Origin of the sequence: Mycolicibacterium wolinskyi str. Jessa 2025, from assembly GCF_049241375.1 — a bacterium.
GTDB lineage: Bacteria > Actinomycetota > Actinomycetes > Mycobacteriales > Mycobacteriaceae > Mycobacterium > Mycobacterium wolinskyi.
Genome location: NZ_CP185960.1, coordinates 1,799,494 through 1,854,592, shown reverse-complemented (window position 1 = coordinate 1,854,592; position 55,099 = coordinate 1,799,494). Strand labels below are relative to the sequence as shown.

The 55,099-nt window shown below is 66.4% G+C and carries 58 protein-coding genes and 1 pseudogene (2 of these 59 running past the window's edge); 25 read left to right on the top strand and 34 right to left on the bottom strand.

What is annotated here, in order from left to right; all coding sequences use genetic code 11:
• Positions 1–428, top strand: the 3' portion of a protein-coding gene (locus tag ACOI2T_RS09320; protein WP_409503185.1) for a hypothetical protein. The gene continues 844 nt to the left of window position 1, outside the view; 428 of the gene's 1,272 nt are visible here — the last part of the coding sequence; the start codon falls outside the window, past its left edge; its stop codon occupies positions 426–428.
• A 50-nt stretch (positions 429–478) separates the two neighbouring features.
• On the opposite strand, the gene ACOI2T_RS09315 is transcribed toward ACOI2T_RS09320, so the two are convergent.
• Both ACOI2T_RS09315 and ACOI2T_RS09310 read right to left on the bottom strand, forming a co-directional pair.
• Positions 479–2,317 (bottom strand): ABC transporter family substrate-binding protein, encoded by a 1,839-nt coding sequence (locus tag ACOI2T_RS09315; protein ID WP_409503392.1) that lies wholly within the window; start codon positions 2,315–2,317, stop codon positions 479–481.
• A gap of 139 nt (positions 2,318–2,456) precedes the next feature.
• Positions 2,457–2,675 carry a hypothetical protein gene (locus ACOI2T_RS09310; RefSeq protein WP_409503186.1) on the bottom strand — a complete coding sequence of 73 codons (219 nt, stop codon included), beginning with the start codon at positions 2,673–2,675 and terminating at the stop codon, positions 2,457–2,459.
• An 82-nt stretch (positions 2,676–2,757) separates the two neighbouring features.
• On the opposite strand from ACOI2T_RS09310, the gene ACOI2T_RS09305 reads away from it, so the two are divergent.
• Positions 2,758–4,152, top strand: coding sequence for a hypothetical protein (locus tag ACOI2T_RS09305; RefSeq protein WP_409503187.1), 1,395 nt, complete (start codon positions 2,758–2,760; stop codon positions 4,150–4,152).
• Between the two features lie 124 nt (positions 4,153–4,276).
• Here ACOI2T_RS09305 and typA read toward each other — a convergent pair whose 3' ends face one another.
• A complete protein-coding gene (gene typA, locus ACOI2T_RS09300; protein WP_067850723.1) occupies positions 4,277–6,178 on the bottom strand; it encodes a translational GTPase TypA in 1,902 nt (633 codons plus the stop codon).
• A gap of 286 nt (positions 6,179–6,464) precedes the next feature.
• Here typA and ACOI2T_RS09295 point away from each other — a divergent pair, with 286 nt between their 5' ends.
• Positions 6,465–6,731, top strand: coding sequence for a hypothetical protein (locus tag ACOI2T_RS09295; RefSeq protein WP_067850720.1), 267 nt, complete (start codon positions 6,465–6,467; stop codon positions 6,729–6,731).
• On the opposite strand, the gene ACOI2T_RS09290 is transcribed toward ACOI2T_RS09295, so the two are convergent.
• The 7 genes from ACOI2T_RS09290 to ACOI2T_RS09260 form a co-directional block, all read right to left on the bottom strand.
• Complete coding sequence (locus tag ACOI2T_RS09290; RefSeq protein WP_409503188.1) at positions 6,725–7,162, bottom strand: pyridoxamine 5'-phosphate oxidase family protein; 438 nt, start codon at positions 7,160–7,162, stop codon at positions 6,725–6,727. The genes ACOI2T_RS09295 and ACOI2T_RS09290 overlap by 7 nt on opposite strands.
• Positions 7,163–7,234: 72 nt before the next feature.
• The gene (gene narI, locus ACOI2T_RS09285; protein WP_067850718.1) at positions 7,235–7,963 is read right to left on the bottom strand and encodes a respiratory nitrate reductase subunit gamma; all 729 of its coding nucleotides are present in this window, start codon (positions 7,961–7,963) and stop codon (positions 7,235–7,237) included.
• Positions 7,963–8,607 (bottom strand): nitrate reductase molybdenum cofactor assembly chaperone, encoded by a 645-nt coding sequence (gene narJ / locus ACOI2T_RS09280; RefSeq protein WP_085145795.1) that lies wholly within the window; start codon positions 8,605–8,607, stop codon positions 7,963–7,965. The genes narI and narJ overlap by 1 nt, the downstream gene beginning before the upstream one ends.
• Before the next feature lie 2 nt (positions 8,608–8,609).
• On the bottom strand, positions 8,610–10,250 hold the full coding sequence (gene narH / locus ACOI2T_RS09275; RefSeq protein ID WP_409503189.1) for a nitrate reductase subunit beta: 1,641 nt from the start codon (positions 10,248–10,250) through the stop codon (positions 8,610–8,612).
• A gap of 1 nt (position 10,251) precedes the next feature.
• Positions 10,252–13,926: a nitrate reductase subunit alpha gene (locus ACOI2T_RS09270; protein WP_409503190.1), complete on the bottom strand. Its 3,675-nt coding sequence runs from the start codon at positions 13,924–13,926 to the stop codon at positions 10,252–10,254.
• On the bottom strand, positions 13,923–15,140 hold the full coding sequence (locus tag ACOI2T_RS09265; RefSeq protein WP_409503191.1) for a nitrate/nitrite transporter: 1,218 nt from the start codon (positions 15,138–15,140) through the stop codon (positions 13,923–13,925). The genes ACOI2T_RS09270 and ACOI2T_RS09265 overlap by 4 nt, the downstream gene beginning before the upstream one ends.
• A 149-nt stretch (positions 15,141–15,289) precedes the next feature.
• Positions 15,290–15,688, bottom strand: a complete 399-nt coding sequence (locus ACOI2T_RS09260) for a (deoxy)nucleoside triphosphate pyrophosphohydrolase (RefSeq protein ID WP_409503192.1) — start codon at positions 15,686–15,688, stop codon at positions 15,290–15,292.
• 27 nt (positions 15,689–15,715) lie between these two features.
• Here ACOI2T_RS09260 and ACOI2T_RS09255 point away from each other — a divergent pair, with 27 nt between their 5' ends.
• Positions 15,716–16,009 carry a 4a-hydroxytetrahydrobiopterin dehydratase gene (locus tag ACOI2T_RS09255; RefSeq protein ID WP_067850706.1) on the top strand — a complete coding sequence of 98 codons (294 nt, stop codon included), beginning with the start codon at positions 15,716–15,718 and terminating at the stop codon, positions 16,007–16,009.
• On the opposite strand, the gene ACOI2T_RS09250 is transcribed toward ACOI2T_RS09255, so the two are convergent.
• Entirely contained in the window at positions 15,978–17,147 is a 1,170-nt protein-coding gene (locus tag ACOI2T_RS09250) for a mannosyltransferase (RefSeq protein WP_409503193.1), read from the bottom strand. The genes ACOI2T_RS09255 and ACOI2T_RS09250 overlap by 32 nt on opposite strands.
• Before the next feature lie 284 nt (positions 17,148–17,431).
• Here ACOI2T_RS09250 and ACOI2T_RS09245 point away from each other — a divergent pair, with 284 nt between their 5' ends.
• Both ACOI2T_RS09245 and ACOI2T_RS09240 read left to right on the top strand, forming a co-directional pair.
• The gene (locus ACOI2T_RS09245) at positions 17,432–18,052 is read left to right on the top strand and encodes a hypothetical protein (protein WP_067850702.1); all 621 of its coding nucleotides are present in this window, start codon (positions 17,432–17,434) and stop codon (positions 18,050–18,052) included.
• A 42-nt stretch (positions 18,053–18,094) separates the two neighbouring features.
• The gene (locus ACOI2T_RS09240; RefSeq protein WP_409503194.1) at positions 18,095–19,102 is read left to right on the top strand and encodes an Rv1157c family protein; all 1,008 of its coding nucleotides are present in this window, start codon (positions 18,095–18,097) and stop codon (positions 19,100–19,102) included.
• Positions 19,103–19,187: 85 nt separating this feature from the next.
• Here the strand turns inward: ACOI2T_RS09240 and ACOI2T_RS09235 are convergent, their stop codons facing one another.
• Positions 19,188–19,337: a DUF1059 domain-containing protein gene (locus tag ACOI2T_RS09235; RefSeq protein ID WP_067850697.1), complete on the bottom strand. Its 150-nt coding sequence runs from the start codon at positions 19,335–19,337 to the stop codon at positions 19,188–19,190.
• Between the two features lie 45 nt (positions 19,338–19,382).
• Between ACOI2T_RS09235 and ACOI2T_RS09230 the strand changes: the two genes are divergently transcribed.
• Positions 19,383–20,036: a nitroreductase family protein gene (locus ACOI2T_RS09230; RefSeq protein WP_409503195.1), complete on the top strand. Its 654-nt coding sequence runs from the start codon at positions 19,383–19,385 to the stop codon at positions 20,034–20,036.
• Between the two features lie 70 nt (positions 20,037–20,106).
• Here ACOI2T_RS09230 and ACOI2T_RS09225 read toward each other — a convergent pair whose 3' ends face one another.
• On the bottom strand, positions 20,107–20,685 hold the full coding sequence (locus tag ACOI2T_RS09225; RefSeq protein ID WP_409503196.1) for an HhH-GPD-type base excision DNA repair protein: 579 nt from the start codon (positions 20,683–20,685) through the stop codon (positions 20,107–20,109).
• A 95-nt stretch (positions 20,686–20,780) separates the two neighbouring features.
• Between ACOI2T_RS09225 and ACOI2T_RS09220 the strand changes: the two genes are divergently transcribed.
• From ACOI2T_RS09220 to ACOI2T_RS09190, 7 genes are all read left to right on the top strand, one after another.
• Entirely contained in the window at positions 20,781–21,077 is a 297-nt protein-coding gene (locus ACOI2T_RS09220) for a DUF732 domain-containing protein (protein ID WP_409503197.1), read from the top strand.
• A gap of 16 nt (positions 21,078–21,093) precedes the next feature.
• Positions 21,094–22,314 (top strand): sensor histidine kinase, encoded by a 1,221-nt coding sequence (locus ACOI2T_RS09215; protein WP_409503198.1) that lies wholly within the window; start codon positions 21,094–21,096, stop codon positions 22,312–22,314.
• Entirely contained in the window at positions 22,311–23,105 is a 795-nt protein-coding gene (locus ACOI2T_RS09210; protein ID WP_067850687.1) for a LytR/AlgR family response regulator transcription factor, read from the top strand. The genes ACOI2T_RS09215 and ACOI2T_RS09210 overlap by 4 nt, the downstream gene beginning before the upstream one ends.
• Positions 23,095–23,496 (top strand): hypothetical protein, encoded by a 402-nt coding sequence (locus ACOI2T_RS09205; RefSeq protein ID WP_067850685.1) that lies wholly within the window; start codon positions 23,095–23,097, stop codon positions 23,494–23,496. Before ACOI2T_RS09210 ends, ACOI2T_RS09205 begins: the two co-directional genes overlap by 11 nt.
• Positions 23,493–25,223: a sodium/solute symporter gene (locus tag ACOI2T_RS09200; RefSeq protein ID WP_409503199.1), complete on the top strand. Its 1,731-nt coding sequence runs from the start codon at positions 23,493–23,495 to the stop codon at positions 25,221–25,223. The genes ACOI2T_RS09205 and ACOI2T_RS09200 overlap by 4 nt, the downstream gene beginning before the upstream one ends.
• A gap of 172 nt (positions 25,224–25,395) precedes the next feature.
• Positions 25,396–25,749, top strand: coding sequence for a DUF485 domain-containing protein (locus ACOI2T_RS09195; protein WP_374214019.1), 354 nt, complete (start codon positions 25,396–25,398; stop codon positions 25,747–25,749).
• A gap of 8 nt (positions 25,750–25,757) precedes the next feature.
• Positions 25,758–27,389, top strand: coding sequence for a monocarboxylic acid transporter (locus ACOI2T_RS09190; RefSeq protein WP_067851004.1), 1,632 nt, complete (start codon positions 25,758–25,760; stop codon positions 27,387–27,389).
• 64 nt (positions 27,390–27,453) lie between these two features.
• Here ACOI2T_RS09190 and ACOI2T_RS09185 read toward each other — a convergent pair whose 3' ends face one another.
• The 6 genes from ACOI2T_RS09185 to ACOI2T_RS09160 form a co-directional block, all read right to left on the bottom strand.
• Entirely contained in the window at positions 27,454–28,665 is a 1,212-nt protein-coding gene (locus ACOI2T_RS09185; protein ID WP_409503200.1) for an NAD(P)/FAD-dependent oxidoreductase, read from the bottom strand.
• A gap of 3 nt (positions 28,666–28,668) precedes the next feature.
• On the bottom strand, positions 28,669–28,860 hold the full coding sequence (rd, locus tag ACOI2T_RS09180) for a rubredoxin (protein WP_084356665.1): 192 nt from the start codon (positions 28,858–28,860) through the stop codon (positions 28,669–28,671).
• Complete coding sequence (locus ACOI2T_RS09175; protein ID WP_409503201.1) at positions 28,784–29,173, bottom strand: hypothetical protein; 390 nt, start codon at positions 29,171–29,173, stop codon at positions 28,784–28,786. The genes rd and ACOI2T_RS09175 overlap by 77 nt, the downstream gene beginning before the upstream one ends.
• Positions 29,170–29,703 (bottom strand): aromatic-ring-hydroxylating dioxygenase subunit beta, encoded by a 534-nt coding sequence (locus ACOI2T_RS09170; RefSeq protein WP_409503202.1) that lies wholly within the window; start codon positions 29,701–29,703, stop codon positions 29,170–29,172. Before ACOI2T_RS09170 ends, ACOI2T_RS09175 begins: the two co-directional genes overlap by 4 nt.
• Positions 29,690–30,919, bottom strand: a complete 1,230-nt coding sequence (locus ACOI2T_RS09165; RefSeq protein WP_409503203.1) for an aromatic ring-hydroxylating oxygenase subunit alpha — start codon at positions 30,917–30,919, stop codon at positions 29,690–29,692. The genes ACOI2T_RS09170 and ACOI2T_RS09165 overlap by 14 nt, the downstream gene beginning before the upstream one ends.
• 65 nt (positions 30,920–30,984) lie before the next feature.
• Entirely contained in the window at positions 30,985–32,070 is a 1,086-nt protein-coding gene (locus ACOI2T_RS09160) for a zinc-dependent alcohol dehydrogenase (RefSeq protein ID WP_409503204.1), read from the bottom strand.
• A gap of 112 nt (positions 32,071–32,182) precedes the next feature.
• Here ACOI2T_RS09160 and ACOI2T_RS09155 point away from each other — a divergent pair, with 112 nt between their 5' ends.
• The 6 genes from ACOI2T_RS09155 to ACOI2T_RS09130 are packed head-to-tail and all read left to right on the top strand — an operon-like array spanning position 32,183 to position 39,004.
• Positions 32,183–34,570 carry a xanthine dehydrogenase family protein molybdopterin-binding subunit gene (locus tag ACOI2T_RS09155; RefSeq protein WP_409503205.1) on the top strand — a complete coding sequence of 796 codons (2,388 nt, stop codon included), beginning with the start codon at positions 32,183–32,185 and terminating at the stop codon, positions 34,568–34,570.
• The gene (locus ACOI2T_RS09150) at positions 34,567–35,442 is read left to right on the top strand and encodes an FAD binding domain-containing protein (RefSeq protein ID WP_409503206.1); all 876 of its coding nucleotides are present in this window, start codon (positions 34,567–34,569) and stop codon (positions 35,440–35,442) included. Before ACOI2T_RS09155 ends, ACOI2T_RS09150 begins: the two co-directional genes overlap by 4 nt.
• Entirely contained in the window at positions 35,435–35,920 is a 486-nt protein-coding gene (locus ACOI2T_RS09145; RefSeq protein WP_409503207.1) for a (2Fe-2S)-binding protein, read from the top strand. Before ACOI2T_RS09150 ends, ACOI2T_RS09145 begins: the two co-directional genes overlap by 8 nt.
• Positions 35,921–35,979: 59 nt before the next feature.
• A complete protein-coding gene (locus ACOI2T_RS09140) occupies positions 35,980–36,714 on the top strand; it encodes an SRPBCC family protein (protein ID WP_067850665.1) in 735 nt (244 codons plus the stop codon).
• Positions 36,715–36,743: 29 nt separating this feature from the next.
• The gene (locus tag ACOI2T_RS09135; protein ID WP_409503208.1) at positions 36,744–38,231 is read left to right on the top strand and encodes an MFS transporter; all 1,488 of its coding nucleotides are present in this window, start codon (positions 36,744–36,746) and stop codon (positions 38,229–38,231) included.
• Positions 38,232–38,275: 44 nt separating this feature from the next.
• Positions 38,276–39,004, top strand: a complete 729-nt coding sequence (locus ACOI2T_RS09130) for a GntR family transcriptional regulator (RefSeq protein WP_409503209.1) — start codon at positions 38,276–38,278, stop codon at positions 39,002–39,004.
• A 31-nt stretch (positions 39,005–39,035) separates the two neighbouring features.
• On the opposite strand, the gene ACOI2T_RS09125 is transcribed toward ACOI2T_RS09130, so the two are convergent.
• The 6 genes from ACOI2T_RS09125 to ACOI2T_RS09100 form a co-directional block, all read right to left on the bottom strand.
• Complete coding sequence (locus tag ACOI2T_RS09125; RefSeq protein ID WP_409503210.1) at positions 39,036–39,524, bottom strand: MarR family winged helix-turn-helix transcriptional regulator; 489 nt, start codon at positions 39,522–39,524, stop codon at positions 39,036–39,038.
• A gap of 114 nt (positions 39,525–39,638) precedes the next feature.
• Positions 39,639–40,193, bottom strand: a complete 555-nt coding sequence (locus ACOI2T_RS09120; RefSeq protein WP_409503211.1) for an NAD(P)H-dependent oxidoreductase — start codon at positions 40,191–40,193, stop codon at positions 39,639–39,641.
• On the bottom strand, positions 40,190–41,077 hold the full coding sequence (locus ACOI2T_RS09115; RefSeq protein ID WP_409503212.1) for a carbon-nitrogen family hydrolase: 888 nt from the start codon (positions 41,075–41,077) through the stop codon (positions 40,190–40,192). Before ACOI2T_RS09115 ends, ACOI2T_RS09120 begins: the two co-directional genes overlap by 4 nt.
• Entirely contained in the window at positions 41,074–42,015 is a 942-nt protein-coding gene (locus ACOI2T_RS09110; RefSeq protein ID WP_409503213.1) for a cyclase family protein, read from the bottom strand. The genes ACOI2T_RS09115 and ACOI2T_RS09110 overlap by 4 nt, the downstream gene beginning before the upstream one ends.
• Positions 42,012–42,323 (bottom strand): Dabb family protein, encoded by a 312-nt coding sequence (locus tag ACOI2T_RS09105; protein WP_067850652.1) that lies wholly within the window; start codon positions 42,321–42,323, stop codon positions 42,012–42,014. Before ACOI2T_RS09105 ends, ACOI2T_RS09110 begins: the two co-directional genes overlap by 4 nt.
• A 121-nt stretch (positions 42,324–42,444) precedes the next feature.
• Positions 42,445–43,761 carry an MFS transporter gene (locus ACOI2T_RS09100; protein ID WP_409503214.1) on the bottom strand — a complete coding sequence of 439 codons (1,317 nt, stop codon included), beginning with the start codon at positions 43,759–43,761 and terminating at the stop codon, positions 42,445–42,447.
• 502 nt (positions 43,762–44,263) lie between these two features.
• Between ACOI2T_RS09100 and ACOI2T_RS09095 the strand changes: the two genes are divergently transcribed.
• On the top strand, positions 44,264–45,577 hold the full coding sequence (locus ACOI2T_RS09095) for an acyltransferase family protein (RefSeq protein WP_409503215.1): 1,314 nt from the start codon (positions 44,264–44,266) through the stop codon (positions 45,575–45,577).
• Between the two features lie 22 nt (positions 45,578–45,599).
• Here the strand turns inward: ACOI2T_RS09095 and ACOI2T_RS09090 are convergent, their stop codons facing one another.
• The 4 genes and pseudogenes from ACOI2T_RS09090 to ACOI2T_RS09075 form a co-directional block, all read right to left on the bottom strand.
• Positions 45,600–46,199, bottom strand: coding sequence for a putative endonuclease domain-containing protein (locus tag ACOI2T_RS09090; protein ID WP_409503398.1), 600 nt, complete (start codon positions 46,197–46,199; stop codon positions 45,600–45,602).
• A gap of 252 nt (positions 46,200–46,451) precedes the next feature.
• Positions 46,452–46,535, bottom strand: a pseudogene (locus ACOI2T_RS09085) (hypothetical protein); the annotation flags it as partial.
• 128 nt (positions 46,536–46,663) lie between these two features.
• Complete coding sequence (locus ACOI2T_RS09080; protein ID WP_110774989.1) at positions 46,664–46,831, bottom strand: DUF5302 domain-containing protein; 168 nt, start codon at positions 46,829–46,831, stop codon at positions 46,664–46,666.
• Between the two features lie 43 nt (positions 46,832–46,874).
• Positions 46,875–47,318: a PPOX class F420-dependent oxidoreductase gene (locus tag ACOI2T_RS09075; protein ID WP_409503216.1), complete on the bottom strand. Its 444-nt coding sequence runs from the start codon at positions 47,316–47,318 to the stop codon at positions 46,875–46,877.
• Positions 47,319–47,433: 115 nt separating this feature from the next.
• Here ACOI2T_RS09075 and ACOI2T_RS09070 point away from each other — a divergent pair, with 115 nt between their 5' ends.
• On the top strand, positions 47,434–47,949 hold the full coding sequence (locus tag ACOI2T_RS09070) for a DUF1697 domain-containing protein (protein ID WP_409503217.1): 516 nt from the start codon (positions 47,434–47,436) through the stop codon (positions 47,947–47,949).
• Between the two features lie 24 nt (positions 47,950–47,973).
• The gene (locus ACOI2T_RS09065; RefSeq protein ID WP_409503218.1) at positions 47,974–48,828 is read left to right on the top strand and encodes a class I SAM-dependent methyltransferase; all 855 of its coding nucleotides are present in this window, start codon (positions 47,974–47,976) and stop codon (positions 48,826–48,828) included.
• Here ACOI2T_RS09065 and ACOI2T_RS09060 read toward each other — a convergent pair.
• On the bottom strand, positions 48,746–50,299 hold the full coding sequence (locus ACOI2T_RS09060; RefSeq protein ID WP_409503219.1) for a flavin-containing monooxygenase: 1,554 nt from the start codon (positions 50,297–50,299) through the stop codon (positions 48,746–48,748). The two genes, ACOI2T_RS09065 and ACOI2T_RS09060, sit on opposite strands and share 83 nt — an antisense overlap.
• A 144-nt stretch (positions 50,300–50,443) precedes the next feature.
• Here ACOI2T_RS09060 and ACOI2T_RS09055 point away from each other — a divergent pair, with 144 nt between their 5' ends.
• Positions 50,444–51,691, top strand: a complete 1,248-nt coding sequence (locus ACOI2T_RS09055; protein ID WP_409503220.1) for an Rv1453 family transcriptional regulator — start codon at positions 50,444–50,446, stop codon at positions 51,689–51,691.
• On the opposite strand, the gene ACOI2T_RS09050 is transcribed toward ACOI2T_RS09055, so the two are convergent.
• Positions 51,667–52,032, bottom strand: coding sequence for an Rv1152 family transcriptional regulator (locus ACOI2T_RS09050; protein ID WP_409503221.1), 366 nt, complete (start codon positions 52,030–52,032; stop codon positions 51,667–51,669). The two genes, ACOI2T_RS09055 and ACOI2T_RS09050, sit on opposite strands and share 25 nt — an antisense overlap.
• 36 nt (positions 52,033–52,068) lie before the next feature.
• Between ACOI2T_RS09050 and ACOI2T_RS09045 the strand changes: the two genes are divergently transcribed.
• Positions 52,069–52,782 carry an NAD-dependent deacylase gene (locus ACOI2T_RS09045; RefSeq protein WP_067850997.1) on the top strand — a complete coding sequence of 238 codons (714 nt, stop codon included), beginning with the start codon at positions 52,069–52,071 and terminating at the stop codon, positions 52,780–52,782.
• Here the strand turns inward: ACOI2T_RS09045 and ACOI2T_RS09040 are convergent.
• The 3 genes in view from ACOI2T_RS09040 to ACOI2T_RS09030 are tightly spaced (at most 1 nt apart) and all read right to left on the bottom strand, a layout consistent with a single transcriptional unit that may run on beyond the window.
• Positions 52,779–53,420: a class I SAM-dependent methyltransferase gene (locus tag ACOI2T_RS09040; RefSeq protein ID WP_085143891.1), complete on the bottom strand. Its 642-nt coding sequence runs from the start codon at positions 53,418–53,420 to the stop codon at positions 52,779–52,781. The genes ACOI2T_RS09045 and ACOI2T_RS09040 overlap by 4 nt on opposite strands.
• The gene (locus tag ACOI2T_RS09035) at positions 53,413–54,105 is read right to left on the bottom strand and encodes a TetR/AcrR family transcriptional regulator (RefSeq protein ID WP_234790874.1); all 693 of its coding nucleotides are present in this window, start codon (positions 54,103–54,105) and stop codon (positions 53,413–53,415) included. The genes ACOI2T_RS09040 and ACOI2T_RS09035 overlap by 8 nt, the downstream gene beginning before the upstream one ends.
• Before the next feature lies 1 nt (position 54,106).
• Positions 54,107–55,099 carry the 3' portion of an MMPL family transporter gene (locus tag ACOI2T_RS09030; RefSeq protein ID WP_409503222.1) on the bottom strand. The gene runs 1,266 nt beyond the window's last position, so the window shows 993 of its 2,259 coding nt (coding positions 1,267–2,259); its start codon lies beyond the right edge, outside the window; its stop codon occupies positions 54,107–54,109.

Below are 55,099 nucleotides of genomic sequence, written 5' to 3'. Positions count from 1 at the left end.
CGGCTGCCAAGGTGGTGACGCTCGACGTCGCGCCGGCCGAAACGGCGGATGCGGCAACCACTTCGACGGAAACCGCGGTAACCGGGGGAACCGAGGAGACGTCAGCGTCGGCACCGGAGAGCGACGCGACAGCGCCTGCCGAGGAGGTCGAGGCGCCCGCCGCCGAAACCGCATCGCCGGTCGCCACCGACGTCGTGAAGGACAGCCCGGTGGCCGTGCCCGGTAAGACCGGGACGATCACCAAGTCGGATCGCGCGAACCCGCTCAAGCAGGTCCGCGACAACATCCGGAACACCGTCAAGAACGTCAGTGACGGGTTCAAGAAGGCTGCTGAGGGATTGTCGGGCAAGAGCACGAAGAGCAAGAGCGAAAGCTCAAGCAGCTCATCCGATTCCGGTGAGAGCTCAGGCTCGAGCGACGCAGCCTGATTCACCGACAACGCGGTGGACCTCCTCTTCGAGGGGGTCCACTGTTTTGTTCACCGCGTCTTCGTCCAGTTCGCGGCGTCGCCGACGATCCCAACCGGAACGGCCCCCGACAAGCTGACGTTCTGCACACTCGGGCCTGCCGCGACGATGGTGGTGTCCTGCAGGATCGGCAGCACTGTCGACATGTTCCATAACCGTGGTTCGACGGCCTCGATCACCTCCGCGATGTCTTCCCTACCATCCAGTGCGCCATCTATTCTCGGCTGGATGCTGCGATCGCAGATGCCGGTGATGTTGCTCGGCGCCTGCACGAGCTCACCCGAGTCAGGTGACGGGGGCGGCGCCGCGGTGGTCGGGGTGGTGGTAGCCGGTGCGGGCGCGGCCGTCGTGGTGGGCTTCGGCGGGGCCGACGCCGGGGTACCCGGCGCCGCGGTTGCGACGGCGGTGGCCTCCAAGGCGCGGCAACCGTATCGGGACGCCAGCGCGGTCGCCAGGTCTCCCCCGGCCTGGTGCCAACCGACCACCGCATCGACGCGGTTGTTGGTCAGCGCATCACCGTAGAGTGCGACCGGATCGAGCGCCAGCACCGATGCGTCGATGCCGACACTGCGCAATTGGTCCGCCGCGGTGTTGGCCACCGCCACCGACGTCGGATCGTTCGATGCGACGCCGAGCACCAGAGACAGTGGGACACCGTCTTTCGTGATGCGCTGCCGGTCGTTCGCCGGTGGCGGTCCGTCCGGTGCCGGCGTCGCGGCCGGTTCGATCTGATAGCCGGCTGCGCGCAACAGGTCCAGTGCGGCGTCGCGGCCCATAGCGGGCGGGGCCGTGGGCACGTAGCCCGGATCAGAGGGCGAGCGCACCTGTGCCTGCGCGAGAGTGACCGTGTTGTCGTCACCGGCACCGACCGACGCCAGCAGATCGACGTCCACCAATCCCAGGAGTGCTTTGCGCACTTGGACATCCGCCAACTTCGGCTGTTGCGCACGCAACGTCAACTGCATGACTCGCGGCGTGACGATGCGGGCCGTGCGTACATCCGGGATCGCGCTCAGTTGCGCGAAAGTTGCCGCGCCCCCGTGCACCTGGGCCACCTGGGTGTCACCGTTGCGGATCGAGTCGGCCAGCGCTGCGGGCGCACCGCCGCGGCGGAAGAGCACGAGATCAGGTTTCGCCGGCACGCTCCAGTACCGGTCGTTGCGGGCCAGCAGGATCTCATCCCGTTGCGGGTCAATGTTTTCCACCCGGAACTGTCCGCCGGTGACCGGCATCGCGCGGGCCAACCCGGCACCGAAACCACCGGGGATGTCCTTGACGATGTGGGCGGGCAGGATGTCGTTGAAGAGTTCGCGCCACGCTGGATACGGCTGCGAGAACGTCACGACCGCGGTCTTGCCGCCCTCGACCGATTGCACTCCCGTGATCAGGTCATAGCCCGCTGGGTCGACAACTCCTGGCTGGCTGACCATTTGGCGCCAGAGATACCAATAGTCGTCGGCGGCGATGGGCGCGTTGTCGGTCCACTGCGCCTCCGGCCGAATCTTGTAGGTGACGGTGAACGGTTGCTCATTGGTCACTTCGGCCGACTCCAGCAGGGTCGGGTCGAGTTCCCAACGCGAACCGGTCGGAGATTTCGGATCGGCCACCGGGCGGAACGAACTCGGCAGCACCAGCGACGCGATCGCGGCGTTCACCGGGGACTGATCGGACAACAGATGCGGGTTGAAGCCAGGTCCGATCGAATCGATCGCCATGATGATCTGCGTGGCCTTGGGCGGAGGCGGCGGCGTGGTCTCCGTGGTCTCGGTGCTCTGCGGCGCGGGAGGCGGACTGACCGTACATCCGCCCAGCAGGAGCGCGGGTACCGAAACGAGCGCGCCGATCGTCATGCGGGCGCGGCGGCAGGTTGTCGGCACGCCACTCAGGGTATCGACCCGTACCGATCGCACGAAAAAGCGCACCGATCCCCACTCATACGGGCGGACACCACCAGAAGTACTTTCTATTTGAATTGATCCTGAATGCGGTCTAGCGATCTGACACCGCCACGCCGCCCGCGGACGGCAGCAAAACCGAGACCGGCGTCAATACCGCGATGAAAACGTTGTCTATGTGGATGTTTGCGAAAATATCGCCGCTGCCAGACACCTCTTTCACCCATTGGCGCGCGCCAGCTGACCAGCCTTGCGCAAGCGCGGTAAGCCGGAGAACCGGGGCTAAGTTAGAACGTGTTTCATTATTTTGCATCTATCTCAGCTGAATCTCAGATACCGTCTCGCCCGTCGGTCGCTATGACCGTCGTCACAGCCCACGGAACAAGGAGACACAGTTGCGATCAGCATTGCGGCCATACGCGACGGCAGGCATTGCCATCGCCGGCGCGAGCGTCATCGCGGTCACCCCCATCACCGCACCGCCACCGGATGCCCAGACTCGCTCGGTCGAACTGTCGGCCGCCGTGCAGAACCTCGAGACGCCCGACGTCTCCGCCGGCGCCATGTCGCCAGAGCTGACGACCGCTTACGCCTTCGACGCCATCGCCCCGATCGTCAGCAACCCGACGCCGATCAACGGTGCACTCGAGAATCTGGTTCTCGCCCGAAAGGCGATCGCCGAAGCACTGGGTGCCACGGGAAGCCCTGGGCTGCAAGGTGTCTCGGCAGACACCGGAACGCAAGCGCTGGCACCGCCGGACCTCGGCATCGTGTTCGATCCCATCGCGCAGTGGGCCGACATCTTCACGACAGCGTTCGGAAACGTCGCCTGGATCGGAGAGCAGTGGCTTGCCGATCCGGCTCCGTTCCTGCGGCAGGCCCTGATGAATCAGATCGGCTACGCGACCATGGTCGCCGACACCATGGGCAGCGTCATCCCGACAACGCTGAGCGCACTCTTCGACCCGTCGTATCCCAACGGGTTCGCCAGCGGCCTGGTCAAGGCGTTCGAGCTGGCCCAGGCCAACGATTTCATCGGCGCATCGAATGCGCTCTTCAGCGGGCTCATCGGCACCGCATTCGGCCTGTTCCCGATGGCAAATCTGCTGCAGATTCCCGTCCAGATGTCGGCAAATCTCAACAAAGTGCTGGAAACCGCTGCATCGCTGCCGATTTCACTGGGATTCGCGGCCATCTCCGCCGTCGGGATGGCTTTCCAATCAACCGGCACATCGGCGCAGGCGATATCGGATGCCCTGATCGAGGGCGACACCGCTGCCGCACTCAGCGCACTCATCGCCGCTCCCGGGAACATCACCGATGCGGTACTCAACGGCGGCCAGTTCGGTGGCGGCCTGCTGAGCAACAACGGCATCATCGCCCGGCTCGTGGTCGATGTACCGCGCATGCTGGCCGACGCGATCACGCCTGCGGCGGCTACGCCGTCGAAGGTCGAACCCGAGAAGACGGTCACCCTCGCCGTCGAACCCCAAGCCGAAACGGTGTCCGCGGAGTCAGATTCGGCTGACGGCACCGAGGCCGACGATGGCAACAAGGTGACACCGGGCGAGAGCACCGGAACTCCCAAGCACCGCAAGCCCACCAAGCTGAGCACCGCGCTCAAGAACATCAGCGAAGACGTCGACAAGACGGTCGCGAAGGTGACCGACGGGGTCAAGAAAGCCCTCGGCGGCAACAAGAGCGAGCCCAAGAAGAACGACGAGAAGTCCGGCGCCGACGATGACGCCAAGGGCGACAACGACTCCGATGGGTCGGGGGCGAGCGGATAACCCGATTCCGCTCGGCCGGCCCCCTCTCAGCCAGGGAGGGGGCCGGTTCGGCATTCGAGTCTGCGTGCAGGGCGTGGGTTACTCGTACTTTCGCGCCCGGAGCGCAGACTCGACGTGCAGAGAGCTAGCCCCTGGCCTTGGCCCGTGCCTTTGCCCGGGCCCGCAGGCTCGCGGTGAGCTCGACCTTGCGCACGCGCACGATCTCCGGTGTCACCTCGACGCACTCGTCGGCCGCGCAGAATTCCATGGCCTTTTCCAGGTCCAGCTCCAGCGGCCGGGCCAGCGTCTCGATGACGTCGGCCGTCGACGACCGCATGTTGGTCAGCTTCTTCTCGCGCGTGATGTTGATGTCGAGATCCTCGGCGCGCGGGTTGATACCGACCACCTGGCCCTCGTACGTGTCCTGGCCGGGTTCGACGAAGAACTGCCCGCGGTCGGCCAGCTGGATCATCGCGAACGGGGTGATCGTGCCGGACCGGTCGGACACCAGCGATCCGGTGTGCCGGGCCCGGATCTCCCCCGCCCACGGCCGGTAGCCCTCGAACACCGCGTTGGCGATGCCGGTGCCACGTGTCTCGGTGAGGAAGTCGGTGCGGAAACCGATCAGCCCGCGGCTCGGCACGATGAAATCCATGCGGACCCATCCGGCCGCGTGGTTGGTCATCTCTTCCATGCGGCCCTTGCGCGCGGCCATCAGCTGCGTGATCGCGCCGACGAACTCGTCCGGGCAGTCGATCGTCAACGCCTCGAACGGCTCGTGCAACTTGCCGTCGATGTTCTTGGTGACCACCTGCGGCTTGCCGACGGTCAGCTCGAAGCCCTCACGCCGCATCTGTTCGACCAGCACGGCCAGCGCCAGCTCGCCACGCCCCTGGACCTCCCAGGCGTCCGGGCGGCCGATGTCGACCACCCGGATCGACACGTTGCCGACGAGTTCCTGGTCCAGCCGGTTGCGGACCATGCGGGCCGTCAGCTTGTGTCCGGACACCTTGCCCGCGAGCGGCGAGGTGTTGGTCCCGATCGTCACCGAAATCGCGGGTTCGTCGACGGTGATGCGGGGCAGCGCGTGCGCGTGGTCGGGATCGGCCAGCGTGTCGCCGATCATGATCTCGGGCAGGCCCGCAACCGCGACGATGTCTCCGGCGACGGCCTCGTCGGTGGGGCTGCGCTCGACGCCGACGGTGGCCAGCAGTTCGGTGATCTTCGCCGAGGTGATCACGGGCGATCCGTCGACCTCACGCATCCACGCGACCTGCTGGCCCTTCTTCAGCCGGCCGTTGTAGATACGGATCAGCGCGAGCCGGCCCAGGAACGCCGAGGCGTCGAGGTTGGTCACCAGCGCTTGCAGCGGCGCCTCGGGGTCACCCGATGGCGGCGGGATGTGCTTCATCAGCACGTCGAACAGCGGGTCGAGGTTGTCGCCCTCGGGCACCTCACCGTCCGCGGGCTGCACAGTGCTCGCGATGCCTGCGCGGCCCGACGCGTAGAGCGTCGGCAGGTCCAGCGCGCGCTCGGCGGCCGCGGCGGCCTCGTCGTCCAGGTCGGATGCGACGTCGAGCAGCAGGTCGTGGCTGGCCTCGACCACCTCGCTGATGCGCGCGTCGGGCCGGTCGGTCTTGTTGACCACCACGATCACCGGCAGGTGCGCCTGAAGTGCCTTGCGCAGCACGAACCGGGTCTGCGGCAACGGGCCCTCAGAGGCGTCGACGAGCAGCACCACGCCGTCGACCATGGACAGCCCGCGCTCGACCTCACCGCCGAAGTCGGCGTGGCCAGGGGTGTCGATGACGTTGATGACGGTCACCGTGCCGTCATTGTGGTGGCGATGCACCGCGGTGTTCTTGGCGAGGATCGTGATGCCCTTTTCCTTCTCCAGGTCACCGGAATCCATGATGCGTTCGGTAGCGTCGTCGCCACGGTGCGTCAACGCACCCGATTGCCGCAGCATCGCGTCGACTAGGGTCGTTTTGCCGTGGTCAACGTGGGCCACGATGGCGACGTTGCGAAAGTCTGGGTGCGAATCCACGCCACAATTCTCGCAGGCAGTCGACCCGATCACGAAAACGAGAGAGCCCCGTCACGTTGAAGTCCGCCAAGCTCGCCGGCCTGAAGCCCAAAAAGAAGTGCTGCCGCAGCAAGCCTCGGTGCAAACGGTGCCCGGTCGTCCTGCACAAGGTCCGCAAGGCCGAGCTGAGTGGGCTGCGGGGCAGCGAACTCGACAAAGTCTTCAAACGGGCCAGGAAATCCTAAGGTTCGCGAGTACCGTTTGAGGTATCCGTCAGGGTGCGTCTTGCGTGCTTGGAGGTCCGAACATGACGGTCTACGAAGTGCTCACCGTCGCGCTGATCATGGTGCTGGCCACGGCGACCACGGTGGCGATCTACGTCGGGATGGCGAACTGGATCGGCGCGTGCTACGTGGTCCGGTGCAGCGAATGCCACCACCTGACGTTCGCATCGGTCAACCGCCCGCAGGAGTCGTGCGCGCACTGCCGTCATCCGATGCTGCTGCATCCGCTGTACACCGCGCAGCATCATGACAACGCGGTCCGGGTGGTCGGGGACCGGCTGCGTTACTGAGCCTCGCCCTGGTAGTGCGGAACGCTCTGTTCCCGGATCTGCCGTCCGGTCACCTTCTCGGCGCGGATGCGGACGAAGTGGTCCCGACGGCCGTCGACCCATGGTTGGACGAACGTCCCGGCCACTTCCACCAACTCGTCGACGTCGGTGATCGGCTGAGCATGGCCGACGACGGTCACGCTCCAGCCGGTGCGCAGATCGGGATCCAGCTCGTCGGCCTGGAACGCCACGACGTGGTTCTCGGTGGCGGCCGTCAACTTGGCTCCGCCCGCGACCCGGATCACCACGTCGTCGTGCGTCAGCCGGAAATTGACCGGTTGCACGGCCGGTAACGCGTCCTCGGTGAACACCAGGCGACCCACCCTGACCCGCTGCAGCAGATCCAGGCACTGCCTGCGGGTGAGCACGTCGAGTTCCTGTCCCTTGGGCATGAGGTCAACCTCCTTCGACACACCCAGCATGCCGCGCCAGGGTGCGGATACGACAGAGCCGAAAGTCCTCAGTCACCACCCGCGGCGGTGCGGCTGGGAACCGACGAGTTCACCGCGCCCCGCGACGTCACGGCTGCGGTAGACGATGTAGGGCCGGAACAGGTAGCCGATGGGCGCGCTGAACACGTGCACGAGACGCGTGAACGGCCACAGGCAGAACAGGACGAGCGCGATCATCACGTGGATGTGGAAGTACAGCGGTGCCTGCACCATCAGGTCGCCGCGGGGCTGCAGAATCCAGATCGACCGGAACCACGGCGCCACGGTCTCGCGGTAATCGTGTTCGGCACCCGCCGGGCTCGCGCCGATGAATGTGCACGACACTCCGGCCACGATGGCCAGCACCAGAACCACGTACATCACCTTGTCGTTGGCCGTGGTGGCCATGAACACCGGTCCGGTGGTGCGCCTGCGGTACACCAGCAGCGCGATGCCTGCCAATGTGGTGACGCCCGCGAGACCGCCGAGGGTCACCGCCTGGATGTGATAGACGTGGTCGCTCATGACCGCCCTGGTCCAGGACTCCGGGATCACCAACCCGATGATGTGTCCCACGATCACCACGAGGATGCCGAAGTGGAACATCGGGCTGCCGATTCTCAACAGCCGCGATTCGTAGAGCTGAGACGAGCGGGTGGTCCAGCCGAACTTGTCATAGCGGTAGCGCCACCACAGGCCGACCACGACGATCGCCAGCGTCACGTACGGCACGACGTCCCAGAAGATCTCCCAACCAGACATCAGACCCCTTCCTCAACGCGCCGGGGCGGCACCGTCAATTGAAACGGCTGCAAGCCAACCGATTCCGTGGGCGGTCCGGACCGCAGCAGATGCCGGGCATCGCCGCCGGACACGGCGGGCAATGTCGAGCACACCGCGGCCACCGCGGGCGCGTACGGCGATCCGGCATCGGACAACGCATGCCGGAGAACGTCGATCGGTACGCGATGGTCGGCCAGCAGCCGCCGGCCCGCGACCGGGTCGACCGTGGCGGCGAACTCCAGCACCACCGGAAGGTGGTCGGGCGCTTCCTGTCTGGGCGGTTGCACCCCGGCGTCGCGATAGGCCTGCGTGAAGACCACCATCTGTGCACCCCGGTTGCGGGTGTCGCCGCCGGTCCAGTACGTCAACAACATGGTGGTGGATTTCTTGAGGTCGAATGTGTCGACATACTGGGCCGCCAATGCCATCGCGGGCGTATCACGGAGCGCCGTAAGGGTTTCGGCGATAAGCCGCGCCTGCTCACCGGCGATGTGGGCAAGCAGGCCCTCGACCGTGTCGAGGCGGGCCTGGTGCCGCTCGTCGGGATAGGCCAGCAGCAGCGAGGCCGCTTGCCACACCACGCGGTCCTGCAGCGTGAGATCTGGTCTGCGCCGGAGCTTCATGGCTACTCCTCCGGGAACATCCCGGCGGGCACTCCCCTGCCGTCCCAGTTGAGCAGGTTCACGCGCGACGGGTTGTCGGCGTTGGCCGCCATGCCGCCGGTGGTCTGGCGGTGTTGCAGGGCGTGGAATGTCTCGATCGCCACCGGAACCGGCCCACCGCTGGCCTCACCGAACGGACCCGACTCGTACATGCCCGGCCCACCGTCGAACGACAACGAGCACCCCGGCTCCTCGACCGCGTGCCCCTCGGTGCTGTAGGCCGTCGGAATGACATAGCGTTCTTCATATTTCGCGAGGGCGAGCAGCCGGTACATGTCGTACATCTGCTGCTCGGTCATGCCGACCGCCTGCGGGATGTGGGGCTGGGTCTCGCGGCCGAGGTTGATGTCGCGCATGTAGGAGCGCATCGCGGCGAGCCGGCGCAACACTCCCTCGACCACGGCGGTGTCACCCGCGGTGAACAAGCCGGCCAGATACTCCATCGGGATGCGCAGCGCCTCAAGCGCGCCGAACAGATTGCCGACGTCTTCGCCGTCATGCCCGTCGCGGCTGACCGCGTCGACCACCGGTGACAACGGCGGGATGTACCAGACCATCGGAACGGTGCGGAACTCCGGATGCAGGGGCAGCGCCACACCGTACGTGTGGATGAGCCTGTAGATCGGCGAGTGCTGCGCGGCCTCGATCCATTCGTCGGAGATGCCCTCGGCTCGCGCACCGGCGATCACCTCGGGATCTGTCGGATCGAGAAGGATTCCGCGCTGCGCCTCGTAGAGGTCTTTGTCGTCGGGGACCGATGCGGCTTCCAGCACCCGGTCGACGTCGTAGAGCACCAGGCCCAGGTAACGCAGCCGGCCCACGCACGTCTCGGAGCACACCGTCGGCAGGCCGACCTCGATGCGCGGGTAGCACAGCGTGCACTTCTCGGCCTTGCCGGTCTTGTGGTTGAAATAGACCTTCTTGTAAGGACATCCGGAGACGCACATGCGCCAGCCACGGCACCGGTCCTGGTCGACGAGCACGATGCCGTCCTCGGACCGCTTGTACATCGCGCCCGACGGGCACGAGGCGACGCACGACGGATTGAGGCAGTGCTCGCAGATTCTCGGCAGGTAGAACATGAAGGTCTGCTCGAGTTCGAGCTTGACCTGTTCGCTGACCTTCTGCAGCACCGGGTCACCGGGCACGATCTCCGGGGACCCGCCCAGATCGTCATCCCAGGCCGCCGACCAGGACACCTTCATCGGCTCACCGCTGATGAGGCTGCGTGGCGGCGCGACCGGCATGTGCTCACCGAGGGGTGCCGAGGTGAGGTTCTCGTAGTCGTAGGTCCACGGCTCGTAGTAGTCGTCGATCGACGGCAGCTTCGGGTTGGCGAATATCCGCGCCAGCTTGGAGAACCGGCCGCCGTCACGCAGGCGCAGCCGGCCCCGCCCGTCGAGACGCCAACCGCCGCGCCACTTCTCCTGATCCTCGTACGTGCGCGGATAACCTTGTCCGGGCCGGGTCTCGACGTTGTTGAACCACACGTACTCGGTGCCCGAGCGGTTGGTCCAGGCCTGCTTGCACGTCACCGAACAGGTGTGACACCCGATGCACTTGTCCAGGTTCATCACCATCGCCATCTGGGCCATGACCTTCATGTCAGTAGGTCACCTCCTGGCTGCGGCGGCGCACCACCGTCACCTCGTCGCGTTGGTTTCCGGTCGGGCCGAGATAGTTGAAGGCGTAGGAGTGCTGCGCATATCCGCCCGCCAGATGGCTCGGTTTGATCAGCAGCCGGGTCAGCGAGTTGTGGATCCCGCCGCGGTTACCGGTGGTTTCCGTCAGCGGCACGTCGATCGTGCGTTCCTGCGCGTGATAGACGTACACCACGCCCTCGGGCATGCGGTGGCTGACGATCGCGCGGCACACCAGCACGCCGTTGCGGTTGACCGCTTCGACCCAATCATTGTCCTGTACTTCGATTTTCGCGGCATCGGCCGGGCTCATCCACATCGTCGGACCACCCCGCGACAACGACAACATGAACAGGTTGTCCTGGTACTCGGAGTGGATCGACCACTTCGAGTGCGGCGTGAGGTAGCGCACCGTGAGCCCCACCCCGTCGCGACCGAGTTCCGGCTCACCGAACAACCGCGACATGTCGAGCGGCGGACGATAGACGGGCAGTTGCTCGCCGAGTTCCTCCAGCCAGTCATGGTCGACGTAGAAGTGCATGCGGCCGGTGAGGGTGTGGAACGGTTTGAGCTCTTCGATGTTCACGGTGAACGGTGCGTAGCGCCTGCCGCCGGTTTCGCTGCCCGACCATTCCGGGCTGGTGATCACGGGCACCGGGCGGGCCTGCGTGTCGGCGTAGGTGATGCGGCGTTCCTCGCTTCCCGCCGCCAGGTGCACCAACCGGCGACCGGTGCGTCGCTCGAGCTCACGGAAGCCCTCCACCGCCAGTCTGCCGTTGGAGGTGCCCGAAAGCGCGAGGATCACGTCGGCCATGCGCTCGGCTGTCGTCATCGCCGGACGGCCTTGCGCAGGACCGGAATCCATCACCCCGAACTTCGCCGCGAGCTCGCCTACCTCCTCGGTCGGATGCGTCGTCACGCCCTTGGTCGTGACCCCGAGCGTGTCGACGAGCGGGCCGAGCGTGGCCCACTTCTGGGCGATCGCCCCGTAATCCCGCTCGACCACCGCCAGCGGGCCCATGGTCTTCCCCGGCACCGGCGCCTCGCCGGTGGTGCGCCAATCCCGTTCGGTACCAGACGGATAGGCCATCGCACCGGGGGTATCGTGCTGCAAAGTGCCCAGCACCACGTCGGTACGCACATCCAGATGCTCGGCGGCCAGGACGCTGAACGCACGGGCGACCGCTCCGAACGCCTCGTAATCCGACCGGGTTTCCCACGGCGGGTCCACTGCCGGGCTGAAGGCGTGTACGTACGGGTGCATGTCGGTGCTCGACAGGTCGGCCTTCTCGTACCACGTCGCGGCGGGCAGCACGACATCGGAGAGCAGCGTCGTCGACGTCATCCGGAAGTCGATCGACATCAACAGGTCGAGCTTGCCCTCCGGGATGTCCTCGGTCCAGGTGATGCCCGCCGGGCGCAGGTTCTCCGGCGTCGGCTGCGCCTGCAGATTGGACGTGGTGCCGAGCAGATGACGCAGGAAGTACTCATTGCCCTTGCTCGACGAGCCGAGCAGATTCGCGCGCCAGACATTCAGCACGCGTGGCCAATTGGCCGGGTTGTCGGGATCGGTGACCGCGAGTTTGAGCGTGCCGTCGGCCAGCTTGCTCGCGACGTACGCCGGTATCTCCTGTCCGGCTGCACGCGCCTCGTCCGCGACGTCGAGGCTGGAGCGGTCGAACTGCGGGAAAAACGGGCTCCAGCCCATGGCCGCGGCCGACGCGAGCACGTCCATGGTGTGCTTGCCGCGGAACCGGCCGCGCCCCAGCGGGCTGGCCAGCGCATCGGCACGGTATCCGTCGTAGCGCCACTGGCCCGTGTGGGCATACCAGTACGACGTTCCGGCCATCTGCCGTGGCGGTCGTGTCCAATCGGTGGCCATCGCCATCGTCGCCCACCCGGTGACAGGGCGGCATTTCTCCTGCCCGACGTAATGCGCCCAGCCACCGCCGTTGCGGCCCATCGAGCCGGTCAGCAACAGGAGCGCGAGCACCGCGCGATAAGTCGCGTCACCATGGAACCACTGGCAGATGCCCGCGCCCATGATGATCATCGACCGGCCGTTGGATTCCTCTGCGCTGCGCGCGAATTCCCTGGCCACCCGGATCGCCTGGGCGGCAGAAACCCCGGTGATCTCCTCCTGCCAGGCCGGCGTGTAGGGCTGCGTGGTGTCCTCGTAGCCGGCCGGCCAGTCGCCCGGCAGGCCGGGCCTGGCCACACCGTACTGGGCGAGCATCAGATCGAACACCGTGCACACAAGGTGCTCGCCGACGCGCCGGACGGGGACGCCGCGGTCCATCGTCTCGCCGTGACCGTCGGTGGTGTCGAACCGGGGCAGCCGAACCGCGGCGGTCTCACCGCCCTCGGCGGCAACCGTGAGCGTGGGCACCAGGTCTTCGAGGTCGAGGTTCCAATTGCCGATCCCGCTGTCGCCGAAGCGGAATCCCAGTGACCCCTGCGGTATCGCGACGCTGTCGCTGGCGCCGTCGAGCAGCGCGGGTTTGAAGGCCGCGTTCTCGGTGTCCTGGCCGAGGTCGGCGGCGGTGAGGTTCTTGCCAGGCACGAGTGCGCCGTCGCGCTCCTCGAGCTTGACCAGGAACGGCAGATCGGTGAACTTGCGGACGTAGTCGACGAAGTACGGAACTCGTTTCTGCACAAAGCATTCGGAGAGGATGACGTGGCCCATCGCCATCGCGAGCGCACCGTCGGTGCCCGCGGCGCACGGCATCCACTCGTCGGCGAACTTGGTGTTGTCGGCGTAATCCGGGCTCACCGAAACGACTTTGGTTCCGCGGTAGCGGACCTCGGCCATCCAGTGCGCGTCCGGCGTTCGCGTGACCGGGACGTTGGACCCCCACATCATCAGATACGCGGCATCCCACCAGTCGCCCGACTCCGGCACGTCCGTCTGATCCCCGAATACCTGCGGGGAGGCCACCGGCAGATCGGCGTACCAGTCGTAGAACGACGTCATCACACCGCCGAGCAATTCGACGAACCGCGAGCCGGCGGCATGGCTGACCATCGACATCGCCGGGATCGGCGAGAATCCCGCGACTCGGTCGGGCCCATACGTCTTGATCGTGTGCACGTGCGCGGCGGCGATCATCTCGGTGGCCTCGGCCCAGCTCACCCGCACCAAACCGCCCTTACCGCGGGCGTTTTGGTACCGGCGCCGCCGCTGCGGATCGGCCTGGATGTCGGCCCAGGCCTGTACGGGGTCACCCAGCCGTGTTTTGGCCTCGCGGTACATCTCGACGAGCACACCGCGCGCGTAGGGATAGCGCACCCGTGTCGGTGAGTAGGTGTACCAGGAGAACGCCGCGCCGCGCGGGCAACCGCGCGGTTCGTATTCCGGCCGGTCCGGCCCGACCGACGGGTAATCGGTTTCCTGTGTCTCCCACGTGATGATCCCGTCCTTGACGTAGATCTTCCACGAGCACGACCCGGTGCAGTTGACGCCATGAGTCGAACGCACGACCTTGTCGTGGCTCCACCGGTCGCGATAGAACACATCACCCGCACGGCCGCCCTGACGGGTGACGCTGCGCAGGTCCGGCGAGAACTCGCCCGGCGTGAAGAACCTGCCGCTGCGTTCCAGCAGTTCCTCGACGGGTCCGCCGACGTGTGGTCTGGTCACGGTTTGGGCTCCTTGACGGGTTCGTGCGCGTGCAGCCGAAGTGCGGTGTAGGCCAACGCCACCAGCGCGGTCGCCACGAGCAACAGCAGGCCGACGGTGTAGTCGTTGCCGACCCGGTCATACGTCGCGCCCATCACGAGCGGCGGGAAGTAGCCGCCCAAACCGCCTGCCGCGGCGACGATTCCGGTGACCGAGCCAACCGACTTGGCGGGCGCGCGGCGGGCCACCCAGGCGAACACGCCGCCGGTGCCGATGCCGAGGAATATTGCCAGCGTGATGAATGTCGCCGCCGACCACACATCAGGCGGCGGCTCGAACACCGCGACGAAAGCCATCAGTGCGGTACCGGCGAATGACACCAAGACCACGTATTTGGGCGGAATCCGGTCCGAGAGGGCACCGCCGATCGGCCGGGCCAGCACGGCGGCGAGGGCGAACGCGGCGGTTCGGGCACCGGCTTCGACCGCCGGGAAGTCGTAGACGGTCTTGATGTAGGTCGGCAGGTAGTTGCTGAACGCCACGAATCCGCCGAACACGACCGCGTACAGGAACGACATCTCCCACGTGACAGCCAGTTTCGCGGCGGCCTTGAGCTTGGGCAGCACCGGGTCGGTGTTCGGCACGAAGGCCGGGGCATCTTTCATCACCATGATGCACAGCACTGCCGTCAACGCGAGCGCCGCGGCCACGATGATGTGAGTGGCCATGAGTCCGAACCAGTTCACGAACCGGGGCGTGAAGAACGCCGACAGTGCGGTGCCGACCATGCCCATGCCGAACACGCCGGTCGCAAAGCCCCGGCGCGACGGTTCATACCAGTTGTTGGAGAACGGGATACCGACGGCGAAGATCGTGCCCGCGATACCGAGAAAGAACCCGAAGACCAGCAGCAGCGGGTATGAGCCGGCCTCGGCGGCCAACCCGACCGCCACGACGGGCGGGATCGAGGCGAGCGAGACCGCGATGAACATCGTTCGCCCGCCGAATCGGTCGGTCAGCGAACCGATCACGATCCGCCCCAGCGATCCGACCAAGATCGGCGTGGCGACCAGCATCGAGGCTTCCGTACTGCTCAGCCTCATGTCTCCGGCGTAGGTCGTGGACAACGGCCCGATCATGTTCCAGGCCCAGAAGTTGATGGCCGATACCCAAGTCGCCAGCACAAGGTTCAAGCTCTGGCGCCGACCGGTGTACGGCGTGGTGGCCGTGCTCACCAGTCCAGGAAAACATCACCCACCAGCAACCGCGTGATTTTCGCGCAAACGTTACGGGCACCTTCACGGAAACGTAATTCGCAACATGGCTGTGTCGGAATTGATCCCTTGTGCCACAACAGTTAACTGTGGCTACAACAGCAAACCGGTCAAGGGAGAGGCGATCGCAACGCGGACGCCAGGTCGGCGACCCAGGCCCGATCCGCCGGAACCCACGCCAATCCGTCGAGTTCGTCGGCGCTCACCCAGCGCAAGGCACGGTGGTCATGCGGCTGCGGGCTGCCCGCGGTCAGCGACACCCGGTAGGCACGCAGCGTCATGGCGTCGCTCAGCGCGACGTCGGCGCCGAGGCGCGCACCCACCGTCACCTCGACACCGAGTTCCTCGCGCAACTCTCGAACCAGGGCCGCGGCATCGCTCTCCCCCGCGGCCACCTTGCCGCCCGGCAGTTCCCACAGCCCGGCGAGTGCCGCGGGCCGGTCCCGCTGGGCCACCAGCAGGGCGGCTCCCGAAATGAGTGCCCCCGCAACGACGATCTGCTCATCCATCGCGCCCGACGGTATACGGTCGAACCCATGGCTGTGTTATCGAATGATCAGGTTGACGCCGCGTTACCCGACCTGCCCGGCTGGGAGCGTGCGGCCGGTGCGCTGCGCCGATCCGTCAAGTTCCCGACCTTCCTCGACGGTATCGACGCGGTCCGCCGCGTCGCCGAGTTCGCCGAGGAGAAGGACCATCATCCGGATATCGATATCCGTTGGCGGACAGTCACTTTCGCATTGGTGACGCACTCCGCGGGCGGCATCACCGAAAAGGACGTTCAGATGGCCGAGGAGATCAACCGGATACTGGCCGACGGGGCGAGCTAGCGTCTGCCGGCTTGCTCCTCGCGTCCGCGGCGATCCATGCCAGCGTCGCCAACGTGGCGACGATGTAGACCAGGCCGGCCCAGGCCAGATACCACGGTCGGCTGATCTCCCAGATGCTCGGCTGGGCGAAACTGAGCAGCCACGGCACCCCGATGAGCGTCAACGCGAGCCAACCCCAGCCCAGAATCCGCGCGCCGAGACGGTCGGCGAGCGGTCCGTGCAGCAGCCAGATCATCAACGGGATCAGCCACACCCAATGATGCGTCCACGAGATCGGGGAGAACAGGAGCCCGAACAGGCTCACCACCACGATCGCGCCGAGCCGGTCGGCACTGCCGCCGATGGCGCGCCAAGCCAACACGGCCAGGATCGCCGTGACCACGATGCCGAGCAGCACCAGCGGTCCGAATCCGGCGTCGTGGCCGAGGATGCGCGAGATGCCGCCGCGCCAGGACTGGTTGAACGACGTGGCGATCGGCCCGATCCGGTCGGCGTCGCCGAGCAGCTGGGTGAAGTAGCGGCGGGCCTGTTCCCCGACGATCAGCCACGACACCCCGACCGTCGCGAAGAACACCGCGGCCGAGAACACCACGGTGGCCCAGCGGCGCGCGCCGAGGAAGTACAGCCCCGACACCGCCGGGGTGAGCTTCACGCCCGCGGCAAGGCCGACCAGCAGACCCGACACCCACCACCGCGTCGAGTACACCGCGTAGAGCACCGCGAGCACGAGGATGACGTTGACCTGGCCGTAGTCGAATGTGCTGCGCAGCGGTTCGGTCCAGATGCCGACGGCCGTCCAGAGCATGCCGACACGCCGGTCGGCCTGCGCGTCGAGCAGAAGCTGACTGATCCGCACCACGCCGTACAGCGCGGCGATCGTGCCGATCTGCCACAGCAGTGCCACCACGCCGAACGGCAGCAGGTGTAGCGGATAGAACACCACTGCCGCGAACGGCGGATAGGTGAACGGCAACGGGAAGTCGGGTGTCTGGTCGGCGTAGACGTAGTCGTAGAGCGCGCCCGGCCCGTCAAGCGCATCCGCGCCGCCGACATACACGTGCAGGTCGACGAAGTTGGCCCCGTTCGGCACCAGGTACGTCCACGCGAGCCGCGCCACGATGCTGGCGATCAGCAACATCGGCGCCAGGCGTTGCAGCCGCGCCGATGCTGTGACGGTGGTAGCCGATGTCGTGTTTACCGGCCCGACTTTAGCGGCCGGCCCGCCGCTGTCACGCCAGCGTGACGCTGGGCCCCGGGAGCCACGCCAGCGTGACAGTCGGCGCCGGGAGCACCCGCCGCGGCCGGATAACCGATTCCAGTCACTGCCGTAACGGTTGAATAACCGCCACACGTGTCACTTGAGTAACACCAGTAACTCGATAGTTTCGGGCACAGACGTGCAGTCAACCGATTGGGAGAACCATGAAACTCACCTGGAAAGCATTTTCCACCAGCATGATCGCGGCGGCGGGCGCCCTCCCGGTCGCGTTGGCGCTCAGCGCCACGGCAAACGCGGAGCCCGTGCCGGCGCCGCCGGCACCCGGCGTGCCGAATGTGCCGATCGTGAACCAGCTCGCCGGCGTGCCTGGCGCGGCGCCGCAGCTGCTGCAAGGTGTCGCGTCGGCGCTGACCGGTACCCCGGCGGCCGCGCCGGCCCCGGCCCCGTCGGCAACCGCGTCGGTGACCCTGCCGCAGGCTCCGGCGACCGTTGCCCAGCCCGCGCTTCCGACCGCTCCCGCCGCAACCACCGCGGGTGCACCGGCCGCCAACGGCGTCGCCAACCTGATTCCGTCGGCCGAGGTGAAGATCCCGCAGGTGCCGGGCATGCCGGTCCCGCTGCCGCAGCAGATCAACATCCCGGGTGACCTGGCGTCGCTCGCGCCGGTCGGCAGCCAGCTCGCCAACCTCGCCCCGACGGCCACCAGCGCGACGGCCCCGGTGGCAAGTGCAGCCGCACCCGCGGCGAGCGTGCCGACCGCCTCTGCCGCGAGCGCTCCGGGGGCGTTGGCCCTCGCGCCGCTGCTGACCGCCGGCTTGCCCTGATCACCCAACTGGTCTGACCGCCCGAAACGCATTGGGAGAGCCATGTCATCGAAAAAGCTGTTCGCCACCGTCGTCGCGATCGGTTCCTCGGCCGCGCTGCTGTTCGGCAGCGGCGTAGCCAACGCCGACCCGGCGCCGCTGCCGATCGACGGGCTGCAAGCGCCCGGCCTGTCGGCGGTGGAAGGGCTGAGCCCGATCATCCAGCAGGCGGCAGCCGACCCGGCCGGGGCGGCACAGCTGTTGATGGCGGCCGCGCAGGCCTTCGCCGCCAACAAGGAGGCACCGGCCGACTCTCGCAATGTCGCGACGGCGGTCAACCAGTTCGTCACCGAACCGGCCGCGGCGGCGCCGGTGGCCCTGGCACCAGAGCACATTCCGGCTGCCGGCGCGGGCCTCGACGCGCACCTGCCCGCAGGCGTCGACCCGGCCCATGCGGTCGGGCCGGCGCTGCACGTGCCGGAGGCAGCGCCGCCGGCGCCGGCGCCCGAGGCGGCAGCACCCGCACCGGCTCCTGCCCCGGAGGCCGCCCCCGCACCGGCTCCCGCCCCCGCGCCGGAGGCCGCACCTGCGCCCGCTCCCGCACCCGAAGGCGCCGCCGCGCCGGCGCCTGGGCCGACTCCCCCGCCCGGATTCGGACCGGACACGCCGCCGACGCAGGACTTCATGTACCCGTCCATCAGCAACGGCTGCCTCAAGGACGGCGGAAACGTTCTGGCGACGGCCATTTCGGTCGCCGGCCCGGCGAAGATACCGGCACCCGGCCCCGGCCCCGGCCAGACCGCTTACGTGTTCACCGCCGTCGGAACGCCCGGCCCGGCCGCTGAGCAGAAGCTGCCGCTGAACGTCACGTGGGTGAACCTGACCACCGGCAAGTCGGGCAGCGCGACGCTCAAGCCGCGCTCGGACATCAACCCTCAGGGGCCGACCACGTTGACCGCCATCGCCGACACCGGCTCGGGCAGCATCATGTCGACGATCTTCGGCCAGGTCACGACCACTGAGAAGCAGTGCCAATTCATGCCCACCATCGGTTCGACGGTGGTGCCCTGACCACAGTAGAAAATGGGGAAACGGAATTCCCGGTCGCCGGCCTCGGCTGGCGACCGGGAATTTTGTTGTTTGTCAGATGGGCCGATCAGTACGCCATGAACAGGATCATCTCGCGGTCGTATTCGCGGCCGGGGTGGGCCTCGGCCAGATGGGTCTGTGCCTTCTCGACGAGGTCGTCCTCGTCGGTACCGGTGATCGCTTCACCGCAGGGGCAGTTGAGATGTGTCTTCGCCATATCTTCACAATTGCATAGGTCGTCTACCGACAAAAGGATGTAGGCATGGAGCTTTACGACGTCATGCGCACCACCGGGGCCACCCGGCAGTTCACCGACGATCCACTCCCCGACGAGGTGCTCGAACGGATCCTCCGCCACGCCCGCTTCGCGCCCAGCGGAGGCAATCGGCAGGGCACGCGCATCGTGGTGGTCCGCGACCGCGACACCCGCGAGTCGCTCGCCGACCTCAGCGTCACCGGTGCGCGACGCTACATCGCGCAGAAGCGCAACGGCGAGAACCCATGGAACCCATTGCATCCCATGGGCGTAACAGCCGACGATCTGGCAGCAGTGCAAGTGCCGCGGGCCACGCAACTGCTCGACGCCGCGGTCGTGCTCGTGGTGTGCGTCGATCTCGGGGTGGTGGCCGCGTTCGACCAGGATCTCGACCGCATCGGCGTGGTGTCCGGCGCCTCGGTGTATCCGTTCGTGTGGAACATCCTGTTGGCTGCCCGCAACGAGGGCTATGGCGGCGTGCTGACCACGATGATGGTCGCCGAGGAACCGAAAGTGAAGGCGCTGTTGGGCATACCCGACGATTTCGCGGTCGCCGCGGTGCTGCCGCTCGGCAAGCCGGTGCGACAGCTGACCAAGCTCACGCGCAAACCGGTGTCCGAGATCGCCACACGTGAGCGCTTCGACGGGCCCGCGTTCTAGGCGCCGAGACTGCGCACAGATCGCCTTCTGGCCCAAAAGAGCGATCTCACCGCAGACTCGACGAGCCCAGCTAGGCCTTGGCGGCTTTCGCCTTGGCCTTCATGTCCTTCTTGTACGCGCGCACCTTCTGCAATGAGCCGGCATCCACGACGTCGGCCACCGACATATAGGTGCCTGCCTTGCCGTAATCACCGGCCGCGGACTGCCAGCCCTTCGGCGTCACGCCGTATTGCTTGCCCAGCAGCGCCAAGAAGATCCGCGCCTTCTGGTCACCGAACCCGGGCAGACCCTTGAGCCGGCGCAGCACCTCTTTGCCGTCCGGGTCACCCTCGGTCCACAGTGCGGTGACATCGCCGTCGTAGTCGTCGACGATGGCTCGCGCGAGATCCTGCACGCGCTTGCTCATCGAACCCGGAAAGCGATGGATCGCAGGCGTTTCCGAGCACAGCGCCACGAACTCGTCGGGGTTGTAGTCGGCGATCTGGCGGGCGTCGACGCCGCCGATGCGGTCGGCGATCTTCTTGGGCCCGGCGAACGCCGTCTCCATCGGGATCTGTTGGTCGAGCAGCATGCCGACCAGCAGCGCGAACGGGTTGGCCTCCAGCAACGCGTCGGCCTCCGGGTCTTGGACAAGCTGCAGTTTTCCCACGTCGCCAGTCTAAGGGGTTCGGTTCAGCGATCTGCGTCGGTGAAGTGTGCGAACGTGTACGCGATAACCGGTGGATATGCCCGTAGGAGACGAACATGAGACGTGTGGTTACGGCTGGTTTTGCAGCGGTGGTTGCCGCCATCGCGTTGGCCGGCACGGCCAGTGCGATCCCCGACCAGGGCACCCCGGCATTCGACGAATACCTGCAGGGCCTGCAACGCAATGGCTACAACCTGAACCCGGACACGGCGTGGCGAGTTGCCCATCAGGCGTGCGTCGGCGGCATACCTGGATACATCGGTTTGGAATTGGCCGCTCAGGGGGTTATCGGCCCCGGAGCACAGGAGCGGGTGATGGACGTGGCCAGGAAGTACGCCTGCCCCGTTCAGTAGGCGAACCGGCGAGCACATGTCGGCTGAGGTAGCGATAGCGCTGGCGTTGGCGCTGATGTTGACGGCAGTGGCCGCGGTCTTCGTGGTGCGCACCCGCCGCGTGGTCGCCACGCCGACCGAACGGGCCGTGCACGCCGCCCTGCACACCGCTTCGCTGGCGGCCCGCGCGTTGCGTCGCGGTCTGGACACCGAGTCCGCTCGGACCGCCGCCCCGTTCCTGCGCGGGCTGACGGTGACCGACGGGCTCGCGCTGTTCGACGGCGACGGGGAACTGCTCGCACGGGATGGTGACGAGCCGCTATGGCAAGCCGATGTGGTCGACGCATGCGCGGTGACGGCTCGCGATTCCATCGCCGGCCAACGCCGGGTGCTGAAAAGTGTCCGGGCCACCGCGGTGTCCGATTGGCGGCTCGCCGCCGTCATTGCCCAACCGCTGCTCACCGAAAGCGGCGACGTACTGGGCGCGCTGGTCGTGGTGACGGCGGGCACGCCGGGACCCGGCATGCTCGGCGCCATCGGCGAAGTCGCGCGGTATGCCGCGAGCCAGATCGAGCTGGCCGAGCTCGACGCGTCGCGTGCGCGGCTCGACCGCGCCGAGGTGCTCGCATTACGCGCGCAGATCAGCCCGCACTTCATCTACAACGCGCTCAACACCATCGCGTCGTTCGTCCGCACCGATCCCGACCGGGCGCGCGAACTGATCCTGGAGTTCGCCGACTTCACCCGGTACTCGTTCCGGGCGGCCGGGCAGTACACGACGCTGGCCGAGGAACTGCGCAACATCGACCGCTATCTCACTCTGGAGCGCGCCCGGTTCGGCGCGGCGCTGACGGTGCGGTTGCAGGTCGCGCCCGAGGTGCTCAATGTGGTGGTGCCGTTTCTGGCGCTGCAGCCGCTCGTGGAGAACGCGGTGCGCCACGGCCTGGCCGGGCAGGGCGGCGGCGCGGTGGAGATCGTCGCGCGCGACGAGGGTGCGGACTGCGTCATCACCGTCGAAGACGACGGAGCCGGAATGGATCCCGACACGCTGCGGGCCGGCCACGGCGACGCACTGGCCGACCGCACCGACCAGTCCGCACACGTCGGACTGACGAATGTCGACCATCGCCTGCGCGCGGCATTCGGCAACGACTACGGTCTGGTGGTCGAGACGGCGATCGGAGCGGGTACCAAGGTCGTGATGCGAGTGCCGAAATTCCGTTCGGGTGTGCGGGCCGGCGGAGGTGCGTACGGGTGAGCAGGAAGCTGACCGTGCTTGCCGTCGACGACGAAGCGCCCGCCCTCGACGAGCTGGCCTATCTACTGGGACGTCACCCCGACGTCGCGGAGGTTCACACCGCCGCCGACGCGACCTCGGCGCTGCGCGAACTCAACCGCCACCCGATCGACGCGGTCTTCCTCGACATCAACATGCCCGGGTTGTCGGGCATCGAACTCGCCGGTGTGCTCACGAACTTCGCCCACCGTCCCGCGGTGGTGTTCGTGACCGCCCACGACGACAAGGCCGTCGCGGCGTTCGATGTGGGCGCCATCGACTACCTGCTCAAGCCGATCCGGCAGAACCGGCTCGATGAGGCGGTGCGTCGCGTCGCGACCGCAGGCGAGACCGCGACGCCGGCTCAGCCGGACGAGCCCGACGACCAGGACTCCGCCGTGATACCCGCCGAGCTCGGCGGCATCACCCACCTCGTGCAGCGCGACAGCATCGGCTGGGTCGAAGCCGAAGGCGACTATGCGCGCCTGCACTCGGCGACCGGTGCCCATCTGGTCCGGATCCCGTTGAGCACGTTGGAAACCCGATGGCGCGACCATGGATTCCAGCGCATCCACCGTTCGTATCTGGTGTCGCTGCGGCAGGTGACCGGACTGCGCACGGCCGAGGGGGCGGTGCTGGTGCGGCTGCGCGCCAACGGCGCGTCGCCGGCGGTCGAACTGCCGGTGAGCCGACGCCAGGCCCGTGAGCTCCGGGACCGGTTGGTCCGCGATCCGATGCGCAACCTCAAACCGACGGGCGCCGATGACCAGTAACGAACGCCCACCGGGGAGCAATGCGCGGCCCGCCGCGGCGCGACAACGGGTCGTGCTGGCGCACCGCCGCGGCGCGCGGATGGTGCGCACCCGCGTCGAGGTCCAGGAACAGACGCAGGTCGGCGACGCGTTGGTGCGTGGCCTGGTCCGCGCGCAGCTCGGCCTGGCGCTGCGGCTCGCCGCCGTCGTGGTCTCGATCGTGGTGGCGGTGCTGCTGCTGACCACCGCCCTGCCGGAGGTGGCCGGCCTCAGCGTGTTCGGGATCCGGCTGAACTGGCTGATCCTGGCCGGTCTCATCTACCCGTTGTTGTACGGCGTCGGCCGACTGTATGTGCGGCTGGCCGAACAGGGTGAGCGCGACTTCGTCCGCGTCGTCGACAGCGAGCCATGACCGGTTCACCGCTGACCGCCGCGGCGCTGCTGACCGCCGCCGTCGCGACCGTCGCCATCGGGGCCTACGGGGTGAAGTTCTCCCGCACCACCTCCGACTTCCTCGTCGCGTCCCGCAGCGTCGGCCCACGATGGAATGCCGCCGCGATCTCCGGCGAATACCTCTCGGCCGCATCGTTTCTCGGGGTGGCCGGCCTGATCGCCAAATACGGTGCCGACGCATTGTGGTACCCGGTCGGATTCACCGCGGGCTATTTGGGCCTGCTGTTGTTCGTGGCGGCGCCGCTGCGCCGATCCGGCGCGTACACCGTTCCCGACTTCGCCGAATTCCGGCTCGGCTCAGCACGTCTGCGCAAAGTGGCGATGCTCGTCGTTGTGGTGATCTGCGTGTTCTACCTGGCCCCGCAGTACCAAGGCGCCGGGCTGGCACTGAAAACCCTGCTGGGCGTTCCGGTTTGGATCGGGCCGCTGTTGGTGGGAGCGATCGTGATCGCCAACGTGGTGGCGGGCGGCATGCGGTCGATCACGTTCGTGCAGGCATTCCAGTACTGGTTGAAGCTGACGGCGATCGCCATCCCGGCCCTGGCGCTGCTCGGGCTGTTCATCAACGACCGCGGCGAACTCGGCGGCCCGCTGCCACCGAGCGTGCAGCAGCAGACCACGGTCGCGATCGAGACCGACGTCGTCGTCCAGGTGGCCGAACCGCGCGGTATCGCCGTGTCGGGCCTGCTCGACGGTCGCGAGGTCGAGGCCGCGACCATCGGCGCGCCCGGCGAGCACACGCTCGGCCCGGGCACCACGCTCACGCTCGACGCCGGTGCCGCGACCCCGGTCGTGGCCGGAACCCCGAGCACGGGCTCGGAGTGGATCGATTCGGGCGGCGGACTGGGTGGCGGGCACCCGCTCTACCAGGTGTTGTCGATCATCGTCGCGACCTTCCTGGGCACGATGGGCCTGCCGCACGTGCTCGTGCGCTTCTACACCAACCCCGACGGGCGGGCGGCCCGCCGCACCGCGCTGGCGGTGATCGCGCTGCTGTCGCTGTTCTACCTGTTCCCGACGCTGCTCGGGGTGTTCTCGCGGTTGTACGTCCCGCAGCTGCTCATCACCGGAACCGCCGACGCCGCAGTGCTGTTGGCGCCCGGCGCTGCCATCGGCGGGGCGCTCGGGCAGCTCCTGGCCGCGCTCGTGGCGGCAGGTGCCATCGCGGCGTTCCTCGCCACCTCGTCGGGGCTGCTGGTCAGCATCGCCGGCGCGCTCGCCACGGACGTCATGCGCGGGCGCGTGCGCGACTTCCGGCTCGCCGCGATCGTCGGCGGCCTGATCCCGATTCCGTTGTCACTCGTCGTATCCGGCCTCGAACTCTCCCGCAGTGTCGGCCTCGCGTTCGCGGTCGCGGCGTCCACCCTGTGCCCGCTGCTGGTCCTCGGGATCTGGTGGCGCGGGCTGACCGCCGCCGGGGCCGCGTGCGGGCTCGTCGTCGGCGGCCTGGTGTGCGGCAGCGCGGTGATCGCCGCGATCGCCGGCGGCGTCGACGAGGACGTCGCGGGCGGCTGGCCCGCCGTCATGGTCGGCTATCCCGCCGCGGTCAGTGTGCCGCTGGCGTTTCTGACGATGATCCTCGTCAGCCGATTCACCCGGCCCACGCCCGGCGTGGCCCAGATCTTCGCGCGCATGCACGTGCCGGAGCGGCTCGGCATGGGGATCGAACGCGTGCCACGGGGTTAGTTTCTCCGCCGAACAGTCCAGGAATGTGGCCGCCGTTCGTCGTCACCGACCGACCGTTCAGCGCAGCCGCCCCGGGCTTCGGCGTGTCAACCGCCAGAGCAGTGGGTATGTGACTCATGTCTCAACTACGGTCCCCGTAGGAGCCGGTTCACATTCGAGGTCAGGAGACACGGTGCCCGAGACCCATCTGCCACCCCACGAGATGCCGCAATTGAGCGGCGAGCAATACCTGGCCGTACAGGCCAGCCCAGAATTTCAAGATCTGCGAAGCAGGTTGCGCCGCTTCGTGTTCCCGATGAGCGCACTGTTTCTCGTCTGGTACTTCGCCTACGTGCTGTTGAGCGTGTTCGCGACGGACTTCATGGCCACCAAGGTGTGGGGCAACATCAACGTCGGCCTGCTGATCGGGCTCGGCCAGTTCGTGTCCACCTTCGCCATCACCGCCATCTACGTCCGGTTCGCCAACCGTGAGCTCGACCCGCGCGCCGAGGCGTTTCGGCATGAACTGGAAGGTATGGCCAAGTGACCAGCCAATTGAGCATCCTTGCCGCCGAGGGCGGGGTGGGTAACCCCATCGCCAACATCGGCATCTTCGCGCTGTTCGTCGCGGTCACGCTGTTCATCGTGATCCGCGCCAGCAAGCGCAACGCCACCGCGGCCGAGTTCTTCACGGCGGGCCGGGCATTCACCGGCCCGCAGAACGGCATCGCGATATCCGGCGACTACCTCTCGGCCGCCAGCTTCCTCGGCATCGCCGGAGCCATCGCGGTTTACGGTTACGACGGGTTCCTCTACTCCATCGGATTCCTGGTCGCCTGGCTCGTCGCGCTGCTGCTGGTAGCCGAATTACTCAGGAACACCGGCAAATTCACGATGGCCGACGTGCTGAGCTTCCGGCTCAAGCAACGCCCGGTGCGGATGGCGGCCGCCACGACCACGCTCGCGGTCTGCCTGTTCTACCTGCTGGCGCAGATGGCCGGCGCGGGCGGTCTCGTCGCGCTGTTGCTCAACATCACGGGCGATGTGGGCCAGGCCGTCGTCATCGCCGTCGTCGGCCTGCTGATGATCGTCTACGTGCTGATCGGCGGGATGAAGGGCACGACCTGGGTGCAGATCATCAAGGCGGTCCTGCTGATCGGCGGCGCCGCACTGATGACCGTGATGGTGCTGGCCAAGTTCGGGCTGAACTTCTCCGAGATTCTCGGCTCGGCCCAGACCGCGGTGTCCGGATCGGCCACCGAGGCGGTGGCGAGCCGCGATGTGCTGGCCCCCGGCGCTCAGTACGGCGCATCGTTGACGTCGCAGATCAACTTCATCTCGCTGGCGATCGCGCTCGTGTTGGGTACCGCGGGTCTGCCGCACGTGCTGATGCGCTTCTACACGGTGCCCACCGCCAAGGAAGCCCGCCGCTCGGTCGTCTGGGCGATCGTGCTGATCGGCGCCTTCTACCTGTTCACGCTGGCGCTCGGCTACGGCGCCGCCGCGCTCGTCGGGCCGGATGCGATCCTGGCCGCGCCGGGCGCGCAGAACTCGGCAGCACCGCTGCTGGCATTCGAACTCGGCGGCGTGATCCTGCTCGGCGTCATCTCGGCGGTCGCATTCGCCACGATTCTGGCGGTGGTCGCGGGCCTGACCATCACGGCCGCAACGTCATTCGCGCATGACATCTACGCGAGCGTGATGAAGAGCCACAAGGTGACCGAGGACGAGCAGGTGCGGGTTTCGCGCATCACCGTGGTGGTGCTCGGCATCCTGGCGATCGGCCTGGGCATCCTGGCCGCCGAGCAGAACATCGCGTTCCTCGTGGCATTGGCGTTCGCGGTCGCCGCCGCGGCCAACCTGCCGACCATCCTCTACTCGCTGTACTGGCCGCGGTTCAACACCCGCGGAGCGCTGTGGAGCATGTACGGCGGCCTGATCTCGACGATCGTGCTGATCGTGTTCTCCCCCGCCGTGTCCGGCGCGAAGGGCGCGATGCTGCCGAACGTCGACTTCGCCTGGTTCCCGTTGGCCAACCCCGGCATCGTGTCGATTCCGCTGGCATTCATCCTCGGCATCATCGGCACGCTGACCTCACCGGCCGATCGCGGCAACGCCGAGATCGCCGCCGAAATGGAAGTCCGCTCGCTCACCGGCGTCGGCGCCGAGAAGGCCAGCGCGCACTAGCCCCCTGCGCGAGCAGACGCAGACTCGCACATTCGCGACCCGAATTGTGCGAGTCTGCGTCTGCTCAAACGGTCTGTCCGATCAGCGTTCGCGCGCAGACCTTGTCATCGGGACCGGCAGTCAAGATCGAGCGCGCGAGGTCAAGGTCGTCGGAACGCCCGTTGGTCAGGGCCGCCACCAGCCGTCCGCCGTCGAAGTACCACACGGTGAAGGCACCATCTTCCGGCGATCCCGTGACGACCTCCTCGTCCCAATGACGGGCCGCGCCCACATATTCCAGCCGCGCCCAGTCTGCGATATCGGTCCAGAAATATGGCACCTCGACGTGATCGCGACCGGCGCCGATCATGTTCTGCGCAGCGGTGACCCCCTGGGCCGCGGCGTGGCGTTCATGCTCCACGCGCAACTGTCGGCCATGCGCCACGCTGTAGTACTCGCAGACATCGCCGGCAGCGTAGACGTCGGGGTGCGATGTACGCAGTTGACTATCGCAGCGCACACCGCCGCTCTCGCCGATCTGCAGACCGGCTTTGGTGGCCAGCTTGGCATCGGGAACCGCGCCGACCCCGACCACGGCGAGTTCGCAGGGGATCTCGGCGCCGCCGGCGGTACGCACACCGGACAGTACGTCGGTGCCCATGAATGCCGCGACGTCGGATCTGCTGATGATCTCGACGCCGCGGCGGCGCAGCAGCTCGTCGACGAATGTTCCGACCGTCGGGCCGAATGTCCTTTCCAGGCAGAGGTTTTCCTGCATCACCAAAGTGCACTGACGGCCTTGGGCGGTCATCGAGGCGGCTACTTCCACTGCGATGAACGACCCGCCGACGAGCACGATGCGTTCGGCGACCGCGGCCTCCTCGCGCAGCTTGTGCGCGTTGGCCGGCGTGCGCAGGTAATGGATGCCAGACAACGCCGAACCCTCGATGGCCAAGCGGCGCACCATCGCCCCGGTGGCGATCAGGGCCTTGTCATAGTCGAGGGTCTGCTTGTTGGTCAGCGTCACCACGTGCGCGCCGACGTCCAGCGCGGACACCGCACTGCGGGTGCGCACCTCGATGTCGTGGTCCGACCACCAATCGGGGCTGGCGAATTGGACGTCGTGCGCTGGATCCGACAGCAGCGCCTTGGTGATCGGCGGGCGGTGATAGGGCGCGTCCAGCTCCCGGGTCAACAAGGTGATGGCGCCATCGAAGCCTTGGCGACGGAGTTCCTCGGCAGCGCTGGCAGCAGCGATCCCGCCGCCGATCAACGCGATCCGTCCGACGTCGGTCATGTCCTAATCCTCGTCGTCGTAGGGCTCGAACTCCGACTTGCGGGCACCGCACACCGGACAAACCCAGGACTCGGGGATGTCCTCGAAGGCAGTGCCGGGCGCGATACCACCTTCCGGGTCACCCTCGATCGGGTCGTAGATTTCGCCGCATGCGATGCAGATCCATTTCTGCGTGAGGGAAGCCGTTGCTGGCATGGTTGTGGTGCCTTCCTGGGTCGGGGATCGGGTTCGGAATGTCATCGGGAATCCAGCGGGTCTGGCTGGGGTCGAGCAGCGGTGCGAGGTCGTCGTGACGCGCCCAGGCAAGCGATTCAAGTTCGATGGCGTCCAGTTCGATCGCCTGACCCGTGCGCAGATCCTCAACCACCAGACGGGGTCGGCCGCCTGGATCGCGCAAACGCACCTGCACATAGGCGAATTCGCTACGAAGCACGATCCGGTCGCCGTCCGCTCGCGCGAACGAGGTGGTGCCGGATTGCAGGCTCTTCCACGCGGCATCGTCGTTCACAACGGCATGCTCAAGTTGCCGAGGTAGCCGTCGTTGTCGATCAGCTCGACCTTCTTGAGCCTGATCCGCAGACCCGCTCCGAAGTCGACCAAGGTGTAGCTGACGCGACCCGCGTGCAGAAAGCGGGTGTTCCTACGGAATTCGGCAACGGCGAACTTCGCCTGTACCCGCGCGGTGGCCGTTCCGTCGTCGGCGGTCGCGACTTCCAACAGCTGCACGTTGCCGACGACGTGAGCGGTGCGTGACGGCGGAATCTGCGCGTAGGCAAGCGTTCCGGTGAGCCGCTGCGCTCGCTCGGTCAAAAGCTGGTGGTCGTCGTAGACGATCGACACGCTCCGGCTCGGGTCGAGGTCATCGAAACCCGACGGGATCCAGTAGTGGGCGTCATTAGTGAACAGGGCCAACCACTCGATGAACTTACGCTGGTCGAGAAGGTCAACCTCGTGGTAGATGAAGGCCTCAACGGTGTCTTTGTCGATGCGGGGCACATCGATCCGTGCCGCAGAGACGTTCAGTTCAGTGGTTGTCATCACGATCCTCAATCAGTTGAAGCCAGCGCCGCAGGTAGGCGCGCTGGGGTACCTCGTCGGTCGAACGCCCAACGCGGATACCGGTTTCCGGGTCGATCTCCTCGCGTTCCAGTCCCCGCGTCATCAGGGTCCAGTCGGCCGGGCTGGCGGTGGCCTCAAGTCCGGCGGTGACACGGTCGAAGCCGACTTCGATGTCGTCGGCCGAGCCGTGCCCGGCCGGGCCGTAGAAACTCTCGTGGTCGCGCAGGATTCGGTTGCGGGTCTGTTCATCGGCACCGCGCGGGAAGATCGGATACAGGTAGACCCACGTCTCATTGGCACTGCGGGGCACCACCAGGCGAAGGTGCGCGCCGACGAACGCAAGGCTGGGAAACACGTTGAGATTGAACGGGATCAGCTCACCGATCGCGATGCCGTGCGTGTCCTTCTCGGCAGTGGGGTCACCGTATTCGTGCACGGCATGCCCGCCACCGAGGTCGATTCCCCGCCAGCTCCGGTTGGTCTTGACGTTCTTCACCCACGGGCTGCTCTTCCCATTGCGCTCGCGCAGGATGTCCAGCCAACTCTGGTGCGTGAACGAGAAGTGGTAAGGGTCGATCGTGTTCTCGATCTGCAACTTCCAGTTTCCGCGGAAGACGAGCTTGTGGGCGTGCGAGGAGAGTTCGATGCCCTCGGGAGAAAGGTCGGATATGAAGTCCAGGTACTTGCGCGCGTTGCCCAAGTAGCTGTGCAGGGCGGGTGTCGTCGGCGACAAGGTGGCGAATATGAAGCCGCGGTAGGTGTCGACCTGGGCCACGTGTGCCAGACCCATTTCTTCCTTGTTGAAGTCGGACCCGTAACCGTCGTCGAACGGAACGCCGGTCAGCTTGCCCGCGGACGTGTAGGTCCAGCCGTGGTAGGCACAGCGGAAGAAATTCGCGTTGCCGAATTCCTGCTGGCAGACCGCCGAGCCGCGATGGCGGCATCGGTTGAACATCACGTTGATCGTGTTGTCATCCGAACTGCGGCTGACGATCACCGGTTGCAGACCGATGTGGGCGGTCTTGTAGTCGCCGTTGGACGGGATCTCCGACTCATGGCCCACATAGACCCAGGTGCGGGCATAGACGGTGGCCATCTCCCTGGCGAAGATCGCGGGGTCGCGGTAGATCTGTCCACTGACCTTCCAATCGTCGGTGATCAACGGCGATGACAGCCGTTCTTTGACTCCAGTCATGGCGGCGGGCGTCCTTTCAGGTTGATTTCGCGGTCTCGAGCCGGGCGCGTCGACGGATGGGTTGCTCATCCCAGCGCCGGGATCACGCTTGAGCGGATGGCCTCAGGCACACGTCCGTTGGTCGTGAGCGCCTCTTCGGTCTGCTCGATGGTGAATTGACCGGTACACAGCAGGTGCAGCGGATACTTCCCGGACTCGATGAGCCGGAGAGTCGGCGGCACTGCGCTGCTGGGTCGCCCGCGTACGCCGCGGATGGTGAGCACCTTGCTGTTGAGCGCGGCGAGCACCGGCTCGGCGCTGCCGCCGCCGCTCTTGGGCAGACCGACCTGCACCAGCGTGCCGCGATCGCCGGCGACCGCGAGTGCGGTCTCCAACGCGGCGCTCGAATCCGCGGCGTTGACAACGGTGTCGGCCAGCAACCCGCCGGTGATCTCGGAAACGGAGGCCACCACGTCGTCGGTGTCGCCAGTGACGGTGTGCGTGGCGCCCAGCTGAGTGGCCACCGACAGCCGGTGGGCATCGGTGTCCTGTCCGACGACGATGACTTTGTCCGCACCTGCCTCGACCGCACCGATGACACAGGCCAGCCCGTGCGGGCCAGGACCGACGATCACGGCGGTGCCGCCGATGGGCAGCGCGCCGATGCGGCTCATCCAATCGAGGCCGTTGGAGATCGGGATGTAGAGCTGGAGAAGGTCGGCGTCGACGTCTTCGGCGACCTTGTGCACGAGTGCCTGCGGATGCAGATACATGTAGTCGGCGTAGCCCCCGTACAAGCCGCTGCCGGCGTGGATCGACTTGCCGCCGTATCGGTACACGCGACACATCTGGTACGCACCGGCCAGACACGACCGGCACGTGCCGCACGGTAGGTACTCCTCCACGACGATGCGATCGCCTTGTTGCACACCCCACCGCTCGCTGGCCTGGTCGCCGATCTCGACGACCCGGCCCACCAGCTCGTGGCCGAGTACACAAGGCAACTCGTAGTACGGGTTCACCCCGTAGTAGGCGGCGACGTCTGTCCCACACACTCCGGTGGCTTCCACGCGCAGCAGGCCGTCGTCGGCGCCCAAGGCCGGCAGCGCCAGCTCCTCGATGCGCAGATCTCCAGGTCCGTACAGCACGGCCACTCGACTCGTCCCGGCCACCGGCTCCCACCTTTCTAGAAAATAGAATTCTATATTCGGCGAGTGTGCTACGGTTCACAAAGCGCTGTCAAGCTAGCCCCGAGACACGCTCCAGAGGACGAAGGGAGGCTGGATGAGCACGACGAAACCGGGTTCCAACCGCAAAAACGGTGTCGGTGCGCGCCGGTTACGCAGGGAAGACAATCGCCATCTCCACGGACGCGGCAGTTTCATCGCCGACCTGAAGATGCCCGGCCTGCGCGAGGTCGCGTTCGTCCGCAGCCAGGTCGCACACGGCCGGATCAACGCTGTGGAAGTCCCCGGTGACGTTGCACCTGCCACCGTCTGGACCGCCGAGACACTGGCACCGCACGCGTTGCCATGTACCGCGACGTCGACGCTGCCGGGATTTCGGGTGGCCCCGCTGCCCAATCTCGCGTGCGACAAGGTGCGCTACGTGGGTGAGCCGGTGGCTCTGGCAATCGGCGCCACCCGCGCTGAAGCCGAGGACCTGGCCGATCGCATCCGCATCGATGTGACGCCGTTGCCCGCGGTGACCGATATGGCCTCGGCCCTTGCCGACGATGCGCCCTTGGTGCACGACGAGTGGCCGGACAACGTGTTCGCGACCACCTCGGGCAGCTTCGGCGATGTCGAAGCGGCGGCTCGGGATGCCGCGGTCAGCGTGACCCGTACGTACCGGATGAACCGCCAGGCCGTGGTGCCCCTCGAGACTCGTGGCGTCGTGGCGCACTACAACCGCTCCGCAGATCAACTCGTGGTCTGGTCGTCCACGCAGACCCCGCACATGATCCGCGACATGATCGCCGAGATGCTGCAGATCGAGGGCCGCCGAGTGCGAGTCATCGCCCCAGACATGGGCGGCGGCTTCGGCGCGAAGTGCTCGGTCTATCCCGAGGAGATCACCCTGGCGGCGATAGCGATGAACGTGCCATACCCAATCCGCTGGGTTGAGGACCGTTGGGAGGCCATGGTGGCGTCCACGCAGTCTCGCGACCACGACTACGAGATCACCGCATGGGCCGCCGCCGACGGCACCATCCTGGGCGTCGAGGCCGACATCATGGTCAACGCCGGTGCATATTCGGTGCACCCCTGGACGGCGACCATGGACGCCTCGATGGCCGCGGCGATGATTCCCGGCCCTTACAACATCCGCAACTACCGATTCCGCGCTCGCAGCTTCGCGAGCAACCGCACTCCGACCGGCCCGTACCGCGGTGTTGCGCGGCCCGGTGCGTGCTTCGCGATCGAACGCACCGTCGACGAGCTTGCCCACCAGCTCGGCATCGAGCCCTATCAGATGCGGATCAAGAACATGGTGACCGCCGCGCAGATGCCCTACACCTCGGTGGCCAACAAGGTCTACGACAGCGGCGACTATCCCGAGGCGGTCCGCCGTGCGGCCACTCTGATCAACCATGACCACTGGCGTCGCGTGCAGCGCGAAACCGACCCGGCCTCGCGCACCCGCATCGGGGTCGGATACGGGTCTTTCACCGAGCAAACCGCCCACGGCTGTATCGAATGGGCTTCACGGGGCCTGGCCATCACCATCGGCATCGAAGGCGCCCGCCTCGTGCTGGACTCCACCGGCGCATTCACCCTCAGTGTGGGTATCAAGAGCCACGGCCAGGGCTCCGAGACCACGCTTGCCCAAGTGGTCAGCGAGGTCTTCGACGTCGATCCCGACTCCGTTACCGTCAGCCACGGCGACACTGCGCTTACCCCGCGCGGCGACGGCACGTTTGCCTCCCGCTCGATGGTGATGGCAGGCGGGGCAACCTTCGGTGCGGCCGGCCAACTCGCCGAGAAGGTCCTGCGAATCGCCGGCGTGCTGCTCGGCGAGGACCCCGCCGGGTTGAAGTTCGCCGACGGCGCAGTGCACGGCGCCACACGAAGTATCACCCTCACTGAACTGGCGCGTGAGTTCCTGTTCACCCCTGACCATGTGCCGGGTGTGGAGCCCGGCCTGGAGTCCACCTTCTACTACAGTCCCGAGGTTCAGACCGGTGCCTTCACCTACGCCACGCAGGCCGCGGTCGTGGAGGTCGACCTGGACACCGGCGCGATCAAACTCCTGGACTACGGAGTGGTCGAGGACTGCGGCACGATCGTCAATCCCCTGATCGTCGACGGGCAGATCATCGGCGGAGTGGCCCAGGGCATCGGTACGGCGCTGCTGGAAGAACTGGTCTACGACGCCGACGGCCAACCCAAGTCCACGTCGTTCCTCGACTACCTGCTGCCGGGGGCCGCCGAGATCCCGGAAATCAGACTCGAACATATCGAGACCCCTTCGCCGTTCACGGTTTTCGGGATGAAAGGCGCCGGGGAGGGCGGAGCGATCGCCCCTCCGGCCGCTATCGCCAACGCGGTCACCGACGCACTACGTGACTGCGGCGCAGAGGCCAACGAGACCCCGATGACTCCCGCTCGGATCTGGACCGCGATACAACGGGCGATTGCGCCTGCCGATGCACTGGCGGTGACCCGGTGAAGCCCGCCGACGTCACCCTGCATCGGCCGCGCACCGTCGACGAGGCAGTGCGGACCCTGTCCGCATGCGGCGACAATGCCAAGGTCCTCGCCGGCGGACAGAGCCTGCTGCCGATCATGAACATGCGCTTCGCGGAGCCGAGCGACCTGATCGACATCACCGCGATCACCGACCTGCGCCAGTACCACGATCACGGCGACCACGTCGCCTACGGCGCCACCGTGACTCACATGATGGTCGAAAATCGACTTGTTCCCGACGCCGGCGGCGGATTACTCAGCCGCGCCGCGGCCGGTATCGGCTACCGCGCCATTCGAAACCGCGGCACCATCGGTGGCAGCCTCGCGCACTCCGACTCCTCAGCCGAGTGGCCGACCATCCTGTCGAGCCTCGGTGCGTGCGTCACCGCCACCTCCGTACGCGGGTCCCGCGAAATCCCGCTGACCGACCTGCTGCTCGGCTTCTTCACCACGAGCCTCGAGTGGGACGAGATCATCACCGCGGTGCGGGTTCCCCGCGTGTCCCCCGACCGGATGTGGGCACTGCACAAGACAAATCGCAAGACCGGCGAGTTCGCGGAGTCGCTCGCCGTGGGGACCTTCGGCCTGGGTGTCGACGGCACCGTCGCCGAACCTCGACTCTGGCTGGGCGCCGCTCGCGACGTTCCGATCAGGTTGTCGCGCACCGAAGAAGCCGTCGTCGGGCGTCGACCCGACGCGCTGACCGTCACCGACTTGCTGGGCCCGGTCGCCGCAGACATCGCGGCCTCACCCGAGCCGGCCGATCCCGCCGAACGTCACCGACTCCAACTGCACGCGGTCACCGTCCAGCGTGCGTTGCTCAACGCCCGAAGGGTAGGCACCGATGACTGACCTCACCGTCAACCTCAAGATCAACGGGGAGCACCGCGAGATCCGCACCCGGGGGCGCACCAGCTTGGCCGACCTGCTGCGTGACCAATTGGACTTGACCGGAACGCATTTGGGCTGCGAACAGGGCGTGTGCGGCGCCTGCACAGTCCTCGTCGACGGGCTACCGGTGCGGTCGTGCCTGACCCTTGCCGGTTCCTGTGAAGGGGCCGAGGTGATCACCATCGAGGGCCTTGACGACGCCGACGCTCAGCGCCTGCGAACAGAATTTTCGCGCAAAGGCGGGTTGCAATGCGGGTTCTGCACCTCCGGCATGGTCATCACGGGCTGGGAACTGATCCGCCGACGCGAGGACGATCTGTCGCGCGAAGCGGTGTGCGAAGCCATGTCGGGCAACATCTGCCGCTGCACGGGATACAACGGCATCGTGCGCGCGGTGCTCAACGCCAACGAAAGTGGCATCGCCTCCGAGTCGAACTGATCTCTTCTGTTCGCATACCTCTCCCCCGTCACCGCAAGATCCAACCGTCAGGAGAATTCATGGAATTCGTCAACCAGTTCGTCGTGCCTGCGCCCGTCGCCGACGCCTGGAAGCTGCTGTGCGACGTACCCACCATCGCTCCGTGCCTACCCGGCGCACAGGTCCGCCCGCTCGATGACGGCACGTACGAGGGGACGGTTTCGATCAAGGTCGGCCCGATGAAAGCCGGCTACCAGGGCATCGCATCATTTGCCGAGATCGATGAGGACAGGCACGTCATGGTGCTCGATGCCCGCGGCTCGGAAACCAACGGCAAGGGATCGGCCGCGGCAGTGGTGCGGGTGAGCCTCTCGGAGAAAGGCCCGGACGCGACGCTGGTCGATGTGGTGACCGAACTCCAGGTGACGGGGCGCATCGCCCAGTTCGGCCGGTCGATCATGGCCGACGTCGGCGCCCGCCTCATCGGCCAGTTCGCCTCCAACATCGAGCACCTGCTCGGCAGGACACCCACTTCGGAAGCTGTCGGCGGCGCGGCAACCGCGAAACCCAGCATTCCATCCGCGGCGCAGAACCCCGATTCAGAACTCGACCTGATCAGCCTCGGACTGCCGACGGTGAAGCGAGCCGCTCCCGCGTTGATCGCCCTCATCATCGGCCTGATCATCGGTCGCATCCTTTCCCGCGGCAGCCGCCAAGCCGATCAGCAGACGCCCGACTTCGCCGCGCTGTACCCCTTCGCCATGGAACTTGCTCGGCAGTTCCGCGGATCAGACGAGCCTCGGCCGCGGTTCTGACCCGCCAAGTCCAGGCGTGAAAGGCATGTATGAAATCGAGTGAGCAAGTCGTCCAAGATCTCCCGTGGAAGTGGTCGGTCCAGGGCAAGATCACGATCATCGGCGGCCTCGGCTACATGTTCGACGCCTGGGACGTCGCCCTCAATGGATACCTGACCCCACTGGTGGGAACGCAGTTCGACCTGTCGGCGAGTGACCGCAGCCTGGTCGCCGGCGCCAATCTCATCGGCATGGCAGTAGGGGCCGGAGTATGGGGCACCATCGCCGACCGACTGGGCCGCAAGAAGGCCTTCAGCCTGACCATTCTGACTTTCAGTCTGTTCTCGGTGCTCGGTGCGCTGTCGCCCAACTACGAGGTGTTCTTGCTGCTCCGGTTCCTCGCCGGGGTGGGCTTGGGTGGGTGTGTACCGGTCGACTTCGCGATGGTCAGCGAATTCGCCCCACGTAAGCAGCGCGGCCGTGCCGTTGCCTCCATCGGGCTCTGGTGGCCCATCGGCGCGACCCTGGCCGGGGCCACATCGATCGTGCTGCTGCCGGTCGAGCAGAACTGGCGATGGATGTTGGCCACCATGGTGCTGCCCGCACTGCTGCTGGTCTGGATCCGGCGGGGCATCCCCGAGTCTCCGCTGTATCTGGCGCGGCGCGGACGCGAGGTCGAAGCGCGACGCGTGATCGACGACCTGGTGCGCCGCACCGGCGCGACCGCCGAGCCCTACGTGGTGCCGCCCCGGCCGATCGAGGCCGACCGGGGCAGGGGATCCAAACTTGTCGTGGCGTTCCAGCAGCTCAAACTGGTCTGGACGGTCAACCCGAGAGTGACCTCGGTGGCGTGGTTCCTGTCGATCAGCATCCTGGTCGTCTATTACGCCGCGTTGAGCTGGATGCCGACGGTCTTGCGGGCGCAGGGCTACGACCATCAGAGCGCCTTTGCGAGTACCACGATGATGACAGCGGTGGGCATCGTTGCCGTTCTGCTGTCGATCGCCTTGGTCGACGTCGTGGGACGTCGGTGGCTGATCGCCATCACCGCGCCTGCCGCGTCGCTGGCCCTGATCGCCTTCGCGTTCATGCTCGAGTTGCGCGGCGAAGCTGTCCTGTGGCTGGTGTTGTTCGGCCTCCTCATCCAGGTCACCATGCCGGTCCTCTACACCTACACCTCCGAGCTGTTCCCCACCGAGCTGCGGGCCAGCGGCTTCGGTTGGACTTCGACAGTCAGCCGGATCGCCACCGGGTTCAGCCCGATCTTGTTCGGTGCCGTGCTGTGGCCACACCTGGGTTTGCCGGGAACCTTCGTCGTGCTGGCCGTCGCCGTCTCTGCCAGCGTGGCTTGGATGCTCGTAGCCGGCCCGGAGACCAGGGGCCGCGAACTCGACCACATCGCCGAATCCAGGCTGCCGGCGGCTGCTGTCGACCCGGCTGCCACATCGCCGAACCCGGTGGCCGACAGCGTCAGCGCCGGTATCGCACCGCTGCCGCAACAGTTCGATCATCGAGGAAAACCTCGGATTGACAACTGAATACGATATGCTAGTCGCATGCGGGGACAATGGAGTGACCGGCGATGACAACGCCCTCATCATTTGCTGCCCCCGGCGGGAAGCCGCCCACGGCCACTCCGCCGGAGACCGTCACCGAGTTCGTCGTCGAGCAACTGCGCGATCGCATCGTGCTCGGCCAGATCCAGCCTGGGCAGAAGCTGTCGGTCTATTCGCTGGCCGAGGAGTTCGGCGTCAGCCGCGTCCCACTGCGCGAGGCGGTCCGTCAGCTCGAGGCCGAGTGCCTCGTCGACAACCTGCCGCGCCGCGGCACCGTGGTCCGGCCACTGAACATCGCCGACATCACTGATGCGTATCAGATCTTCGAGCGGATCGAGGTGATCGCCGCCCAACGGGCGGCCACCGGCGGGGATGCCTCCATCGCCAAGGAAATGCGGTACTGGTTGGACACGATGTCGGCGTTGACCGAACAGGGCGTGCCCGAAGCCAGTGAGCAGATGTTGCACGCGCACAGGGCTTTTCATTTCGCGATGTTCCGCGGTGGCGGCGAGGGCGTACTACAGCGGCACCTTCGAATGCTGTGGAACACGTGCGAGCGGTACGTGATCAAGAGTCATACCCCCGAACGCCGAATCGCCGCGGCGCGCGAACACGACGAGATTGCCCGTCAAATAGAGGCTCGCGATCCGGACGCTGTCGCCGAGGCGCTGGCGGTGCACATTCATGCGTCGATGGCCGCGACCATGGCCAGCCTGCGCGCGATGGGCATCGCCGAGTCCGCCACTCCGAGCTGACCAATGGCCCCACCGCTGCACCGGTGGCGGCTCATGTTTCGTAGGCGTGCAACAGCTTTCGCAGCACGGCCAGCAGGTTGTCGTACTCAGCGTCGGTGAGGGGCGCGAGCATCCGGCGTTCGTTGGCCACATGCACCGGGATCATCTTGTCGATCAGGTCCAGACCGGCGGCCGTCAAGGAGATCTGCTTGATCCTGCGGTTGGCGGCGTTGGGTTCGCGAGTGACCAGGCCGCGTTCGATCAGCCGGTCCACCCGGTTCGTGATGGCGCCCGAGGTGACCATCGCGGATTCCATGAGTTGTCCGGCGGTCAGTGAGTATGGCGGTCCGCTACGCCGCAGTGTGGCGAGGACGTCGAAATCCGGTAGGGAGCAGTCGAACTGAGCCAGTACGGCGTGGACTTGCTGTTCGAGGTGGCGGGACAATCGCCAGATACGCCCGACGATGCCCATCGGTGAGGCATCGATTTGCGGGTACTCGTGCGCCCACTGGTCCAGGATGCCGTCTACTTGGTCACTCATCGTCGCCTCTCCCCGAATCCCTCCACTGCGCCACGCTAGTCGGCGTGTGCGAACACGGGAAACACCCCCGACACCGACGTCGGGGGTGTCTCCGCGGGCGGATTCGAAGATCGGCTAGCTCGATTCGACGGCGAGTTTGCGCACCACCTCGCCGACCGCGTTCACGACATCGGCGATCTGGCGGGGATCCTTGCCCTCCAGCACCTGCGTGGGAAGCGACATCGTCAACCCGTCGATGACCCTTGCCCCGGCGATCCCGAGTGACTTGCGGGCCTCGTCGTGCGCCCACACGCCACCGTACTGGCCTTGCGACGCACCGATCACCGCGACCGGCTTGCCATTGAGGGCACCGTTGCCGTACGGGCGCGACAGCCAGTCGATCGCATTCTTGACCGCTGCCGGGATGGTGCCGTTGTACTCGGGAGTCACCACCAGCACGGCGTCGGCTCTGGCGACCGCGGCCCGCAAGGTCTGTGCCGGGCCGGTCAATGCGGCCGTGTCGATTTCTTCGTTGTAGAACGGAAGCTCGCCGAGCCCCTCGTAGAGGCGCACGGCGATGCCGTCTTCCGCGTTGTCGACTGCCACTTGGGCGATCTGCTTGTTGATCGATGCCGATCGCAAGCTGCCCACCACCGCGAGCACCGTGGTCGCGCCGTCGGTGTTTGTCATCTCTGGCCTCCTGTTGACACGGTCGTCGGCGTGAGCCTCGGTTGGTTGACGGAAATTCGCCGGTCGTCGAGTACAGGGAACTGGCGCCGGAATTCCGTCGCCAGGTCGAGGTCGATCTCGGCAATGAGAACCTGTTCGCCGTCACCAACGGAGGCGGTGACGCGGCTGTATGGGTCGACGATTCGACTGGAGCCGCCCATCGCCAGGCCACCGTGCTCACCAGCCGTATTGCATTGAATGACGAAGGCCTGGTTCTCCAATGCCCGTGCTTGACCCAGCATCTCCCAGTCGGCACGCCGCACCGCCGGCCACGCCGCGGGTACCACGAACAACTCCGCGCCATCTACGACCAAGGCACGAAACAGCTCTGGGAATCTCAGGTCGTAACAGGTGGCCAGCCCGGCCGTCGCTTCGCCCAACCGCACGGTGGTCAGCGATTCCCCGGCCTCGAGCAGCAACGGCTCACCCTCACCGAAACCGAATCGATGAATCTTCCGGTAGAAGGCCAGCATTCGGCCGTCCGGTCCGAACACCACAGATGTATTCCACAATCCACGGCCCTGTCCACCGCGATCGGACCGCGCCGACGCCGATTCGATCACGCTCCCGCCGTGAAGGAACACGCCGGCGCGCCGTGCCGCGGCGCCGAGCCGTTGCACCAGCTCTCCGTCGATGGGTTCGGCACATTCACCCCACGTATGAGGGGTGAACGCCCCGTGTGCCCACAGCTCGGGAAGAACAACCAGATCGGCCTCGCTCTGGGCGGCAACCATCTCGGTAACGCGGTGCACACGCTTCGACAGATCCTCGGTCTCGTCGAACGCGAGTTGTAGCAGCGCGATACGGAGCCGACGGCGCCGCCCCTCCGCCGTTGGCAATCTCACGCGCGCAACGGAATAGCCAAGGGCCGCAGCGGGGCACCAGACGCACCACGCAGCCGGATGGGTGCGGCCACCAGGCAGAACTCGTGAATCCCGTCGCGGGCAAGCTCCTCCAGGTTGACCAACTCGATCATCGGCACGCCTGCCTCAGCCAGGAAGTGACAGTGCCCGGGCAGCCAATTGTCTTCGTGTTCGGACGGACCCACTTCGACGCACTCCTGATCGGAGGCGATCGCGCTGATGCTCTGCGCGGTGATCCAGCGCGCGGCCTCCAAACCCAGCCCGGGCGGGTTGCCCAACACCTTGGTGCCCTCGGGCCAGTACCGCATGCGGCCCGTCCGGACAAACGCGACGTCACCTTCTTCCAGCGTCAATCCGCTGTGCGACAACGCGTCCTGCAAGTCTTCGACGGTGATGGCGTACGAGTCAGGAAGACAGTCGACATTCTTCGAGCCGGCGACGTCGATCAGCACGCCGCGGGTGATGATCGGCGGAATGGTCTCCGCACCGCCGCGCATCCAATGCCGGCTGCCCAGGTGCTCCTCTGCCGTGAACCCGTTGTAGATCTTGCCGTCGACACCGAAGTGGTTGAGCGCATCGATGTGGGTTCCGGTGTGGGTGTACATGAAGATCACGTCGCCGGAGTAGCACACGTGGCGGTTTATCTGCTCTCCTTGACCATTCAGGTTGTCCACCGCGGTGCCGCCGGGCGTGTGGCTCATATAGATCTGGTACGACGGATCACCGGCCGCCTGAAAGCTCGGCATCCCGACGAAGTAGTCGATGCTCAGGTCGTACACGGTGCTGGCGTCCGCTCGCGCCAGGATGGCCGCAGCACGTTGCGGGGTAAGCAGATTGAGCGCTCCACGCTCGTCGTCTGGTCCGTATGGGCTCTGTGCGACCTGGATATCGGCGCGCTTGCCCAGCGTCTCGGCGGTCATGCCCGGGTGACTCCTTCCTGGCGCACGAAGTCGATCACAGCGCGCTCCTTGACCATGGGAAGCAGGACCTCCACGAGCTTGACGTGGTCGGGATGGTCCGAGTACACCTGCAGCCCTTCCCAGTCATCGAAGTCGGTTATCAACACCCCGTCCCAGGGATCGCCGTTGTCTCCGGGATCGCCGGTGTGACCACCGATCTCGAAGTGGCGCACGGCTTCCTGTGACGCGGAGTATTCGGTCAGCAGCTCGATCACCTTGCCGGCGTCCTGCTGGTCGACGACCTTCCATGCGAAGACGTGTCGAATCACGAGTTCATCCCTTCTGTATTTAGTATTCTATTTTCTGTTATCACTGCAGCGTAGGCGAGGCGGTTCCGGTTGTCGAGCATCCGAGTCGGCACGTGGCGTTGTAGCGCCTTGCGGCCCTTGGCTATTGAGCGGGCTGCGGCGACTTCACCACCACGTCGCGATCGCTTGCGACGGTGGGCATCATCTTCGTGGCGAAGAACGACGCGAGTGCCAGCACACTCAGGAACATCGCGACGGCAGGCCAGTTGTCATCGGTGCCCAACAGCGCGGTGGCGATGAGCGGCGACAGGCCGGCACCCAACACGGTGCCGATGCCGTAGCCGACCGACATACCGCTGTAGCGGATGTGTACGGGGAACACCTGAGCGTAGTAGGCCGGCATCGCACCGTAGGACAAGCAGAAAGGCGCGAACAGCACGAGGTACGCGAGGAACATCACCCAGAGGTTCGCCGTGCCCATCATGAAGAACCAGATCCAGGGGACAAACACCATTCCCAGCGCGCCCAGCATGAACACGCGCTGCCGGCTGATCCGGTCGGAAAGCGCTCCGCCGTAGACAATCCCGGCGATGCCGATGATGTTCGATCCACAAACCAGCCCAAGCATCACGGAGCGTGAGAAGCCCAGTGTCTCAGTGCCGTAACTCAGGGAGAAGACAGCAGACAGGTAGAACACCGCGCCCGTCGGAAGGTATGAGATCGCCATCAGCAAGACCAAGCCACCATGCTCGGTGATGACTGTCCAAAGCGGGAGCTTCTGCACTTTGCCACGCTTTTTCGCCTGTTCGAACTCTGGGCTTTCGGCGATCTTGAGCCGGATTACCAAGCCCAGGACGAGAAGCACTGCGCTGAGAAGGAACGGCACCCGCCATCCCCACGCCATGAACGACTCTTCCGGCAGGTACGACAACACGAAAAACACCGCGGTCGCCAGTATCAAGCCGCAGCTGGCGCCTGTGTTGATGATGCCGCCGAACAATCCACGCCGTTTGGGCTCAGCGTGCTCGACGCTCATCAGCACCGCGCCGCCGTACTCTCCGCCCAGAGAGACGCCTTGGATGAGCCGCAGAACGACCAGGGCGATCGGTGCGGCGATGCCGATCGACGCATAGGTGGGCAGCAGGCCCATCAAGAACGTCGCGCCGCCCATCATGCACAACGTGACGATGAGCAGAGTCTTGCGGCCGACCCGGTCGCCGTAATGGCCGACCACGGCGGCTCCCACCGGCCGAGCGACGAACGCGATCGCAAACGTGCTCAGGGACAACAGCGTTCCCACGAAGGAGTCGTAGTTCGGGAAGAACAGCTTGCTGAACACCAGCGCAGACGACGTGCCGTAGATGAAGAACTCGTACCACTCAATGACGGTGCCGGTGAGGCTGGCCGCCACAACGCGCGAAGGACGCTCGCGCGTGGCGGGCGTCGTGGATTCGATCATGATTCTGCTTTCTGCTGAGGGGCTGACATATGCCGAATGCGATGGCCCACCGAGTGCGGTCGTCGCTCGGAGTCGGCACCCGCCGTCGGCGCTGGGTGACTGTGGCAGCTAACTGCCCGGATGCGTTGCCGACTCCCCTCTCAGTTCATGTTGTGAGCTGGGTAACATGAAATAGCATTCTAAATACTGAAGGCATGCCGGTGTCAAGTCTTAACGTTAAGATTTCTCGACGGGGCGTTTCCGCTGTGTTTCGGCACCTATCGACGTGTGGCCACCCACAGGGATTCGCAGTGTCAAACACGCGAGGCGCCGCTCACCCTTGCTCAGGCCTCGACCGTCGGGTCTCCCTCGAGAGCGGATACGCCCAGGCAGCGAACCGCACTCCCAGCGCGACCGGGTACCCAGCAAACGTTCACGAACCATATGGACGCCCGGCCCTGACCGCGAATTTGAGTGCTTCTACCTAGGGACTACGTAGCGCTGCGGCCATACGGTTTCAGCCATGACAGCACCGTTGTTCCCCAGCCCGGCCGAGGTCGCGGCCAGCACCCCGCCCGACCGTGACCGGGCCATCGACGTCATCCGCATCGTGTCCCTGGTGGGTGTGGTGTTCGGTCACACGGTCATGGCCACGAGCACGATCCGCGATGACGTGTTCATCTGGAGCAACCTGCTCACCGCGTCGACCGTCTTCCAGGCGTTGACTTGGGTGTTCCAGATCATGCCGCTGTTCTTCTTCGCGGGCGTCGCCGCGTGCGTGCAGTCATGGCGGCCCGGGACATCATGGGGCGGTTGGCTGTTGCGCCGGTGCACGCGGCTGTACCGCCCGGTGTTCTACTACCTGGCGTTCTGGACGGCGGCGCTCGCAATCCTGCGATTCCTGCTGCCCGAGCATGTATACGAACCGGTCGCGGGTATCTCCATCCAGCTGTTGTGGTTCCTCGGCGCGTATGTGCTCGTGCTGGCGGCCGTGCCGCTGCTGGCCCGCATCACCACAACGGCCCAGCTGGTCGGCGCCGTCGTCGGTACCTATGCGTTCATCGCGCTGATCGACGCGGTTCGCATCACCACGGACGGGGCCGGCTACGCCTCGCTGGGCTATCTCAACACGGTCGTGTGGCTGATCCCCGGCATGTTCGGTGTCGCCTACCGGCGCAACCTGTTGCCCGCCCCCGCCGCGCTCAAGGTCGGCCTCGGCATGCTCGGCGTCAACCTGGCGCTGCTGTACTTCGGCCCGTATGAGCTCAGCCTGGTCGGCATCGAGACCCAGCAGCTCAAGAACATGACGCCGCCGTCCCTGCTGCTGGCCGGGCACGCGATCATGATGTGCGCGTTCGCGATTGCCGCGGCCCCCGCGATCTCGCGGTGGGCGCAGCGCCCGCGCGTGTGGTGGCTGGCGGCAATCGGCAACTCCGGCGCGATGACGCTGTATCTGTGGCACATGCCGCTGTTGCTCGCGATGCACCTGGTGTTCGACTACCTGGGGCTCGATCGCTACGACCCGACCGCTCCGGGCTTCGTGGTCCTGTCGATCGTGCAGCTGGTGTTGATGGCCGGTTTGGTCGGTCTCGCGTTCGTCGCACTACGGCCACTTGAGAACTCCCCGCTGCCGCTGTGGGACGGCGGTTCGGTGAGCACGCCCGGAATGCGCAGCGCCGCAGTCGGTTTGCTGCTCTGCGTGGCGGGTGCGGCGACCCTGACCTCGGTCGCGTGGGGCCTCAAGGACCAAGGCGTGTACTACGTGGCGGTCATGGTCGCCGCATTGATCGCCGCTCGGTGGACCGCATCAATGCCGAGAGTTACTGCCACATGCTGACAGGGATCCTCGGCGTTGACGGCTAAGCAGCACGGTCGAACCCCGCGAACCCACACCGTGGACCGCACGACTGACCGGGTACGACAATCCCGTGCCGCTGCAGCACTTGAGCCACCTTCCAAGCTGTCTGGCACGGTCGGTCGAAAACCTGCCCGTAGGAAAGCCTCACTGTCGACCGGCCGTCGACCGCGGCGTCTAGGTCTCTTTCGAAATCCGCGTCTCGCCGCGTCGCCGAGTCGTGATACACCCGGCCGTCGAGTTCGATCACGACCCGTTCGCCGTACTCGGCGTCGCGATAGCAGACGCCGACGGATGTGGCGGACCGCTTCTGCCGCGCGGCCCGGGGTAAACAATGCGGCCGCTCGACGCGAACGAGATATCCGTGCTCGAGAACCGAGCAGGTGCCCTCGGAGATATCGACCAAAACCGCCCGCAACCATCCGCGACGGCGAACTCGCTCACGAGTATCGAGTGCCTGCAGCAGCCGCCGTGCCGTCGTGCGCCGGGATTGGCACGCGTTGGCCAGGACAGCGATGGCGTCGAGTTCGCGCGCGGCACGGCACGCGACGTCGAGCACGGCTTCGTCGTATCGGATACGCGGTGGACGGACGTTCCAGAGCACCCGCTCATCCAGGTGCGCCAAGTGGTGAATACGGACTCCCGCCGGCTCAGCCAATAACGCGCGCTGACGCGTGACGGCGACATGGATCGGAGACGATTCGTCTCCCAGAGCCGATTCGAAGCACAGGGCCGCTGGAGCGGCGTAAAGCACTGCGGCCCACGCTCTTTGCAGCCATGTCAACGGCCCGGTGTGATTCACATACACACCTGCGTGAACCCGTGCCCACTCGTTGCGTCTGAGCAACCGCCGGATGTCGTGCTCCTGCAAACCCGCGTCCAACGCCTGCCGACGCGATATCACCCCATCCTGCTGCCGGAGCACATCATCGACGACCATCGCTTCGATACTCGTCGACCAGGTACGGCGACCACCAGCACTCTTCGGCGATCTGTGGATAACCGACTGCGCCGAGAGTTACTGCCACATGCTGACAGGGATCCTCGGCGTTGACGGCTAACCGCGGCCTAACCGCTCTTGCGGCGGAACTCCCGACGGTTTTCCACCGGCCCGTGGGCGCGTGGTTGCGCGCGCCCACCGTCCTTGTGGTCGGCTCCGCCGGCCGACTTCGCCTTCTTGCGCTCCAGCGCCTCCCGGAACTTACGCTTGTTGTCGTCTTCCGGTGTCTCAGCCATAAGCCGCAGCGTAGCGCGGTTCCGGCGTCAGCGTCACCGGGATTTATCGCAGCCCCGGCGGCATCCCGTACAGATGTGAGATCGGCAGGGTCAGCAACACCCGCCGATCGTCGACCATGGCGCGCCGGTAGTCGTCCCAATCCGGATGCTCACCGGCGATGTTGCGATACAACGCGATCAAGCCCTCGACGGTGTCGTCGTGTGGGTTGGCCGCGGGCGGGGTGAGAATCGCGTCGCCTTCGGCAACCGCGTATGCCCAGCCGTCGTCGGAGCTGACGTGGATCGACGCTCTCGGGTCACGGCGCAGGTTGCGGGTTTTCGCGCGCGGCTCGGTGATCGACACCTGGATGGTGACCGCCCGCGGATCGAAGTGGTACGACACGTTCGACAGCTGCGGACGGCCATCCTGCTTGATGGTCGCGAGCACCCCCATCGAATTGCCGCTGATCAAAGCCAATAGCTTGTCGTCGAAAACCTGGCGCCCCATAATCCGAGCGTACGTCTTTACCATCGACTCGATGACTGTGATTGACGGCAACACCGTCCTGGAATTCGGCTGAGCATCGGCCGGGCCCGGTTCATCGGAGCTACGCTGATCAGTCATGACGCGCTACGCCGCATTCCTCCGGGGTGTCAACGTCGGCGGAGTCAATCTCAAGATGGCCGAGGTGGCCAAAGCGCTCGAGGACGCCGGCTTCACCGACGTCCGCACGATTCTGGCCAGCGGAAATGTCTTGCTGGACAGCAGTTCCCCGGCGAAGAAGGTTCGCAGCACCGCGGAGAAGGCGCTGCGCGCGGGCTTCGGGTACGAGGCGTGGGTTCTGGTGTACGACCTCAAGACGGTGGCGGCGATCTCGGCCGGTTACCCGTTCGAGCGTGAGGTCGAGGGCCACCATTCGTATGTGACGTTCGTGAGCGACCCCGATGTACTCGACGAGCTGGCGGGCCTGCCCGCGGCGCCTGACGAGAAGATCGAGCGGGGTGACGGGGTGCTCTACTGGCAGATCGCGCGAAACGCCACGCTGGGCAGCACGATCGGCAAGACCATGGGCAGGAAGCGGTACAAATCGTCGACCACCACCAGAAACCTGCGCACGCTGGAGAAAGTCTTGCGTTGACACAGGTTCGGTACATTCGGGCCAATGACGACGAACTCGCCGACGAATCCGCCAGCGGCGCCGCGCACCAAGGTCTCACTCACCGGGGTTTCTGAGACCGCCCTGCTGACTCTGCAGGTGCGCGCACACGAGGCGCGCCGCCCGGACGGGATCATCGACGACCCGATGGCCGTGCAGCTGGTCGACTCGATCGACTTCGACTTCGCCAAGTTCGGTTACACGCGCCGCCAGGACATGGCACTGCGGGCAAAGATCTTCGACCGCGCCACGCGTCACTATCTGCACGACCATTCGAAGGCCACCGTGGTGGCCCTGGCCGAGGGTTTCCAGACGAGCTTCTACCGACTCGACAACGCTGGCGTCGGTCATGAGTTCCGTTGGCTGACAGTCGATCTGCCGCCGATGATGGAGCTGCGCAACAAGCTGCTGCCGCCCTCTGAGCGGATCCGGACGTGCGCGCAGTCCGCGCTCGACTTCAGCTGGATGGATCAGGTCGACCCGAGTGACGGCGTGTTCATCACGGCCGAAGGCCTGCTGATGTATCTGCAGCCCGACGAGGCCATGAGCCTGATCCGCGAATGCGCACAACGCTTTCCCGGTGGGCAGATGATCTTCGACCTGCCACCGGCCTGGTTCGCCGCGTGGGCGCGCCGGGGCATGCGGACCTCCCGGCGCTACCGGGTTCCGCCCATGCCGTTCAGCCTGACCCCGGCGCAGGTGGCAGATCTGGTCAACACTGTGCCAGGAGTGCGGGTCGTGCGCGATCTGCCGTTGCCCGCCGGCCGCGGCAAGGTGCTCAATGCGCTGATATGGGCAGCTCAGCGGCTTCCGCTGCTGGATCCGGTGCGGCCGGTGATGACGCTGCTCGAGTTCGGCTGAGCGCCTTCCCGAATTCCAGATGAGGGTCTTCGACGGGACCGTCGCGCAGCATCTCCGCGTCGTAGGTGTAGTTCATCGACATCACCCACGGTCCGTCGACGCCCTGGCGCGGCAGTTCGTCGACCGACCGCTGCACGTAGCCGGCCGCGAAGTCCAGCAGCGGAAGGGTTTTCATGCCGGGCTCGGTGAGCACGGGCCGCGCCACGTCGTAGCCGTGCTGATCGAGGTGCGTCAGCAGCCGGCAGAAGTGTTCGCACAGCAGGCCGACTTTGAGTGTCCACGACGAGTTCGTGTACCCGAAGGCGAAGACGAAATTCGGCACGCCGGACAGCATCATGCCCTTGTAGGCCACGGTCTCGGCGAAGTTCACCGGCTCACCGTCGACGGTCAGCGACATGCCGCCGAACAGCTGGATGTTCAATCCGGTCGCGGTGACGATGATGTCGGCCTCGAGCTCGCGCCCCGATTCCAGCCGGATACCGTTCGCGGTGAACGTGGCGATGCGATCGGTGACCACCGATGCGCTTCCGTCGCTGATGGCCGCGAACAGGTCGCCGTCCGGGACGGCGCACAGCCGTTGATCCCATGGGTTGTAGCGGGGACTGAAGTGCTCGTCGACGGGATAGCCGGCCGGCAGCTGGCTTGCGTTGATGCGACGGATGAGCCTGCGCGCGGCGGTCGGGTACTTCTGGCAGAAGGTATAGACGGCACGCTGTTTGAGGATGTTCTTGCGCCGGGTCAATGCGTAGCCACGCTCGTCGCCGAGCACCCGCTTGGCGAGATTGGCGAACGAGTCCTTGGCCGGAACCGGCATCACGTACGTCGGTGACCGCTGCAGCATCGTCACGTGCCCGGCGGTCGGCGCCATCGCGGGCACGAGCGTCACCGCGGTCGCCCCGCTGCCGATCACGACGACCTTCTTGCCGCTGTAGTCGAGATCCTCGGGCCAGTGCTGCGGATGCACGATGCGGCCGGTGAATCGCTCACTGCCCTCGAACCGCGGCGAGTAGCCCTCGTCGTATCGGTAATAACCGCCACCGCAGAACAGCCAGTTGGCGCTGAGCTGAATCAGTTCGGCGTCGCCGCCACCGCTGTCGGCACGCTCGACGTCGACGATCCAGCGGGCCTCGGCGCTGTCCCAGTCCGCCCCGAGCACCCGGTGGTGGAAGCGGATGTTTCCGTCGATGCCGTTCTCCGACACCGTTTCCCGCAGATAGGCCAGGATCTTGTCCGCGGTGGCGATGGCGTGCTCGTCGCGCCACGGCTTGAACTCGTAACCGAACGTGTGCAGATCGGAATCCGAACGAATCCCCGGGTAGCGGAACAGGTCCCAGGTGCCGCCCGTCGCGCCGCGGGCCTCCAGGATTGCGTAGCTGCGGCCCGGGTGTTCGCGCTGCAGGTAATAGGCAGCGCCGATCCCGGAAATACCGGCGCCGATGATGAGAACGTCGACGTGTTCGGTGTCAGCCATGTCCGTGACTCCTGTCGGTGGCCGGAATACTCGCGAAGTTGTTGTGATCGATCGTCGCCGCCACGGTCCCGTCGCCCAAGGTCAGAACGTCTCATTTCCGCGGCGACGATGGTGCACTCTGCACCGCTGCTCTACCGTGTGCGCATGGCCTGGAACCCGCCGTCACCTCGGGTCAGGGAGTTGATCCGGCAATGTGCGCAGATCGTGGTCAACGCTCGCCCGGAATGGCTCGACGAACTCGATCGCGCCGTGCTGGCGGCCGCGAACCCGGTGATCGCGGCAGACCCCGAGCTCGCCGCGGCCGTGAGCCGCAGCAACCGGGCGAATCTGTATTTCTGGGGCACCGCCAATGTGCGGGACCCGGGTGCGCCGGTGCCGCCCAACACCGGGCCCGAGCCGTTGAACATCGCCCGTGAACTGGTGCGCCGCGGGGTCAACGCGTTCCCGCTCGACGCGTACCGGGTCGGTGAGGGCGTCGCCTGGCGCCGCCTCATGGAGATCGCGTTCGAACTGACCTCCGACCCGACCGAACTGCACGAGCTGCTGGACGTCTGCTCGCGCTCCATCAGCGCGTTCGTCGATGCCACCTTGGCAGGCATCACGACCCAGATCGAACTGGAGCGCGACGAACTCACCCGAGGTTCGCATGCCGAACGACGCGAGACCGTGGCGCTGCTCCTCGACGGTGCCCCGATCCCCCGCCAGCGTGCCGAGGCGCGGCTCGGCTACGCACTCACCGGACCGCACACCGCCGCCGTCATCTGGAGTGACCAGCCCGACGGGGATCTGTCCCAGTTGGACCGCGCCGCCGATGCGTTCGGCCAGGCGTGCGGCGGCGCTCGGCCACTCAGTGCGCTGGCGAGTACCGCCACCCGGTGGGTGTGGGCACCGGGCCCTGTCGATGCCGCGGCCCTGCAGCACGCGATCGATGACACCGGCGATGTCCGCATCGCCATCGGGCCTGCCGACGACGGCGTGGACGGCTTCCGGCGCAGCCACTTCGACGCGATCACGACCCAGCAGATGATGGCGCGCCTGCATTCACCGCAGCAGATCGCCCGGTTCGCCGAGATCGAGTTGGTCGCGCTGATCACCGCCGACCCGGACCGCGCGGCCGGCTTCGTCAAGCGCACACTCGGCGACCTTGAGACGGCAGGCACTGAATTGCAGGAGACAGTAAGGATATTCGTCGCCGAGCAGTGCAACGCCTCGCGCGCCGCAGCACGGCTCTACCTGCACCGCAACACCCTGTTGCGGCGGCTGGCCCGCGCAGACGAACTACTACCCCGCCCGCTGGCCGACTGCACCGTCAACGCGGCCATCGCGCTCGACGTGTTGCGCTGGCACGGCCAACCCGAAGCCCGCGATCAGTCGAACGCGCCGTCCAGGTAGCGCAGGGCGTCAGATTTCCCGATCCCCAGTGCCCGCGCCGCTTCGGCGAACGAGTTCGCGGCGGCGGCCATCGCCGCGTCGGCCGGATCGGCGCGTGCGACGAACGTGCCGTATCGACCGCGCGTCTCCAGTACCCCGGCCGACTCCAGCTCCCGGTACGACCGGGCCACGGTGTTGACTGCCAGACCGATCTGACCTGCGAGTTCACGGACGGTCGGCAACCTCGTGCCCGGCGACAACCGCCCGTCCCTTATGCCGTCGATGATCTGAAGCCGGAGTTGGTCAAACAACGGTTTCTCGGCATCCGGATCGATATGAACCCAATCCCCCAATTCGGCCACGTGCCCAGTATCACCCAAAGCCGCTACGTTGGTGCTGTGCAAGTGACTGTGCTCAGCGGTGCCGGGATCTCGGCGGAGAGCGGTGTGCCCACTTTTCGCGACGTCGAGACGGGCCTGTGGGCCAAGGTCGACCCTTACGAGATCTCCAGCACGGACGGCTGGCAGCGTCACCCGGAGAAGGTGTGGGCGTGGTATCTGTGGCGCCACTACATGATGGCCGGGGTGGAGCCGAATGACGGTCACCGCGCCGTGGCCGCCTGGCAGGACTACGCCGACGTCCACGTCGTCACCCAGAACGTCGACAACCTGCACGAGCGGGCCGGCAGCACCAACGTCTACCACCTGCACGGCAGCCTTTTCGAGTTCCGTTGCGACGCTTGCGGTTCACGGTTCGAAGGTGATCTGCCCGACATGCCGGAACCGGTCGAGACCGTCGAACCGCCGGTGTGCCCGTGCGGCGGGCTGATCCGGCCCAACGTGGTGTGGTTCGGCGAGGCACTGCCCGATGCGGCATGGCAGCGTTCCGTGCTCGCGGTGAGCGGTTCGGACGTGGTGATCGTGGTGGGCACGAGCTCGATCGTCTATCCGGCCGCCGGTCTTCCCGAGGCCGCGCTCTCCGCGGGCAAGCCGGTCATCGAGATCAACCCCGAGCGCACTCCGCTTTCCGACAGCGCGACGGTGTCGCTGCGCGAGACCGCGGCGACGGCGCTACCGGGCCTGCTGCAACGCCTTCCGGTACTGCTGGGCTAAGCAGGCCGCACCGCTTTCCCGATCGCGAACTCCGAGACCGGCATCGGCACCCACGGCGGCATGGCCCACTCGCGGCGGTTGTCGCGTACCTGGAACCCGGTGTCGACGATGGTCTGTTCGGTGTCGCGGTGCGTGTGACAGTTGCCGAGCAGCCGCGGCCAGATGGTCGCGTCGGCGAGCCGCTGCAGCCGAGCCCGATATCCGGTGCCCGCGACGTGTTCGAGGTAACGCAGCTCACCGCCCGGGCGGAGTAGCGAAAAGAGTTGCCGTAGAACGCTGTTGGGCTCTTCGATGGAGCACAGCACCAGTGAGCACACCACCGCGTCGAACGGTTGCGAGCTGGCGAACCGTTCAGCGGTGTCACCGGTGACCGTGACCGGCACGGGCGCGTTGGCGGCGGCCCGGCGGGCCACCTCGGCGAGCCGGCGTTCGGGCTCGATCGCGACCACCTCGTCGACCGTCGACGGGTAATACTCGAAGTTCGTGCCGGTTCCCGCGCCAACCTCGAGCACGCGGCCCGACAAACCCGCGAGATTCTCGATCCGCAGGCGGCGCACCGATTCGGGTTCGTAGTTCGACAGGGTTTTCCACAACCGCGCGAACAACGGGTTGTCCACCAGCTTGTCGGCGTTACTCATGGGCGAATCCCTTCAGCCGGGCGACGGCCTCCTGCGGGGAGAGGTCTGTTCCGATCATTCCCGAAACGATGTGGCCGGTACACACTGCTCGCAGCACCCGGTCGGTGAATTCCTCGGCGTCGCCCCAGGGCAGGTATGGCTTGGCGATCAGCATCGCCGCGACGCCGTGTGCCGCCGTCCACAGTTCGAGCGCCAGCGACGTGGGGTCGCCGGGCGGGTAGATGCCTTCGGAGATCAGTGTTTCCACGGACGTGCGCATGTGGACGAACGCCGAACTGTTGAGCGTGACGTCGACATCGCTGCCCGGCCTGCCCTCGCCCATCGTGGCCAGGCGATAGAGCTCGGGCGTCTGGCGGGCGAAGCTCACGTAGGCCAGTCCCTGCGCGCGCAACACGTCGATCGTCGAGGGTTGGTCCTTGGCCACGCGCTGCATCTCTTCGTCGAGCTTCTCGAAATACCGCGCGCACACCGCGTCGAGCAGTGCGTCCTTGTCGGCGAAGTGCAGATAGATCGACGGCGGCGTGACACCGACCCGCTGCGCGACCGACCGGATCGAAACCGCCTTGGCGTGACCGGTTTCCAGCAACAGCTCGGTCGCGGCATCGAGAATCTGCTCGCGCAACAACTCGCCCGACCCACGTGGGGCACGGCGGCGTTTGAGCGGCTTGAGAGGTGGGATCGACACGCTAACCAGTTTCCGTCACGCCCGCCGTGGCCCGCGGCGCGTCCGCGGGCTTCTCACCGGACTCGCTGATACCGATCCGCTCGTGCAACCGGGCCAGCGGCGCGGGCGCCCACCAGTTCCACCGGCCCATCACGTGCATGAAGGCAGGCACCAGCAGCATCCGGACCAGGGTCGCGTCGACGAGGACGGCGAGGGTCAAGCCGAGGCCGAACATCCGCATGAAGGCCACCTGCGCGGCGATCAGCGCCGCGAACGATATCGACATGAGCAGCGCTGCCGCGGTCACGACCCGCCCGGTACGGGCAAGCCCGAGTGCGACGCTTTCGTCGTTCGCGGCGCGCGTCCGATCCGACTGCAGCCAGTACTCTCGGATCCGCGACACGAGGAACACCTCGTAGTCCATCGACAGGCCGAATGCGATGCAGAACAACAACACCGGCAGGTTCGCCACGAGGGTTCCGGTCGGGGTGGTGCCCAGCGCGCCCAGGTGGCCGTCCTGGAAGATCCATACCAGGGCTCCGAAGGCCGCCGACAGCGATAACACGTTGAGCACCAACGCCTTCAGCGGCAGCACCACACTGCCGGTGAGCAGGAACAGCAGCACGAACGTGATCGCGGCGATCACTCCGAGCACCAACGGCAGCCGCGAGGTGATCGCCTGTGAGCTGTCCCGGTTGATCTGCGCCACCCCGGCCAGCTGTACGTCGGCCGGTGCGGGAACCGCGTGGAGCGCATCGAGTTGCGCCTCGGACGCGTCGCTGAACAACGGGGCATCGCTGCCGACCGTCAGATAGGCGCTGCCCTCGGCCATCCCGGTCGCGGCCGAGGGTGGACCGACGCGGCGACCGTCGACGTAGGTGCCACCCGGTGCCGACACCGACGACACGTCGGCCACGTCCGACAGCCTGCTCGCGTATTGCTCGAGCTCGTTCGGCGCGACTTTGGTGACGTCGGGCAGGACGACCGTGACGTTGGTCGCCGAGTCGACCGCGAA

Bases quoted from the DNA above. Each gene is read 5' to 3' on its own strand.
- ACOI2T_RS09200 (WP_409503199.1), top strand. From the start codon at position 23,493: ATGACCGGTTCACCGCTGACCGCCGCGGCGCTGCTGACCGCCGCCGTC.
- ACOI2T_RS09255 (WP_067850706.1), top strand. From the start codon at position 15,716: ATGGCTGTGTTATCGAATGATCAGGTTGACGCCGCGTTACCCGACCTG.
- ACOI2T_RS09230 (WP_409503195.1), top strand. From the start codon at position 19,383: ATGGAGCTTTACGACGTCATGCGCACCACCGGGGCCACCCGGCAGTTC.
- ACOI2T_RS09235 (WP_067850697.1), bottom strand. From the start codon at position 19,337: ATGGCGAAGACACATCTCAACTGCCCCTGCGGTGAAGCGATCACCGGT.
- ACOI2T_RS09185 (WP_409503200.1), bottom strand. From the start codon at position 28,665: ATGACCGACGTCGGACGGATCGCGTTGATCGGCGGCGGGATCGCTGCT.
- ACOI2T_RS09080 (WP_110774989.1), bottom strand. From the start codon at position 46,831: ATGGCTGAGACACCGGAAGACGACAACAAGCGTAAGTTCCGGGAGGCG.
- ACOI2T_RS09125 (WP_409503210.1), bottom strand. From the start codon at position 39,524: ATGAGTGACCAAGTAGACGGCATCCTGGACCAGTGGGCGCACGAGTAC.
- ACOI2T_RS09310 (WP_409503186.1), bottom strand. From the start codon at position 2,675: ATGCAAAATAATGAAACACGTTCTAACTTAGCCCCGGTTCTCCGGCTT.
- ACOI2T_RS09290 (WP_409503188.1), bottom strand. From the start codon at position 7,162: ATGCCCAAGGGACAGGAACTCGACGTGCTCACCCGCAGGCAGTGCCTG.
- ACOI2T_RS09220 (WP_409503197.1), top strand. From the start codon at position 20,781: ATGAGACGTGTGGTTACGGCTGGTTTTGCAGCGGTGGTTGCCGCCATC.
- ACOI2T_RS09065 (WP_409503218.1), top strand. From the start codon at position 47,974: ATGACGACGAACTCGCCGACGAATCCGCCAGCGGCGCCGCGCACCAAG.
- ACOI2T_RS09215 (WP_409503198.1), top strand. From the start codon at position 21,094: ATGTCGGCTGAGGTAGCGATAGCGCTGGCGTTGGCGCTGATGTTGACG.
- ACOI2T_RS09245 (WP_067850702.1), top strand. From the start codon at position 17,432: ATGAAACTCACCTGGAAAGCATTTTCCACCAGCATGATCGCGGCGGCG.
- ACOI2T_RS09155 (WP_409503205.1), top strand. From the start codon at position 32,183: ATGAGCACGACGAAACCGGGTTCCAACCGCAAAAACGGTGTCGGTGCG.
- narI (WP_067850718.1), bottom strand. From the start codon at position 7,963: ATGTCTGGTTGGGAGATCTTCTGGGACGTCGTGCCGTACGTGACGCTG.
- ACOI2T_RS09205 (WP_067850685.1), top strand. From the start codon at position 23,095: ATGACCAGTAACGAACGCCCACCGGGGAGCAATGCGCGGCCCGCCGCG.
- rd (WP_084356665.1), bottom strand. From the start codon at position 28,860: ATGCCAGCAACGGCTTCCCTCACGCAGAAATGGATCTGCATCGCATGC.
- ACOI2T_RS09075 (WP_409503216.1), bottom strand. From the start codon at position 47,318: ATGGGGCGCCAGGTTTTCGACGACAAGCTATTGGCTTTGATCAGCGGC.
- narH (WP_409503189.1), bottom strand. From the start codon at position 10,250: ATGAAGGTCATGGCCCAGATGGCGATGGTGATGAACCTGGACAAGTGC.
- ACOI2T_RS09055 (WP_409503220.1), top strand. From the start codon at position 50,444: ATGGCCTGGAACCCGCCGTCACCTCGGGTCAGGGAGTTGATCCGGCAA.
- ACOI2T_RS09170 (WP_409503202.1), bottom strand. From the start codon at position 29,703: ATGACAACCACTGAACTGAACGTCTCTGCGGCACGGATCGATGTGCCC.
- ACOI2T_RS09145 (WP_409503207.1), top strand. From the start codon at position 35,435: ATGACTGACCTCACCGTCAACCTCAAGATCAACGGGGAGCACCGCGAG.
- ACOI2T_RS09240 (WP_409503194.1), top strand. From the start codon at position 18,095: ATGTCATCGAAAAAGCTGTTCGCCACCGTCGTCGCGATCGGTTCCTCG.
- ACOI2T_RS09250 (WP_409503193.1), bottom strand. From the start codon at position 17,147: ATGTTGCTGATCGCCAGCATCGTGGCGCGGCTCGCGTGGACGTACCTG.
- ACOI2T_RS09100 (WP_409503214.1), bottom strand. From the start codon at position 43,761: ATGATCGAATCCACGACGCCCGCCACGCGCGAGCGTCCTTCGCGCGTT.
- ACOI2T_RS09165 (WP_409503203.1), bottom strand. From the start codon at position 30,919: ATGACTGGAGTCAAAGAACGGCTGTCATCGCCGTTGATCACCGACGAT.
- narJ (WP_085145795.1), bottom strand. From the start codon at position 8,607: ATGAAGCTCCGGCGCAGACCAGATCTCACGCTGCAGGACCGCGTGGTG.
- ACOI2T_RS09040 (WP_085143891.1), bottom strand. From the start codon at position 53,420: ATGAGTAACGCCGACAAGCTGGTGGACAACCCGTTGTTCGCGCGGTTG.
- ACOI2T_RS09110 (WP_409503213.1), bottom strand. From the start codon at position 42,015: ATGACCGCCGAGACGCTGGGCAAGCGCGCCGATATCCAGGTCGCACAG.
- ACOI2T_RS09130 (WP_409503209.1), top strand. From the start codon at position 38,276: ATGACAACGCCCTCATCATTTGCTGCCCCCGGCGGGAAGCCGCCCACG.
- ACOI2T_RS09070 (WP_409503217.1), top strand. From the start codon at position 47,434: ATGACGCGCTACGCCGCATTCCTCCGGGGTGTCAACGTCGGCGGAGTC.
- ACOI2T_RS09135 (WP_409503208.1), top strand. From the start codon at position 36,744: ATGAAATCGAGTGAGCAAGTCGTCCAAGATCTCCCGTGGAAGTGGTCG.
- ACOI2T_RS09260 (WP_409503192.1), bottom strand. From the start codon at position 15,688: ATGGATGAGCAGATCGTCGTTGCGGGGGCACTCATTTCGGGAGCCGCC.
- ACOI2T_RS09295 (WP_067850720.1), top strand. From the start codon at position 6,465: ATGACGGTCTACGAAGTGCTCACCGTCGCGCTGATCATGGTGCTGGCC.
- ACOI2T_RS09315 (WP_409503392.1), bottom strand. From the start codon at position 2,317: ATGACGATCGGCGCGCTCGTTTCGGTACCCGCGCTCCTGCTGGGCGGA.
- ACOI2T_RS09140 (WP_067850665.1), top strand. From the start codon at position 35,980: ATGGAATTCGTCAACCAGTTCGTCGTGCCTGCGCCCGTCGCCGACGCC.
- ACOI2T_RS09095 (WP_409503215.1), top strand. From the start codon at position 44,264: ATGACAGCACCGTTGTTCCCCAGCCCGGCCGAGGTCGCGGCCAGCACC.
- ACOI2T_RS09120 (WP_409503211.1), bottom strand. From the start codon at position 40,193: ATGACAAACACCGACGGCGCGACCACGGTGCTCGCGGTGGTGGGCAGC.
- ACOI2T_RS09060 (WP_409503219.1), bottom strand. From the start codon at position 50,299: ATGGCTGACACCGAACACGTCGACGTTCTCATCATCGGCGCCGGTATT.